The 42,879-nt window shown below is 62.6% G+C and carries 39 protein-coding genes and 5 pseudogenes; 22 read left to right on the top strand and 22 right to left on the bottom strand.

The window, feature by feature from the left end:
• Positions 1-83 precede the first annotated feature (83 nt).
• From N5J71_RS17580 to N5J71_RS17570, 3 genes are all read right to left on the bottom strand, one after another.
• Positions 84-503, bottom strand: a complete 420-nt coding sequence (locus tag N5J71_RS17580; RefSeq protein WP_084341867.1) for a VOC family protein — start codon at positions 501-503, stop codon at positions 84-86.
• A gap of 71 nt (positions 504-574) precedes the next feature.
• Positions 575-1,042: a DUF1643 domain-containing protein gene (locus N5J71_RS17575; RefSeq protein ID WP_125108736.1), complete on the bottom strand. Its 468-nt coding sequence runs from the start codon at positions 1,040-1,042 to the stop codon at positions 575-577.
• 428 nt (positions 1,043-1,470) lie between these two features.
• Positions 1,471-1,905 (bottom strand): hypothetical protein, encoded by a 435-nt coding sequence (locus tag N5J71_RS17570; RefSeq protein ID WP_279917332.1) that lies wholly within the window; start codon positions 1,903-1,905, stop codon positions 1,471-1,473.
• A gap of 213 nt (positions 1,906-2,118) precedes the next feature.
• Between N5J71_RS17570 and N5J71_RS17565 the strand changes: the two genes are divergently transcribed.
• The gene (locus N5J71_RS17565; protein WP_004424177.1) at positions 2,119-3,081 is read left to right on the top strand and encodes an integron integrase; all 963 of its coding nucleotides are present in this window, start codon (positions 2,119-2,121) and stop codon (positions 3,079-3,081) included.
• Positions 3,082-3,152: 71 nt separating this feature from the next.
• Here N5J71_RS17565 and sbcD read toward each other — a convergent pair whose 3' ends face one another.
• The gene (sbcD, locus tag N5J71_RS17560; protein ID WP_206407525.1) at positions 3,153-4,373 is read right to left on the bottom strand and encodes an exonuclease subunit SbcD; all 1,221 of its coding nucleotides are present in this window, start codon (positions 4,371-4,373) and stop codon (positions 3,153-3,155) included.
• Positions 4,370-4,789 carry an Lrp/AsnC family transcriptional regulator gene (locus N5J71_RS17555; RefSeq protein WP_039964971.1) on the bottom strand — a complete coding sequence of 140 codons (420 nt, stop codon included), beginning with the start codon at positions 4,787-4,789 and terminating at the stop codon, positions 4,370-4,372. Before N5J71_RS17555 ends, sbcD begins: the two co-directional genes overlap by 4 nt.
• Before the next feature lie 122 nt (positions 4,790-4,911).
• Here N5J71_RS17555 and yjeH point away from each other — a divergent pair, with 122 nt between their 5' ends.
• The 4 genes from yjeH (at position 4,912) to N5J71_RS17535 (ending at position 9,595) form a co-directional block, all read left to right on the top strand.
• On the top strand, positions 4,912-6,165 hold the full coding sequence (gene yjeH, locus N5J71_RS17550) for an L-methionine/branched-chain amino acid transporter (RefSeq protein WP_279917331.1): 1,254 nt from the start codon (positions 4,912-4,914) through the stop codon (positions 6,163-6,165).
• A gap of 110 nt (positions 6,166-6,275) precedes the next feature.
• On the top strand, positions 6,276-7,601 hold the full coding sequence (locus tag N5J71_RS17545; RefSeq protein ID WP_279917330.1) for a TAXI family TRAP transporter solute-binding subunit: 1,326 nt from the start codon (positions 6,276-6,278) through the stop codon (positions 7,599-7,601).
• Positions 7,602-7,952: 351 nt separating this feature from the next.
• On the top strand, positions 7,953-8,960 hold the full coding sequence (gene yejK / locus N5J71_RS17540; protein WP_004424187.1) for a nucleoid-associated protein YejK: 1,008 nt from the start codon (positions 7,953-7,955) through the stop codon (positions 8,958-8,960).
• Positions 8,961-9,274: 314 nt separating this feature from the next.
• Complete coding sequence (locus N5J71_RS17535; protein WP_004424189.1) at positions 9,275-9,595, top strand: glutaredoxin family protein; 321 nt, start codon at positions 9,275-9,277, stop codon at positions 9,593-9,595.
• 2 nt (positions 9,596-9,597) lie between these two features.
• Here N5J71_RS17535 and qhpR read toward each other — a convergent pair whose 3' ends face one another.
• Positions 9,598-10,677, bottom strand: coding sequence for an AraC-like transcriptional regulator QhpR (qhpR, locus tag N5J71_RS17530; RefSeq protein WP_279917329.1), 1,080 nt, complete (start codon positions 10,675-10,677; stop codon positions 9,598-9,600).
• Positions 10,678-11,001: 324 nt separating this feature from the next.
• Here qhpR and exaC point away from each other — a divergent pair, with 324 nt between their 5' ends.
• The 4 genes from exaC to eutC all read left to right on the top strand — a co-directional run bounded on the left by exaC (position 11,002) and on the right by eutC (position 16,249).
• Complete coding sequence (gene exaC / locus N5J71_RS17525) at positions 11,002-12,522, top strand: acetaldehyde dehydrogenase ExaC (protein ID WP_279917328.1); 1,521 nt, start codon at positions 11,002-11,004, stop codon at positions 12,520-12,522.
• A 162-nt stretch (positions 12,523-12,684) separates the two neighbouring features.
• Positions 12,685-13,944 (top strand): ethanolamine utilization protein EutH, encoded by a 1,260-nt coding sequence (eutH, locus tag N5J71_RS17520; RefSeq protein ID WP_084341874.1) that lies wholly within the window; start codon positions 12,685-12,687, stop codon positions 13,942-13,944.
• Between the two features lie 85 nt (positions 13,945-14,029).
• Complete coding sequence (locus tag N5J71_RS17515; protein ID WP_279917327.1) at positions 14,030-15,424, top strand: ethanolamine ammonia-lyase subunit EutB; 1,395 nt, start codon at positions 14,030-14,032, stop codon at positions 15,422-15,424.
• 15 nt (positions 15,425-15,439) lie between these two features.
• On the top strand, positions 15,440-16,249 hold the full coding sequence (gene eutC / locus N5J71_RS17510; protein WP_279917326.1) for an ethanolamine ammonia-lyase subunit EutC: 810 nt from the start codon (positions 15,440-15,442) through the stop codon (positions 16,247-16,249).
• A 104-nt stretch (positions 16,250-16,353) separates the two neighbouring features.
• Here eutC and N5J71_RS17505 read toward each other — a convergent pair whose 3' ends face one another.
• The 8 genes and pseudogenes from N5J71_RS17505 to N5J71_RS17470 form a co-directional block, all read right to left on the bottom strand.
• Complete coding sequence (locus N5J71_RS17505) at positions 16,354-17,289, bottom strand: glutathione S-transferase family protein (RefSeq protein WP_004424199.1); 936 nt, start codon at positions 17,287-17,289, stop codon at positions 16,354-16,356.
• 46 nt (positions 17,290-17,335) lie between these two features.
• The gene (locus N5J71_RS17500; RefSeq protein WP_042920409.1) at positions 17,336-17,635 is read right to left on the bottom strand and encodes a GIY-YIG nuclease family protein; all 300 of its coding nucleotides are present in this window, start codon (positions 17,633-17,635) and stop codon (positions 17,336-17,338) included.
• Positions 17,632-18,387: a phosphatidylcholine synthase gene (gene pcsA / locus N5J71_RS17495; RefSeq protein WP_004424203.1), complete on the bottom strand. Its 756-nt coding sequence runs from the start codon at positions 18,385-18,387 to the stop codon at positions 17,632-17,634. The genes N5J71_RS17500 and pcsA overlap by 4 nt, the downstream gene beginning before the upstream one ends.
• Positions 18,388-18,450: 63 nt before the next feature.
• Positions 18,451-18,681, bottom strand: a pseudogene (locus N5J71_RS17490) (nuclear transport factor 2 family protein); the annotation flags it as partial.
• 80 nt (positions 18,682-18,761) lie between these two features.
• Positions 18,762-19,523, bottom strand: coding sequence for an amino acid ABC transporter ATP-binding protein (locus N5J71_RS17485; RefSeq protein ID WP_169970658.1), 762 nt, complete (start codon positions 19,521-19,523; stop codon positions 18,762-18,764).
• 156 nt (positions 19,524-19,679) lie between these two features.
• The gene (locus N5J71_RS17480; protein ID WP_279917325.1) at positions 19,680-20,777 is read right to left on the bottom strand and encodes an amino acid ABC transporter permease; all 1,098 of its coding nucleotides are present in this window, start codon (positions 20,775-20,777) and stop codon (positions 19,680-19,682) included.
• A 9-nt stretch (positions 20,778-20,786) separates the two neighbouring features.
• On the bottom strand, positions 20,787-21,971 hold the full coding sequence (locus N5J71_RS17475) for an amino acid ABC transporter permease (protein ID WP_279917324.1): 1,185 nt from the start codon (positions 21,969-21,971) through the stop codon (positions 20,787-20,789).
• A gap of 96 nt (positions 21,972-22,067) precedes the next feature.
• Positions 22,068-23,096: pseudogene (locus N5J71_RS17470) on the bottom strand (amino acid ABC transporter substrate-binding protein).
• Positions 23,097-23,573: 477 nt separating this feature from the next.
• On the opposite strand from N5J71_RS17470, the gene N5J71_RS17465 reads away from it, so the two are divergent.
• The 7 genes and pseudogenes from N5J71_RS17465 to N5J71_RS17435 all read left to right on the top strand — a co-directional run bounded on the left by N5J71_RS17465 (position 23,574) and on the right by N5J71_RS17435 (position 29,015).
• Positions 23,574-24,233, top strand: a complete 660-nt coding sequence (locus N5J71_RS17465; RefSeq protein ID WP_279917323.1) for an alpha/beta hydrolase — start codon at positions 23,574-23,576, stop codon at positions 24,231-24,233.
• A gap of 11 nt (positions 24,234-24,244) precedes the next feature.
• A pseudogene (locus N5J71_RS17460) lies at positions 24,245-24,387 on the top strand (hypothetical protein); the annotation flags it as partial.
• Between the two features lie 13 nt (positions 24,388-24,400).
• Positions 24,401-24,532: a hypothetical protein gene (locus N5J71_RS17455; RefSeq protein WP_279917333.1), complete on the top strand. Its 132-nt coding sequence runs from the start codon at positions 24,401-24,403 to the stop codon at positions 24,530-24,532.
• A gap of 184 nt (positions 24,533-24,716) precedes the next feature.
• A complete protein-coding gene (locus tag N5J71_RS17450; protein WP_279917322.1) occupies positions 24,717-25,655 on the top strand; it encodes a GGDEF domain-containing protein in 939 nt (312 codons plus the stop codon).
• A 279-nt stretch (positions 25,656-25,934) separates the two neighbouring features.
• Positions 25,935-26,246, top strand: a pseudogene (locus tag N5J71_RS17445) (membrane dipeptidase); the annotation flags it as partial.
• A 110-nt stretch (positions 26,247-26,356) separates the two neighbouring features.
• Positions 26,357-27,802 carry an ATP-dependent RNA helicase RhlB gene (rhlB, locus tag N5J71_RS17440; protein ID WP_279917321.1) on the top strand — a complete coding sequence of 482 codons (1,446 nt, stop codon included), beginning with the start codon at positions 26,357-26,359 and terminating at the stop codon, positions 27,800-27,802.
• A gap of 73 nt (positions 27,803-27,875) precedes the next feature.
• Positions 27,876-29,015 (top strand): NAD(P)/FAD-dependent oxidoreductase, encoded by a 1,140-nt coding sequence (locus tag N5J71_RS17435; protein ID WP_279917320.1) that lies wholly within the window; start codon positions 27,876-27,878, stop codon positions 29,013-29,015.
• A gap of 396 nt (positions 29,016-29,411) precedes the next feature.
• Here N5J71_RS17435 and N5J71_RS17430 read toward each other — a convergent pair whose 3' ends face one another.
• From N5J71_RS17430 to N5J71_RS17410, 5 genes and pseudogenes are all read right to left on the bottom strand, one after another.
• Complete coding sequence (locus N5J71_RS17430; protein ID WP_279871355.1) at positions 29,412-30,356, bottom strand: SMP-30/gluconolactonase/LRE family protein; 945 nt, start codon at positions 30,354-30,356, stop codon at positions 29,412-29,414.
• Positions 30,357-30,359: 3 nt separating this feature from the next.
• Positions 30,360-30,688: pseudogene (locus tag N5J71_RS17425) on the bottom strand (manganese efflux pump).
• 256 nt (positions 30,689-30,944) lie between these two features.
• Complete coding sequence (locus N5J71_RS17420; protein WP_004424232.1) at positions 30,945-31,247, bottom strand: hypothetical protein; 303 nt, start codon at positions 31,245-31,247, stop codon at positions 30,945-30,947.
• A gap of 63 nt (positions 31,248-31,310) precedes the next feature.
• The gene (locus N5J71_RS17415) at positions 31,311-32,297 is read right to left on the bottom strand and encodes a TerC family protein (RefSeq protein ID WP_116618028.1); all 987 of its coding nucleotides are present in this window, start codon (positions 32,295-32,297) and stop codon (positions 31,311-31,313) included.
• Positions 32,298-32,559: 262 nt separating this feature from the next.
• Positions 32,560-34,923 carry a DNA polymerase II gene (locus N5J71_RS17410; protein WP_279917319.1) on the bottom strand — a complete coding sequence of 788 codons (2,364 nt, stop codon included), beginning with the start codon at positions 34,921-34,923 and terminating at the stop codon, positions 32,560-32,562.
• Between the two features lie 211 nt (positions 34,924-35,134).
• Here N5J71_RS17410 and N5J71_RS17405 point away from each other — a divergent pair, with 211 nt between their 5' ends.
• Genes N5J71_RS17405 through N5J71_RS17395 form a run of 3 tightly spaced genes read left to right on the top strand, consistent with a single transcriptional unit; the run spans position 35,135 to position 36,825 of the window.
• On the top strand, positions 35,135-35,563 hold the full coding sequence (locus N5J71_RS17405) for a group II truncated hemoglobin (RefSeq protein WP_178094232.1): 429 nt from the start codon (positions 35,135-35,137) through the stop codon (positions 35,561-35,563).
• Between the two features lies 1 nt (position 35,564).
• Positions 35,565-35,903, top strand: a complete 339-nt coding sequence (locus N5J71_RS17400) for an FKBP-type peptidyl-prolyl cis-trans isomerase (protein WP_084341802.1) — start codon at positions 35,565-35,567, stop codon at positions 35,901-35,903.
• Positions 35,896-36,825, top strand: a complete 930-nt coding sequence (locus tag N5J71_RS17395; RefSeq protein ID WP_279917318.1) for a class I SAM-dependent methyltransferase — start codon at positions 35,896-35,898, stop codon at positions 36,823-36,825. Before N5J71_RS17400 ends, N5J71_RS17395 begins: the two co-directional genes overlap by 8 nt.
• A gap of 66 nt (positions 36,826-36,891) precedes the next feature.
• On the opposite strand, the gene norR is transcribed toward N5J71_RS17395, so the two are convergent.
• Positions 36,892-38,442, bottom strand: a complete 1,551-nt coding sequence (gene norR, locus N5J71_RS17390) for a nitric oxide reductase transcriptional regulator NorR (protein ID WP_279917317.1) — start codon at positions 38,440-38,442, stop codon at positions 36,892-36,894.
• 348 nt (positions 38,443-38,790) lie between these two features.
• Here norR and hmpA point away from each other — a divergent pair, with 348 nt between their 5' ends.
• From hmpA to N5J71_RS17375, 3 genes are read left to right on the top strand one after another with little or no spacing between them, the layout of a single operon-like run.
• Positions 38,791-39,972, top strand: coding sequence for an NO-inducible flavohemoprotein (gene hmpA / locus N5J71_RS17385; protein WP_004424248.1), 1,182 nt, complete (start codon positions 38,791-38,793; stop codon positions 39,970-39,972).
• Between the two features lie 18 nt (positions 39,973-39,990).
• On the top strand, positions 39,991-40,242 hold the full coding sequence (locus N5J71_RS17380; protein WP_004424251.1) for a hypothetical protein: 252 nt from the start codon (positions 39,991-39,993) through the stop codon (positions 40,240-40,242).
• Entirely contained in the window at positions 40,229-41,404 is a 1,176-nt protein-coding gene (locus N5J71_RS17375) for an NnrS family protein (protein ID WP_279917316.1), read from the top strand. Before N5J71_RS17380 ends, N5J71_RS17375 begins: the two co-directional genes overlap by 14 nt.
• Before the next feature lie 100 nt (positions 41,405-41,504).
• On the opposite strand, the gene rimI is transcribed toward N5J71_RS17375, so the two are convergent.
• Positions 41,505-41,957: a ribosomal protein S18-alanine N-acetyltransferase gene (rimI, locus tag N5J71_RS17370; protein WP_004424255.1), complete on the bottom strand. Its 453-nt coding sequence runs from the start codon at positions 41,955-41,957 to the stop codon at positions 41,505-41,507.
• A 32-nt stretch (positions 41,958-41,989) separates the two neighbouring features.
• Positions 41,990-42,775 (bottom strand): energy transducer TonB, encoded by a 786-nt coding sequence (locus N5J71_RS17365; RefSeq protein ID WP_074860860.1) that lies wholly within the window; start codon positions 42,773-42,775, stop codon positions 41,990-41,992.
• Positions 42,776-42,879 lie beyond the last annotated feature (104 nt).

Genomic DNA, 42,879 nt, shown 5'->3' with positions numbered 1-42,879 from the left:
GGCTTTAGCCGGTCCCGAGTGAGCGAAGCGAACGGCTTGAACCATATGTTAGAAGCCTTTACGCGGAACTGCTTTTTGTTCGGTTACTTGGGCTGCCTAATAGTTCTGCATACGGCTGCAATTTTGTTGCCATCTGGGTCGCGGACATAGGCGGCATAAAAGTCGCTAGCGTACTGCGGCCGTAGTGCCGGTTCTCCTTCAGATGTGCCACCGTTCTCAATTGCTGCTACGTAGAATTTTTGGACTTCTTCCCATGTATTGGCACGAAGAGCAACCATTGTGCCGTTGCCAGAAGTTGCAGTGTTTGCGTTGAAAGGCGTGCATACCCAGAGTGCAAGTTCTTGTGCCCCTCCAGCTTCATAGGTGCCCCAGCCGGCCCAACCTTCCCAATTCGGTTCGTCACCTGTGTTGCATCTATTGAGGCCGAGCGGGGCAAGTGCTGCGTCATAGAATTTAATTGCGGCATCAAGATTGTTTGTGCCGAGGCATATGTATGCAAACACAGATATTTACCTATGGCTTCTAACGCCTGAATTAAGCCGCGCCGCGAAGCGGCGTCGGCTTGAATGAATTGTTAGCGCTCATACGGAATAGGTTGGAGCGCTGCACTTTTATAAAGAGGATGACCCGGGTGGCCGCTTTTTAGCTTAGTTAGGCAATGCGGCGCTTTGATGAAGCTAAGAACCTGATTGTCCCTGCCCAGATAGCTGCCAGTTGCACTCCAAGCGCAAACAACTACCGGTGCCTCTGATTGAAGCTTGCGAAGCCATTTGTCATTGTCAGGCCCGATAGGATCTTTGGCGGTGAACAAAGCCGACTGATCTGTAGAGCGGAACGCAAATAAGTTGCCAAGCAGCAGGCCGCCATATCCCCAACGCTTTGCGTAGTTGATGCAAACGCGTGAAGTGTTGTCATCTGTTTCCGCGTCAGCGGTAGATGGGTTCAGACCGATGAACAGAACGGGAGGCTTTGATGAGTCCCAGATGCGGCGCAACTCATAGCGGTATTTCTGGCATTCGGAAATCGTGGCGGTGCTTTTCATGAGCGCTAACGTTTGGTTAAGGGGCGGGCTTTAGCCCGTCCCAGTGAGCGCAGCGAACGGTTTGAACCAGTTGTTAGAGGTGGCTTGCACGGATTAATAGGTCGAAATTCACGAAGCCAATAACTGGTAGTGAGATTATTATAAATAGAGGTATCAAGCACGGAAGTACAGCGTCTTTTGGTTGTCGGTATACTTTGCCGATTGCAGCTAGTCGTGCTTGATACCAGATGTATAAAAATGAACCTAACCAAGCCGCTGCAAACAGCCAGAACAAATACCGCCCTTGTAGGCTGAAAGTGATTGCTAGGCCAATGCCTATGTATGCAATTAGACTGATGCGGGCGCATATGTCAAAAAATTTCTCAGCCATGTAGACCCCTATAGTTGGCAATCCTGAATTTTAAATTTTGGTGAGCTGGACTTAAGTGCTAGAGATAATCGCGAAAAAATACGGGCGCAGTGTTTTTAAGTGCTTTATGTATAGAGCTGCCAAGTTCATGTTTTGTTGCTACTTTGTAGCCTTCTTCTTTTGTATAAATTACATGTGTGCCCTCTAGTTGACCGGCAGATACTCCGCCCACCTTTTGCGATGCATTTGGTAAGTCGTTCTCGATAAGCTTTCCGTCTATGTAGAGAGAGTTAGCAAAAAAATCGCCTTTTCCTTTTTGGTATTTTATGACTTGGTAGTGATATACCTTGCCCGGCAGGTTATTAAGTGGTGGAACGTTCTCGTTAAAGTAGGTGGTAGCTTCTTCACTCCATTTTTCTGGGAACGTTTCATGACTTTTCTTGCCGCATCCTGCAGCCAAAACTGCACCGATCATGATGCTTGCCAATAGAATGGGGTGTTTCGTTTTTTTCATGGCTACCTCTAACAGTGATTAGATGGAAGGCGGTACTAATCCGATAGTAGAGCCTTCCATCTAACTCCGCACTATCGCCATCGCCGCCCTGGAAAAACTCTTTTCAAATCATGGCATTACCAGCCAGCCCCTGATGCCTGGATGTATTCGCTTGACTTCCTCATTTTTGCTCTACCATTACTACTGTACAAAAACACAGCTAAGGAGTCGACCATGGAAACCTCCAGCAAACCTCGCCTGCAGGAGAAGTTCAGGGCGGTGATGCGCTTGCATCATTACAGCATCCGCACCGAAAAATCCTACTGGTACTGGATTCGCTATTTCATCCGTTTCCATAAGCTGCGCCATCCACTGGAGCTTGGTGCTACCGAGGTCAATGCTTTTCTCACTTGGCTGGCAGTTGAGCGTCAGGTGGCTGCCGCCACCCAGAATCTGGCACTCAATTCGCTGGTTTTCCTATACGACAAGGTCTTGCAACAACCACTCGGGCAAGTGGGTGAGGTGGTGCGCGCAAAACGCTCAGCGCGTATTCCTTGCGTACTTACGCATGAGGAAGCCACGGCGCTCATTGCCAGGCTCGGCCAACCGCATCAGCTACTGGCTTCGCTGATGTATGGCGCCGGCTTGCGAGTGGTGGAAGCTGCACGTTTGCGTATCAAGGATGTGGATTTCGATAAGCAGATCATCACCATTCATGACGGCAAAGGCGCCAAAGACCGAACGACACTTCTGCCGGCGCCCTTGATCACACAGCTGCTGGAGCGCAGAGAGCGTATGTTTCGCGCCTGGAAGCAGCGGGACAGTTTTTATCACGCTCCCGTCAGCCTGCCATTTGCGCTACGTCGCAAATACCCCAAGGCGGGATGTTCATTCGAGTGGCAGTGGCTGTTCCCGTCGACCGGACTTTGCACGGATGAGGACGGGCAGATCGTTCGTCATCACCTTCATGTCAGTGCCATTCAGAAAGCTGTCAGACATGCCGTGCGGCAATCCAATCTGCACAAGCCTGCCAGTTGCCATACCTTTCGCCACAGTTTCGCCACCGAGTTACTGCGTCGAGGGAGTGACATTCGCACTGTGCAGACGCTACTGGGGCATGCGGATATACGTACGACGCAGATCTATACGCATGTGCTGGGACAGGGCTTTGCCGGTGTAGTCAGCCCGCTGGGGTGAGCGCGGCAAGCACTTGGCTGGGTTGTCACGACCGCCATTCGAATTGCATTCGGGCTACGAGGTCTGTGCCGCTAGGCCTTGGGCAGCGCCTCCAGCACCTGCCGATACAAACCCTGCAGGCGCAGGGCATCCTCTTCGTCCAGCGTCTCTTGCTGAAGGCGGCGAGCGAAAACATCTTCCACGCTCAACTCGTCCAGCGTCTCTCGCGCTTCACAGGCCAAGCTGGCTGCCGCATTGCCCCGTTCACGACGGATACGCAGCACCTCCACGGGATGCCCTTCGCACAGGGCGTTGATGCGGCTTTGTAGGTCGCTCAGGTAGTCGTCGGTGCTCACTTGCACTTCCAGCCATACAGGCCGCTCGGGGGTGCCCGGTGCAGCTGCCTCGGTGATGGAGCCTGCCAACTCCTTGAGCGAGCCGCGCAGGCTGGCCATGGACTGGAACACCGGCACGGGCAGTGGCGTGATCGACTGCAGGGTGGCGCCTGCGAACGTCAGCAGCAGGACTTCCTTCTGCTGGCGCGCCTCGTCGAAGGACAGGGCAATCGGCGAGCCGCTGTAGCGAATGTGCTCCAGGCCGCCGACCTTCTGCGGGCGGTGGATATGGCCAAGGGCGATGTAGTCCGCCGGCGGGAAGGCGCTGGTGGGGAAGGCTTCCAGGCTGCCGACGTAGATCTCGCGCACCGATTCGCTGGCGCTGGCGCCAACCGTGGTGAGGTGACCAGTGGCGATGATCGGTAGCGTCAGGCCCAGCTCGTTACGCTTGATAACCGCCAGTTCGTACAGTGCCCGGTAATGCTCAGCGATGGCTTGCTGCAGCGACTGCTGCTTGTCCTGTGCGCTCTGCCCCGCCTGGCTGGCCAGCACGTCGCGCGGGCGGATGAAGGGAATGGCGCAGAGAATGGCGCCCGGCTGGCCAGTACGATCATTGAGTACCAGTACCTGTTCAGCCAGGTCGACGCCCACGCTCGGCACCACCTGGGTGCCCAGTTGCCCCAGCAGGCTGCGGCTTTCACCGAGCATGGCCGGCGAGTCGTGGTTGCCGCCGAGTACCACCAGAGCGCAGCCGGCGTCGCGCAACTCCACCACCAGCCGGTAGTACTGCTCGCGGGCGTAACTGGGCGGTGCGCCGGTGTCGAACACATCACCGGCGATCAACAGCACGTCCACCTGATGCGCGTGCACCTGCTCCAGCAGCCAGGCGCAAAAAGCCTGGTGTTCGGCCTGGCGGGTCTTGCCCATGAAGTGCTGGCCAAGGTGCCAGTCGGATGTATGCAGAACGCGCAGGCTCATAGCGGCCAGTCCTGCACGACGATATGGGTCTTGACTCGCTGCATGTGCGGGAAGGCTTCGATGGCCGCGCGTACTTCGCTCAGGCGCGCCATGCTCGGTGCTTCGATCTGCACCAGCATGTCGGTTTCGCCGCTGATGCCGCTGCAGTGGCGGATTTCCGGGTATTCGCGCATGCGCTCGACATAATCCTGGCAGCGACCGTTCTGGTAGAAGAGTTCGAGAAAGGCCTTGACCCCGCCCTCGCCCGGCACCGCCACCTGCGCGTGATAGCCGCGAATCACCCCGCTCTTTTCCAGATGGCGAATGCGCTCGCTGACCGCCGAACGTGACAGGTTGACCTCACGGGCGATGTGGCTGACGGAGGTGCGCGCGTCGCTGCGCAGCAGGGCGAGGATCTGGCGATCGAACTTGTCCACGGGCTTCTCGGGGTGGCAATCAGGTTGACGGAGGAAACCGCCATTTCGTCGGCAAAAGGCGACAGCCTGCAAGCGGGCGGCGCTCTACCATGGCGGCTCCAATAAAGGCGTGAGCATACCCCATGAGTCGATTGAACAAGGAGTTGGGCCTGCTGCAGGGTGTCGCCCTGCTCAGCACCTCGCTGCTCGGCACAGGCATCTTCGTGGTGCCAGCGCTGGCCGCCACGGCCGCAGGCGCGGCGTCGCTATGGGCCTGGATGATCCTCATTGCTCTGGTGCTGCCGGTGGCCTTCACCTTCGCTCAATTGGGCAAGCGCTTCCCACATGCCGGCGGCGCGCCGCACCTGATCGGCCGCGCCTTCGGCCTGCGCATGGAAGGCGTCAGTGCGCTGCTGTTTCTCGCCGTACTGCCGGTCGGACTGCCGGCTGCGCTGCATATCGCCAGCGGCTTCTGGCTGGCGTTGTTCGACCTCGATCGCACCGACCTGCTGCTCATCGAACTGGCGACGCTGGGCGCCATCCTACTGCTTGGTCAGCGTCCACCGAAAGCTTCGGGCCTGCTGCAGGGGTTGATCGCCGTGGCCATCGTTGCCAGCGTTGCGCTGATCTGGTGGATGGGTGATCTGCCGCGCACCAGCCAACCGCTGCTGCCAGCCATGGACGGCCAATGGCATTTGCTGCCGACAGCGCTGGGGGTGATGTTCTGGTGCTTCGTCGGCATCGAGGCCTTCACTCACCTGGGCGAGGAGTTCAAACGCCCCGAGCGCGACTTCCCCCTGGCGCTGCTGCTTGGCGTGCTGCTGGCCGGCCTGGTGTACTGGGCCTGTTCGGTGGCGGTGCTGAGCTTTGCCACCTACGGTGACGTGCACAGCGATACCACCGCGCTGCCGCGCCTGTTCGAGCAACTGCTCGGCGAGCAGGCGCGCGCGCTGGTGGCGGTGCTGGGCTACCTGGCCTGCTTCGCTTCGATGAACGTATACATCCAGGGCTTCGCCCGGCTGATCTGGAGCCTGGCCGAAGAAGGCCGTCTGCCGGCCAGGCTGGCCGTGCGCAACCGCCATGGTGTACCCGGCAAAGCCTTGCTGCTGGTGGTGATCAGCTGCGCGCTGTGCGCCATGCTCTCGGCCACCTTGAACCTGTCGGTGGACGATCTGATCCGCTATGCCAATGGCAACTTCGTGCTGATCTACCTGTTCAGCATGGCAGCGGGCTGGGTGCTGTTGCGAGGCATCTGGCGTTTGCTGGCCGGGCTCAGCACGCTGCTCTGTGCGGCGGTGCTGGTGATGCTCGGCAGCGATGCGTTGTATGCCGTGGCGCTGCTCGTCGCCCTGCTGCTGCTCGATCATCTGCGCGCCCGGCACAAGGCGTTGGCGTAGCGATCCTCCGCGCACGCCTGGTGGCGGATGAAAGAGCGTCATCCTCACCACGGATGACCGTGGGGAACATGGGTTCTATCCTTAGGCTGAATTTGCCGAAAGGAAGCCTCATGCGCCGCATACTCAATGACCTGAAAATCATGATCCTGGCCAACCTGTGGATCGTCCCGGTGATGGCCGCGCTGGTCTGGGCGCTGTTCCAGTTCGTCGCGCCGCCACCACCGATGAGTGCCAGCATGGCCACCGGCACGCAAGGCGGCGCCTATCAGCACTTTGCCGAGCGACTGAAGGAAGAACTGGCCAAGGAAGGTTTCGAGCTTACCCTGGTGCCCACCTCTGGCTCGCGTGACAACCTGCAACGCCTGCTCGCCGAGGCGCCCGAGGTGCAGATCGCCCTGGTGCAGAGCGGCCTGGAGCGCCAGTTGGCGCCCGACGAACAACGCCAGTTGCAGAGCCTGGGGGCGATCTATCAGGAGCCGCTGTGGCTGTTCTATCGCCGTGACGTTGAGTTGGATCGCATTGCCGACCTGCTGCCGCTGCGCCTCGGCCTGGGCGGCGAAGGCAGCGGCACCCGCGCCGCCAGTGATGCCATTCTCGGCGCCAATGCCATCGAGCCGGAACAATATCCCGACACCTGGCAGAGCCTCGGCGGCGGTAAGGCCGCTCGGGCGCTGATGGCCGGCGAACTGGATGCAGCGTTCTTCGTCGGTCAGGCAGAGAACGCACTGGTTCAGCAACTGGCGGCCAACCCGGACATCGCCCTGGCACACTTTCGGCGCGCCGCCGCTTACGAGGCGCGACTGCCGTTCTTCAATCAGGTGAAGGTCGGTGAAGGTCTGCTCGACCTGGCCAGCAATGCGCCGGATCGCGACATTGTCACCCTGGCCCCGGTGGCCACGCTGGTGGTCAACGACGATTTCAACCCCGGTCTGGTGCCGCTGTTTCTCGCGGCCAGCCGTGAAGTGATGCGGGGCGGTACCCTGCTCGATACCGCAGGCACCTTTCCCAGCGCCGAGCCGCGCACCTTCGAACTGCACAAGGATGCCGGGCATTACTACGACAAGGGCCTGCCTATCCTGCAGCGCTACCTGCCGTTTCGCATCGCCTCGCTGGCCGATCGCTACATCATCCTGCTGATCCCCCTGATCGTGGTGATGATCCCGCTGTTCAAGGCTGTCGGCCCGATTTACCAGTGGCGTATCCGCGCGCGCATCTACCGCTGGTACAAGTACCTGCGCGAGATCGACCGCAAGCTGCACGCAGGTTCCCTCCCGGATGCGCTCGGCAGCGAAATCGAGCGTCTGGAGAAACTGGAAGACGAACTCGCCGCGGTGGAAGTGCCGCTGTCGTATTCCAATGAGCTGTACGAGCTGCACATGCATGTGCGCTATGTGATCGAGCGCTTGCGCGAGTTGCAGCGGCGGCGGCAGCCGTAGGGTGGACATCGTTTTTTCATGTCCACCGATGCGCAGCGGATGGAAAAAGCGTCTCCACCCTGAGTAAAAGTAAAAGTGAAGTAGCCGTTTCTGACGAGTAGGAGCCGCGCCTCGCGGCGAATGGTTCAGGCAACCTCGATCATGAGCTGAACCCACCATTCGCCCCGGGGCGGGGCTCCTACAGTTCGTGGACAACGCGAAGTTTGTCCATCACTTGGACTGAGCCCGCGACGACTTCTGTGGGCTTTAGCCGCGAGCAGCTGCATAGCGTTCACCGATGCATGCGCACCAGAATCCATGACCCGCTTCGGGTAAACTTCGCCTCTTGTTTCATTTGCCCACGAGACCGCCATGCCGATCCGTCACTGCATCGTCCACCTGATCGACAAGAAGCCCGACGGCAGCCCTGCCGTGCTGCACGCCCGCGACAGCGAGCTGGCCACGTCGCAAGCCATGGAGAACCTGCTGGCCGACCTCAACGAGAGCTACAACGCCAAGCAGGGCAAGGCCTGGGGGCTGTTCCACGAGGAATCCGGCGCCTACCCCTTTAGCGGCTGGCTCAAGGCCTATCTCGATGGCGAGCAGGACTTCACCGCCTTCAGCCGCCAGGCCGTCGAGCACCTGCAGAAGCTGATGGAAGAATCCAACCTGTCCACCGGCGGTCACGTGCTCTTCGCCCACTACCAGCAAGGCATGACCGACTACCTGGCTATCGCCCTGCTGCACCACAGCGAAGGCGTGGCGGTGACCGACGCGCTGGACGTGACGCCGGCCAAACATCTGGATCTGGGCCAGTTGCACCTGGCCGCGCGCATCAACATCAGCGAGTGGCAGAACAACAAGCAGTCCAAGCAGTACATCTCCTTCATCAAGGGCAAGAACGGCAAGAAGGTCTCGGACTACTTCCGTGACTTCATCGGTTGCCAGGAAGGCGTCGACGGCCCCGGCGAAACCCGCACCCTGCTCAAGGCCTTCAGCGACTTCGTGGAAAGCGAAGACCTGCCCGAAGAACAGGCCCGCGAGAAGACCAAGACCCTGGTCGGCTACGCCAGCGGCCAGGCCAAACTGGGTGAACCGATTACCCTGGAAGAACTCTCCGGGCTGATCGACGAGGAGCGTCCCAAGGCCTTCTACGAGCACATCCGCAACAAGGACTACGGCATGGCGCCGGAATTTCCGGCGGACAAACGCACCTTGAGCCAGTTCCAGCGTTTTACCGGGCGGGCCGAAGGGCTGTCGATCAGCTTCGAGGCGCACCTGCTGGGCTCGAAGATCGAATACGACGAGGGCCGCGACATGTTGATCATTCGTCAGTTGCCGACCCAGTTGAAGGATCAGCTCAAGCGGCGGCAGGATTGATGCATTCGTAGGGCGGGCCGGGCGGCGATCCGCTTTAGCAGGCCGTTGAAAAACGTAGGCGAGGCAGCCAATGCAAGGCAAAAACAGGCGAAAAAGCGGAGTTTACGAGCTGTAAATGAGCATTTTGATCGGACTCGCGCACGAGCCTGTTTTTAACGCAGCAGTGGCAACGCAGATAGTTTTTCAACAGTCTGTTAGCCCACCAAAGCAGTCCAAGTCAGCACCCGAGCTACCTTAGGAAGCTGAGATCGTTGTTGGTGGGCTGAAGCCCACCCTACAAACCTGACCGCGCTATCGCACAAGGACGCGCAACCATGAAGACGATTGTGCTGCTGCTCGCCGCGCTGGCTCTGTGGCAGAACTGGGACAAGATCGACCGCTGGCTAAACCCGCCACAGGCCGGCAATGCCAGCGGCGAGATCGTGCTCTACGCGACGCAGTGGTGCGGTTACTGCGCCAAGACCCGCGAGTTATTCGCCGAGGATGGCATTGTCTATCGCGAAGTGGATATCGAGAACGATGCGGCTGGCCGCGCCCAGTACCAGGCGCTGGGTGGCCGGGGCGTGCCGGTGATCGACTTGCGCGGCCAAGTGATTCACGGCTACGACGTGCGCGCCATCCGCGCCGCCTACTGACCTCAACTCAGCGAACTGTCCTCACGCCGCCACTGCCGTGGGCTGACGCCGAACCAGCGGCGGAAGGCGCGCGAGAAGGCACTGGTTTCCGAATAGCCGAGCAATAGCGCCAGGTGCGAGATGGGTAGCTGCGGCTGGCGCAGGTAACGGTTGGCCAGTTCGCGACGCACGTTGTCCACCAGTTGCGAGAAACTCAGCCCCTGCTCACGCAGGCGCCGCTGCAGCGACCAACTGGCCATGCCGAGCATTTCCGCGACATCTTCCAGCGCCGGCTCGCCGTACAGCAGACGCTGGCGAATCTGCTCGCGCACGTCATTGACCATATCCCGCTCACCACGTCCGCACAGGGCGCTGATCTGGTTCAACGAATCCTGCATGACCATCAGCAGTACCGGATCACTGTCCGGCATGGCGCGGTCGAGGCCGCGCTTGGGAATCAGCAGGGAATTACACGGCTGCTCGAAGTACACCGGCGCATCGAACACCTTACAGTGCTCGTGCCAATGCTCCGGCCGTGGGTGTTCGAAGTGCACCGCGCGCGGCGCCCACTGCGGGCCAAGCACATGACGCACCAGGTTGAGAGCCATGCCCAGGGTCAACTCGGCATCCTGGCGGCGGCTGAGAATGGCGCCATGGCGTACCTGATAGTCGAAGCGGTAGCACTCGCCCTCGTCGACCAGGCGGATCAGGCTGTTGCGCTGGTGCAGCGGGAAGGCACGGGCGAAGTTGATCAGCGCCTGTTCCAGCGTCGCCGAGCACAGCCCGATATAACCAAGCAGGCCAAGCGCCTGCGGCTTGAACTGCTGGCCGTAGTACAGACCGAAGTTGTCGCAGCCGGACTGATGCGCGGCTTCTTCCAGCACCTGGCAGTAATTGGGCAGCGCCAGGCTCAGGGTCGGATGGCGCAGGCACTCGGGGTCGATCCCGGAGACACCGAGGATACGATCCGGGTCACCGCCCTGCTTTTCGATGAAGCCGCACAGGCCGCTCGCAGCAGCCGCCAACACGCCCGCATTAGCCGGCGCACCGGATAACAGCGAAGCGCCGAACGAACCACCCGCCTGGGAGAAAAAGGCACTCATCGGGGCCTCCTTGGTAACAATGCGTTTCGGCAAGCAAGAAATACGCCTGCACTGTCGCACCGCAAAACCACGGTTCAAACGCCACCTCCGTGCCCCGCCCTGCCGGGCGAGTGAGTCATTTTGAAACATTCGCACCAAAACGCAGCGGACGACTTGACCCATTACGACACAGGCAGCGTTGGCGCCTGCAAAGTTGACTTTGCACGACAGCAAGCCCCCTGTGCAGTCAAGTTGCGCCCATGAAATCGGCTCATGATCGACCCAGGCTGAACGTCAGCTCACCTGCTACGTACAACTACAACAACATCGTTTCGGAGAACGCTCATGATTTATGCCAAGCCTGGAACCAGCGGCGCCGTCATCACCCTCAAGCCGCGTTACGGCAACTACATCGGTGGCGAGTTCGTCGCCCCGCTCAGCGGCCAGTATTTCAGCAACACCAGCCCGGTCGATGGCTCGGTGATCGGCGAATTTCCCCGTTCCAACGCCGCCGATATCGACAAGGCGCTGGACGCCGCGCATGCCGCCGCCGATGCCTGGGGCCGCACCAGCGTGCAGGAGCGTTCGCACATCCTGCTGAAGATCGCCGACCGCATCGAGGCCAACCGCGAACTGCTCGCCGTGGCCGAAACCTGGGACAACGGCAAGCCGGTGCGTGAGACGCTGAACGCCGACGTGCCGCTGGCCGCCGACCACTTCCGTTACTTCGCCGGCTGCATCCGTGCCCAGGAAGGCAGCACCGCCGAGATCAACGACGGCACCGTGGCCTATCACTTCCACGAGCCGCTGGGCGTGGTCGGGCAGATCATCCCGTGGAACTTCCCGCTGCTGATGGCCGCGTGGAAACTCTCGCCGGCTCTGGCTGCCGGCAACGCCATCGTGCTCAAACCGGCCGAGCAGACGCCGCTGTCGATCACCTTGCTGGTGGAAATCATCGGCGACCTGCTGCCGCCGGGCGTGATCAACATCGTCCAAGGCTTCGGCCGCGAGGCCGGTGAGGCGCTGGCCACCAGCAAGCGCATCGCCAAGATTGCCTTCACCGGCTCCACCCCGGTCGGCTCGCACATCATGAAGTGCGCGGCCGAGAACATCATTCCGAGCACCGTCGAGCTGGGCGGCAAATCGCCGAACATCTTCTTCGCCGACATCATGAATGCCGAGCCGGCCTTCATCGAGAAGGCTGCCGAAGGTCTGGTGCTGGGCTTCTTCAACCAGGGCGAGGTGTGCACCTGCCCGGCGCGCGCACTGGTGCAGGAGTCGATCTACGACGCCTTCATGGTCGAGGTGATGAAGAAGGTCAAGCAGATCAAGCGCGGTAACCCGCTGGACACCGAGACCATGGTCGGCGCCCAGGCCTCGCAGCAGCAGTTCGACAAGATCCTCAGCTACCTGGAGATCGCCCAGCAGGAAGGCGCGCAGGTGCTGACCGGCGGCGCAGCGGAAAAACTCGACGGCGACCTGGCCAGCGGCTATTACATCCAGCCGACCCTGCTCAAGGGTCACAACAAGATGCGCGTGTTCCAGGAAGAGATCTTCGGCCCGGTGATCGGCGTGACCACCTTCAAGGACGAAGCCGAAGCCCTGGCCATTGCCAACGACACCGAGTTCGGCCTCGGCGCCGGCGTGTGGAGCCGCGACATGAACGTCGCCTACCGCATGGGCCGTGCGATCAAGGCTGGCCGCGTCTGGACCAACTGCTACCACCTGTACCCGGCGCACGCTGCCTTCGGTGGCTACAAGAAGTCCGGGGTCGGGCGTGAAACCCACAAGATGATGCTCGACCACTACCAGCAGACCAAGAATCTGCTGGTGAGCTACGACATCAATCCGCTGGGGTTCTTTTAATCCACCGTTGTTAACGGTCTGCCATGCACAAGACGCGGCTCACGCCCGTTCGGATCGTCCGCAAGCCGGCCCTGCTGCCTCTGCGCAGAGGGCTCGGCCAAGGCAGCGTTCGAGCGGGCCAATACCGCACCGTCACTCAATAAAGACAGTCAGGGCACAGCAATGGATCAGATAGGTAATTACGTTCTCTACATCATCATGGCCTGCGCCGTTGCAGGGGCTTTCGCGGCCATCTACGACAGCGAGAAGGGCCTGGGCAAGGAGTTCATGGAGGGCATCCACGCCACCGGCTACATCTTCGTACCGGCGGCCGGCATCATGGCCTCCATCCCGTATCTCACGGTGATCATCGAGAAGGCCTGCGGGCCGTTTTTCAACGCCCTCGGCGCCGACCCGGCACTGGCCGCGACCATGATCATCGCCTCGGACATGGGCGGCTATCACCTGGCATCGGCGCTGGCGTCGAGCAAGGAAGCGCTGGTCATGGCGCTGATCACCGGCTTCATGGGGGGTGCCACCATCGTCTTCTCCATCCCCATGGGGCTGGCGATGCTCGACAAGCGTGACCACAAATACATGGCACTGGGCATAATGTCCGGCATCCTGACCATTCCGCTCGGCGTACTGATTGCCTGCGTATTGCTGGTAGCGAGCGACCCGATGATCCGCGAAGTGGTCGCCACCAATGGCGAGGCGACCTATCAGCTGGCCATGGGCCTGGGCAGCATCTTCGCCAACCTGCTGCCGATCATCGTCTTCGTCGTCGCCCTGGCTGCCGGTCTGCGCTTTCTGCCGGATCTGATGATTAAGGGCTTCATCGGTTTCGGCCGTGGCCTGGACGCGATGATCAAACTGGTGCTGGTATTCTCCATCGTCGAGTACTTCACCGGGGTGTTCACCATCGTCTTTGGTGGCTGGGGCTTCGACCCGATCATCGCGGACGCCGAAGACCAGACCCGCGCCCTGGAAACCGCCGGCTACATCGGCATCATGCTGGCGGGCGCCTTCCCCATGGTCTACCTGCTGCGCAAATACTTCGGCGGCCCGCTGGAACACCTGGGCAGCAAGGTCGGCCTGAGCGCCGTGGGCAGCGCCGGCATGCTCGCGACCATCGCCAACATCCTGGCCATGTTCCGCCTGGTGCGCTTCATGCCACCGAAGGACAAGGTGATCAACATCGCCTTCGCCGTCTGCGCAGCCTTCCTGCTGGGTGACCACTTGTCCTTTACGGCCAACTTCCAGCCCACCATCATCCTGCCAGTGCTGATCGGCAAGCTGATCGCAGGTTTTGCCGCCATCGGCCTGGCCTATTGGCTATCGGTGCCCAAGGCGCTGGAACTGGAGCAACAGGATCGCGCTGCCGGCATCATCGAACAGGATGAGTACCCGGTCGCAGGCAAGCCGCAGGTCAGCCCGGCCTGATAACCGCCGCAACGCCTGACGCCTGCCAAGCAGACGCCGGGCGTTGCCCGAGGGCGAACAAGAGAGACTGGTTGAGGACAGATACATGGCAAGCTACTCCCACAGCATGGCCGGCCAGACCTGGCGCTTCGACAGCCTGCGCGAACTGATGGCCAAGGCTACGCCGGCACGCTCCGGCGACTACCTGGCAGGGGTCGCGGCCGGCAGCGATGCCGAGCGCGCCGCTGCGCAGATGACGCTGGCCAATGTGCCACTGAAGACCTTTCTGCAGGAGGCGCTGATTCCCTATGAGAGCGACGAAGTCACCCGCCTGATCATCGACACTCATGATGCCCAGGCCTTCGCCCCCGTCAGCCACCTCACGGTGGGCGGGTTTCGCGACTGGCTGCTCTGCGACGACGCTGACGAAGCCAGCCTCACGGCGCTGGCCCCCGGCCTGACGCCGGAGATGGTCGCAGCGGTGTCCAAGATCATGCGCATTCAGGATCTGGTCCTGGTGGCGCAGAAGACCCGTGTGGTCACCCGCTTTCGCAACACCCAGGGGCTGCGCGGGCGCATGTCCACCCGCCTGCAACCGAACCACCCGACCGACGATCCGGCCGGTATCGCCGCCAGCGTGGTCGACGGCCTGCTCTATGGCAACGGCGATGCCATGATCGGTATCAACCCGGCCACCGACAGCATGAGCGCCGTATGCACCCTGCTGGAGATGCTCGACGCGGTGATCCAGCGCTACGAGATTCCCACCCAATCCTGCGTGCTGACCCACGTCACCAGCTCCATCGCTGCCATCGAGCGCGGCGCGCCGCTGGATCTGGTATTCCAGTCCATCGCCGGCACCGAGGCGGCCAATGCCAGCTTCGGCGTCAGCCTCAAGGTGCTGCAGGAAGGCTACGAAGCCGGCCTGAGCCTCAAGCGCGGCACCCTCGGCAACAACCTGATGTACTTCGAGACCGGCCAGGGCAGCGCGCTGTCGGCCAACGCCAACCACGGCGTCGACCAACAGACCTGTGAAAACCGCGCCTACGCCGTGGCCCGCCACTTCAATCCGTTTCTGGTCAATACCGTGGTCGGCTTCATCGGCCCGGAGTACCTGTACAACGGCAAGCAGATCATCCGCGCCGGGCTGGAGGATCACTTCTGCGGCAAGCTGCTCGGCGTGCCCATGGGCTGCGACATCTGCTACACCAACCATGCCGAAGCCGACCAGGACGACATGGACATGCTGCTGACCCTGCTCGGCACGGCGGGCATCAACTTCATCATGGGTATTCCCGGCTCGGATGACGTGATGCTCAACTACCAGACCACCTCCTTCCACGATGCGCTTTACGCCCGCAAGGTGCTCGGCCTGCACGCCGCGCCAGAGTTCGAGGCCTGGCTGGCGCGCATGGGGATTTTCCAGCAACAGGGTGGCCGCCTGCGCATGGGCGATGAGCTGCCCCCGGCATTTCGCCAGGCGTTGGCGCAGTTGTCCTGATCAATCGAGGCCGTCATGAGCGAAAAGTCCCCCGCCACCGCAAACCCCTGGCAGCAACTGCGCCAATTGACACCGGCACGCATCGCCCTGGGCCGCGCCGGCACCAGCCTGCCGACCGCTGCGCAACTGGATTTCCAGTTCGCCCACGCCCAGGCGCGTGACGCGGTGCATCTGCCGTTCGACCACAGCGCCCTGCGCGAAGCGCTGCATGATCGCCAGTTGCCCACGCTGTTGCTGCACAGCGCCGCCGCCGACCGCCACACCTACCTGCAACGCCCGGATCTGGGCCGGCGCCTGCACGAAGATGCCGCACGCCTGCTCGATGACTACACCGCCGAGCACGGTCAGGGCTATGACCTGGCCATCGTCATCGCCGACGGCCTGTCATCCCTGGCTGTGCACAAACACAGCCTGCCCTTTCTCGACCGTTTGCTGGAGCAGGTACAGGCAGAAGGTTGGTCGTTGGCGCCGATCACCCTGGTGGAGCAGGGCCGGGTTGCAGTGGCTGATGAAGTGGGACAGCGCCTGGGGGCGAAGATGACGGTGATCCTGATTGGCGAGCGCCCCGGCCTGAGTTCGCCGGACAGCCTGGGCCTGTATTTCACCTACGCGCCGCGCGTCGGCCTCAACGACGCCTACCGCAACTGCATCTCCAATGTGCGCCTGGAAGGCCTGAGCTATGGCATGGCCACCTTCCGCCTGATGTACCTGATGCGCGAAGCCTGCCGCCGCCAGCTCTCGGGCGTCGATCTCAAGGACGAAGCCGAGGTGCCGACGCTGGACAACGCCGGGCCGGGTAATTTTCTGCTGCCGGATCAGCGTTGAGATGCTGTCGCGGCTAAAGCCCCACCCACCCAGCCGCTCACAAAGCCCTTCTCACAGGAGGTAAGCCTTGTGGGAGGGGCTTCAGCCGCGATCTTTACGACCGATCAGCACGCCTCGATACGGAAGCCCAGGCGCGGGAAGTGCACGTGTACGATGCCGGCACGCTCGTCCTCGCGGCGCAGGATCAGCTCCTCGCGCCCGGAGAACAGCAACTCACCCTCCACCGGATCGACCCCGTAGTCCACCGCTGCGATGCGTACCGCCTGGCCAGGCTGGAAGCCATTGGCATCGATAAAATCCTCGTCCGGGAGTGCTGCCGGCGTTGCCTCGCGCGCCACGGCGATAGCCTCTTCGCCGCTCATCTCGCTCAGTGAGCCATGCCCAAAGCCCAGCACCCGCGCCAGCCAGGCGGCGACTTCCGGATAATCGTCCACCAGGGGTGCCGTGATCGGTGTGGCGCGCAGGAACCACAACGGATGCGCGACGGCGAAGTCGGCAATCGAGGGCTGGCCAAACAGGAAGTCACCACCGCCCTGCTGCAACTGCTGCTGCAAACGCCCCATCAGCGCCGGCCACTGGTGACGCGCCTGCTCCAGCGGCAAACGGCTGGCCGTGCCGCCGGAAAACAGCGCGGCACGATCAGCCGCAAAAGCCTTGGCGAACTCCGGAGGCACCTTGGCAAAGCGCACCGCCATGGACTCGGGGGCGAAGACCAGTGACACCGCATGCTGGAACAACACCGCGTCGGCCCATTGGGCGAGGGTCGCAACATTGAAGCCCTGCCCTTCCGGGAACAGTGCCGGGGTGGCTTTCTCGGCTTCCAGACGGCGAGCGATCAGCGCGGTATCGCAGTAGATGTCGGCACCGATCTGCAACACCGGCGTCTTGCGGTAGCCGCCGGTCAGCGCTGTGAGATCCGGCTTGGGCATCACCGGCGGGATCATCACCGAGCGCCAGGACAGTTGCTTGAAGCCCAGTAGCAAGCGAGCCTTCTCGGCAAACGGCGAGGTCGGGTAATGGTGAAGGATCAACTCGTGCATGGCGCGCTCCGCGACGGTTCGAAAGCACCCAGCTTACCCGCGCAACCTAGTCACGCACACCGCCTACGGCTGATGAAGCGCCATCAACGCTCAGAATGAGCACCTCCTTGGCCGCTTTGCTCAGGCGCTTGATGGCCCGCTCACGGCGCAGGGCATCGCCCTTGCCAGCACAGGCTTCGACATAGGCCAGTGCCTGCGCCGGGCTGGTATGGAAGAACCGTGCACCCTTGCCGCTCTGATGCTGGGCGAAACGCCGCTGCGGGTCATCGCTGATGCCGCAATACAGCGCGCCGTTGGCAGCACGCACCAGGTAGACGAACCAGGGCTTATCGACGGCCGCCGTCATCCGCGCGCCGGAAACCACTCGCGCGCCGAGCGCCACAGGCACATGCCGACGAAGTAGGCCGAGGCCAGCCACCACAACGCCAGCAGCCAGGGCTGGCTGACGGGGTACTGCAGAATCAGCAGCGCGCTGGAGAGCATCCAGACGAAGGTCACCAGGATATTCAGCGGCATGAACTGACGCACGCGGAACGGGTGCAGGAACTTCATCTTGGTCAGGGTCAAGCCGGCCAGCAGGACGATAATGGCCAGGGTGATCCAGGGATGCACGTCGAGGATGTAGAAATACAACACGACCACGTTCCACGCCGCCGGAAAGCCGACGAAGTAGTTGTCCTTGCTCTTCATGTTCAGGTTGCAGAAGCAGAACAGCGACGACAGCAGAATCAACCCCACGGCGAACAGCGCGGTGTATTCAGGGAGGGGAATGAAGCGATAGAGGAAGATCGCCGGAATGAACACGTAGGTGAGGTAGTCGATCACCAGATCCAGGGTCGAGCCGTCGAAATGCGGCAGCACACCCTTGACGTCGTAACGCCGCGCCAGCGAACCATCCAGCCCATCGACCAGCAACGCCAGACCGAGCCAGAGCAGGCACTGCTGGGGTTGGCCGTCGAGTACAGCCAGTAGCGCCAGCAATGCGAGGATCACACCGCTGGCGGTAACGGCATGGACCCCCCAGGCTTTGGCCTGTTTTACGGCAACGATCAGTTCGGTCACGGCAGGTCTCTTGGCAGTGGAGGTGCGGCACCCCATGTGCGCACTCTCATTATTGAAGGCTAAGACCGGCTAGCCTACCACTGCGTTCCTTCATCTGCCTTAGCGTGAAGCGCGGAATTGCACCAGCCCGCGTGCCGCCTGCCGACGAATGGTAGCCTGAACCGATGGCGCCCACCCCAGCAGCAGCCCTTTGCCACCTAGCGCCTGACGTGCCCAGCGCCAGAGATCGAAGTGATCGCGATGCTCGACGATGAGTCCGTCGCGAAACACGAAGCGCGCCTGAATATGGTTGACCACCTGACGACCGGTGGCGCTGAAACGGTAGCTTGCACCCGCAGGAGTGCGCCCATGCTGGGCGCACAATGAAAAAGGGTGCCCGAAGGCTCCCTGGTCGATAGCACGCTGCCGACTCAGTGCAGGATCTGACTGAGGAACAGCTTGGTACGCTCGTTCTGCGGATTGGAGAAGAAGGTATCAGGCTCGGCCTCCTCGACGATCTCGCCCTTGTCCATGAAGATCACCCGGTTGGCCACGGTGCGGGCAAAGCCCATTTCGTGGGTCACGCAGAGCATGGTCATGCCGTCTTCGGCCAGGCCGATCATGGTGTCCAGCACCTCTTTCACCATCTCCGGATCGAGTGCCGAGGTCGGCTCGTCGAACAGCATGATCTTCGGTTTCATGCACAGCGCGCGGGCAATCGCCACACGCTGCTGCTGACCACCGGAGAGCTGCCCCGGGTACTTGTTGGCCTGCTCGGGAATACGCACGCGCTCGAGGAAATGCATGGCGATTTCCTCGGCCTGGCGCTTGGGCATCTTGCGTACCCACATCGGCGCCAGCGTGCAGTTCTGCAGCACGGTGAGGTGCGGGAACAAGTTGAAGTGCTGGAACACCATACCCACTTCACGGCGAATCGCTTCGATGTGCTTGAGGTCGCTGGTCAATTCGGTGCCATCGACCACGATGCGCCCCTGCTGGTGTTCTTCCAGGCGATTGATGCAACGAATGGTGGTGGACTTGCCCGAACCGGACGGCCCGCAGAGCACGATACGCTCGCCCTGCTGCACGCTCAGGTTGATGTCCTTGAGCACATGGAACTGGCCGTACCACTTGTTCACACCCTGCAGCAGGATCATCGGCTCGGCGCTGGGTTGTTTGATTGCTTCACTCATGACTCACTCCTCTTGAGGGGCTCGATTCAGGATTTAGCGAGCTAGAGCCAGGCAAGGCGAAAACATTCGAGGGAGCGCAATGTACGGTTGTACATGAGCATCCCGAGAGTGTTTTCAACGCCGCCTGGCCGACGCGCAGCAAATACTGATCAGCTCCTAACGCTTGTGGCCGGTATCCAGTTTTCGCTCGAGATGCAGCGAATAGCGGGACATGCCGAAACAGAAAATCCAGAAGATCAGCGCGGCGAACACGTAGCCCTCGGTGGCCATGCCCAGCCACGCCGGGTCGGTGGTCGCCTGCTTGATGCTGTTGAGCAGATCGAACAGGCCGATGATGATCACCAGGCTGGTGTCCTTGAACAGGGCGATAAAGACGTTGACGATGCCCGGAATCACCAGCTTCAGCGCCTGCGGCAGGATCACCAGGCCCATCATCCGCCAGTAGCCCAGGCCCATGGCCGCAGCGGCTTCGTACTGGCCTTTGGGAATGGCCTGCAAGCCACCACGCACCACTTCGGCGATATAGGCAGACTGGAACAGGATCACCCCGATCAGCGCACGCATCAGCTTGTCGAAATGCATGCCTTCGGGCAGGAACAACGGCAGCATCACCGAGGACATGAACAGCACGGTGATCAACGGCACACCGCGCCAGAACTCGATGAAGGTGACGCAGATGACCTTGATCGCCGGCAGGTTGGAACGTCGCCCCAGTGCCAGCAGGATACCCAGCGGCAAGGCACCGGTGATGCCGACGGAGGCGATTACCAGGGTCAGCATCAGGCCGCCCCACTGGCTGGTGGATACCACGCTCAGGCCGAATACGCCGCCGTGCAGCAGGCACCAGGCGATCACCGGATAGATCACCAGGAAGCCCAGGCCGTAGAACGCCTTGCGCGGCATCTGCGGCACGAACAGCGGCGCCGCGCCGACGATTGCCAGCCACAGCGTGGCGTCCACGCGCCAGCGCAGTTCGCTGGGGTAGAAGCCGTACATGAACTGACCGAAACGCTGTTGGATGAACACCCAGCACGCGCCTTCCTTGGTGCAGTCGGCGCGGGTGCTGCCCACCCAGTTGGCATCGATGATCGTCCACTGCAGCAGCGGAGGTACCACCAGCCAGATCAGATAAAGCGCGAAGAGGGTCAACAGGCTGTTGAACCAGTTGGAAAACAGGTTGGCCTTGAGCCAGCCCACTGCACCGACGCTCTGGCGTGGCGGCGGCAGGTCCGGTTTGAATGTATGAGTCTGCATGGCTGCTCCTTACCGCTCAGTCAGCGCAATGCGCTTGTTGTACCAGTTCATCAGCAGGGAAATGCTGATGCTGATCGCCAGGTACACGCTCATGGTGATGGCGATCACCTCGATGGCCTGGCCGGTCTGGTTGAGCACAGTGCCGGCGAACAGCGACACCATGTCCGGATAGCCGATACCGGCAGCCAGGGACGAGTTCTTCGCCAGGTTGAGGTACTGACTGGTCAGCGGCGGAATGATCACGCGCAGCGCCTGCGGGATGATCACCAGACGCAGAGTGACGCCCGGACGCAAACCCAGCGAACGCGCGGCTTCGGTCTGACCATGGCTGACCGCCATGATCCCGGAGCGCACGTTCTCGGCGATAAATGCTGCGGTGTAGATGGTCAATGCCAGGGTCAGCGCCATCAGCTCGGGGATCATCACCCAGCCGCCACGGAAGTTGAAACCGGTCAGCTCCGGCACACTCCACACCAGCGGATTGCCCGCGACCAGCGCGGTCAGGCCGGGAATCACCACGATCAGCGCCAGCGATGTCCACAGCAGCGGGAAGATCTTGCCGGTAGCTTCGCGGCGTTTCTTGGCCCAGCGTCCCAGGGTGACGACGCCGACGATGGTCGCCAGTACTACCACCGCGAACAGGCCGAAACTCTCCGAAGGGCCAGGCGCCGGCATGTACAGACCGCGACTGTTGAGGAAGAAGATTTCACCCATATCCAGGCTCTGCCGAGGTCCAGGCAGGGCGAGGAAGACCGCGAAGTACCAGAAGAGGATCTGCAACAACGGCGGAATGTTGCGGAAGATCTCGATATAGACGGTCGCCAGCTTGCTGATCAGCCAGTTCGGCGACAGCCGCGCCACACCCAGCAGAAAACCAAGGATGGAGGCCAGCACGATACCGATGAAGGACACCAGCAGGGTATTGAGCAGACCGACCACGAACACGCGACCGTAGCTGTCGCTTTCGGTGTAGTCGATCAGGTGCTGGGCGATACCGAAACCGGCGCTGTTGTTGAGGAAAGCGAAGCCGGAGGTGATCCCGCGCTTCTCCAGGTTGGCCTGGGTGTTCTGGAAGAGAAACCAGCCGAGCGCCACGACAGCGACAACGGCGATGATCTGGAAAGCCCAAGCGCGCACTTGCGGATCGTTCAGAAGCGATCCTCTCGGGCGCGGGGCATTAGCAGTCGTATGCATGAAAACCCTCACGGAAGCCCCGGCCGCACGCAAGCGGGCCGGGTTTCACTAATCGGAAACGACAGCGGCAGGCCAGGGGCCTGCCGCTGTGGACGGTCAACGCACCGGCGGTGCGTACTGCAGACCACCCTTGTTCCAAAGGGCGTTGAGACCACGCTCGATCTTCAGCTCGCTGCCGGCACCGACGTTACGGTCGAAGGACTCGCCGTAGTTACCGACTTGCTTGACGATCTGCACCGCCCAGTCTTTCGGCAGCTTGAGGTCTTTGCCGAACTCACCTTCGCTACCCAGCAGACGCGCTACGTCCGGGTTCTTGGTGTCTTTGGCAGTGGCTTCGACGTTGGCCGAGGTCACACCCAGTTCCTCGGCGTTGACCATGGCGAACAGGGTCCAACGCACGATGTTGAACCACTCGTCATCACCCTGGCGCACGACCGGGCCCAGAGGCTCCTTGGAGATGACTTCCGGCAGCACCACGTAGTCGTCCGGGTTGGCCAGCTTGATGCGCTGTGCGTACAGCTGCGACTGGTCGGAGGTCAGTACGTCGCAACGACCGGCTTCGACCGACTTGGCGCTCTCGTCGGAGGTATCGTAGGTGATGGGGGTGTACTTCATGCCATTGGCACGGAAGTAGTCGGAGAGGTTCAGCTCGGTGGTGGTACCGGCCTGGATGCACACGGTGGCGCCGTCCAGTTCCTTGGCGCTGGAAACGCCCAGCTTCTTGTTCACCAGAAAGCCTTGGCCGTCGTAGTAGGTCACGCCAGTGAAGTTCAGGCCCAGGCCCGAATCGCGCGAGCTGGTCCAGGTGGTGTTGCGCGAGAGGATATCGACTTCGCCGGACTGCAGCGCGGTGAAGCGCTCCTTGGCGGTCAGCGGGCTGTACTTGACCTTGGTGGCGTCACCGAAAACCGCGGCTGCAACAGCGCGGCAGACGTCAACGTCCAGACCCAGGTAGTTACCTTTTTCATCGGCGTAGGAGAAGCCAGGCAGACCGTCGCTGATACCGCACTGCACGAAGCCTTTCTTCTGCACTGCATCCAGAGTGGCGCCTGCCTAAGCAAAGCCACTGACACCGAGCACAGCTGCGGTGGTCAGCACAGCCAGGGTGGATTTCACCATCTTCATCAAAAACCTCCAGTTGCTCTTGTTGTGTTGGAGTCTCCGTCCGCCTTCCCCACCCTTTTGAGGCACGCGATCCGCTGGCAGCAACGGTATCGACGAGAAGTTCGAACGTCAGGCGGGAGTCTAGTCGGCTTTACCCTCTGCTGGCCAACTGCTCCCACCCTGCCCATTGGTTGAACGGGCCAGAGACGGATCGTCATCCGTCTGAGCGATCGATCGCCCCGACGGTCTATTAGGAACCCCACACAGCAGATTCCTGCCTGTTGAGCGGTGCGCAGTGGCACAGTGTTACCGTTAGCGCACCGCGTCGTCAGTTCAAATGAGCCATAGCAAGCCCCGTACCAGCACATGGCAAATCGCCGGATATACGGGGGTCAAGGGAAAAACTTTCACCCGTGCGACAACTTATTCACAGATTAGCCAAGCCTTGAGCAGGGCGCCGCCCCAAATTAAGGCGCCCGCACCACACTGGAGCTACCAATGACCGCACCCATGATTTTGCAGCCCCCACAATCCGCCGATGCCAGCGTGATCTGGCTGCATGGGCTGGGGGCTGACCGCTACGATTTCCTGCCGGTCGCCGAGTTGCTGCAGGAGCGCCTGCCCAGCACACGCTTCATCCTGCCGCAGGCGCCAACCCGCCCGGTGACCATCAACGGCGGCTGGAGCATGCCGAGCTGGTACGACATCCTTGCCATGAGCCCGGCGCGCGCCATCGACCAGGCCCAGCTGGACGAGTCCGCCGACCAGGTGATCGCCCTGATCGAGGCCGAGCGCGAAAGCGCCATCGCCGCTGAACGCATCGTCCTGGCGGGCTTCTCCCAGGGTGGCGCGGTGGTACTGCACACCGCCTTCCTGCGTTATCCGGAGACCCTCGGCGGGGTGCTGGCACTCTCGACCTACGCACCGACCTTCAGTGACGACATGCAGCTGGCGGATACAAAAAGACAACTGCCGGTGCTTTGTTTGCATGGCAGATTCGATGACGTGGTGACACCCGACATGGGACGTGCCGCGTATGACCGCCTGCACGCCTGTGGGGTGCCGGTGCAATGGCGCGACTATCCGATGGCGCACGAGGTGCTGCCGGAAGAGATTCGCGATATCGCCGAATGGTTGAGCCAATTACTGGCGGCCTGACTCAGCCGGGCAGCAAGGAGCTGATCATTCGCGGCGGCCACATCATCGCCCCGCAGATGATCGAAGCAGCCCTGCACAAGCCCCCAGCCGCAGCCGTGGGCAAGCCGGACGAGAAGCCGGTGAACTGCCGGTAGTCTACGTGCAGCTCAAACCGGCGCTGCGTTTCGATGCCATCGCCCGGGTTTACCGGGCAGTTGGCGCACATCCATCTGGCCAATGACAGCCAGGCACTGGCTGCCGCCATTGGCGAGCGTCTGGCAGGCTGCGCCGTGGGCCATCGCATCCACTGGATATCCTGACCCCGGGGTGCGCAGGGACGCGCGTCCGCTCACACATTTGCACTTTCGTACCGCCATTGGTCGGCCGGCATTGCTGTGGGCATTGCCATGCTACTTGTGTGGGAATAGTGTCGATTATCGACACGTGAACACAACATGGAGTGTTAGCGATGCTCTTCGCCCGCCCAGGCCCGGTGAAAACGCGATGAAAACGGCGTACTGGCCAGCAGATCTACAGCAGATCCAGCGCCTGCGGCTGTTTCACAACATCGCGGCCAACAACCTGGAGCGACTCCTGGCGGAGTTTCGCGCCTGCGAACTGGAAGCCGGCGAGGTGTTGTTATCCCCCTTCGACCGTAACCAGCATCTCTACCTGCTGCTTCAGGGGCGTTTGCGTGTTTATCTCGGTTCGCTGGACAACCAGCCCGTCGGTACTCTGGAAGTGGGTGATTGCGCCGGCGAAATCAGCTTCATCGACAACGAACGCCCCTCGGCCTACGTGGTCGCCGAATGTCCCTCCATCGTCCTGCGTCTGCACCGTGAGTCGCTGGTAACGCTCTTTAAGCAATCGCCCCAGGTGATGCAAAACCTGCTGCAGTTGCTCTGTGAGCGTGTACGCAAGGGCAACCGGCAAATTCTCGACAGCGAACAGCATGCCAATATCGACACCCTCACCGGCTGCTTCAACCGACGCTGGCTGGAACATGTGTTCGAACGTGAAAGTACCCGCTGCGCTTTCAACGAAGAGCCGATTTCCCTGCTGATGCTCGATGTCGACCACTTCAAGGCTTACAACGACCAGCATGGCCATCTGGCGGGCGACTATGCCTTGTGCCTGGTGGCCAACACACTCAACAGCCAGTTGCGGGCCAAGGACAGCCTGATACGTTTCGGGGGCGAGGAGTTCGTCATCCTCCTGCCGGAAATTGCCGCCGACGACGCCCGCAGCATCGCCGAACGCCTGCGCATCAGCCTGGAGCGGATCACCTCCTTCTACTCGCCAGTTGGCGTTCTACCGGGCGTGACCATTTCCATCGGGCTGGCGCAGATGCAGCATCAGGACAGCCTGCAAGGCCTGATCGCGCGAGCCGATGCGGCGCTATACCAGGCCAAGCAACAGGGCCGCAACTGCCTCTGCGGCTGATAATTTGCGACATTGGTGCGCTAGAGTCTGTTGCCGTTTCGACGCGAGCCGCGTTGCTGCGCCAAATTGCGCCACGCGAGGCGCGGGATGCAGGTAATGGTCGTTCCCTTGCCAAATCCCGCAACGACGCATGGCGCAATTTGCCGCGCAACCCGAAGGGACGGCAACAGACCCTAGGCATTGTGGGAGGGGCTTTAGCCGCGACCGAATCGCCGCTGAAGCGCCTCCCACAGAGCTGCCGCGCAACGCCGTCCCTTGCCTTGCTACAGTGCCGAGCATAACGACAAGCACCTGCAGGCCATCGCGGCCACGGGCGGGGTGATCGGCATCGGCTACTGGAGCACCGCCGTGTGCGACACCTCGGTCGCCGCCATCGTCAAAGCCATCCGCTACGCGGCGGACAAGGTCGGCGTCGAGCATGTCGCCCTGGGCTCGGACTTCAATGGCACCGTACACACCCCGTTCGACGTTACCGGCCTGGCGCAGATTACCGAAGGCCTGCAAGCCGCCGGCTTCGACGACACGGCCATCGCCGCCATCATGGGTGGCAATGTACAGCGCCTGCTGCTGGCCAGCCTGCCGGAGAAATGAGGCACTGACCGCACGGTACTCTTGACAGACGCGAGCGAAGCACTTCGCCACGCCCGCGTCTTGCATTACACTGGCGGGCGTTCACTCCTTAACCAGTCGATGAGAAGCCCGTGCTCAAAGCACTCAAGAAAATGTTCGGCAAGGCCGAAGGCGAGCAGCCACAGCCAGCCACTGCGCCCGTAGCGCCTGCCCAGGCCAAGACCGGCGAACCTGAGAAAAGCGCCCGCAAAGGCAAACCCGCACGCAAGCCCGAAACCGCTGCCGCGCCGGCTCAAGAGCGAGCACCTCGCCCGCCCAAGGCCGACAAACCGCGCCGCGAGCGCCCAGCCAAGCCAGTCGACACCTGGAAACTGGAAGATTTCGTGGTCGAACCGGCCGAAGGCAAGACCCGTTTCCATGACTTCAAGCTTGCCCCCGAGCTGATGCATGCCATTCATGATCTGGGTTTCCCCTACTGCACGCCGATCCAGGCCGGCGTACTGGGCTACACCCTCAAGGGCCAGGACGCCATTGGCCGCGCCCAGACCGGCACCGGCAAGACCGCCGCGTTCCTCATCTCGATCATCACCCAGCTGCTGCAAACCCCGCCGCCGAAAGAGCGCTACATGGGCGAGCCACGCGCGCTGATCATCGCGCCGACCCGCGAACTGGTGGTGCAGATCGCCAAGGACGCTGCCGAGCTGACCAAGTACACCGGCCTGAATGTCATGCAGTTCGTCGGCGGTATGGACTTCGACAAGCAGCTCAAGCAACTGGAGTCGCGCTTCTGCGACATCCTCGTGGCCACCCCGGGCCGCCTGCTGGACTTCAACCAGCGCGGCGAAGTGCACCTGGACATGGTCGAGGTGATGGTGCTGGACGAAGCCGACCGCATGCTCGACATGGGCTTCATCCCGCAGGTGCGCCAGATCATCCGCCAGACGCCGATGAAGGGCGACCGCCAGACCCTGCTGTTCTCCGCCACCTTCACCGAAGACGTGATGAACCTGGCCAAGCAGTGGACGGTCAACCCGGCCATCGTCGAGATCGAGCCGGAGAACGTCGCCAGCGACACCGTCGAGCAGCACGTGTACGCCGTAGCCTCGGCTGACAAGTACAAGCTGCTGTACAACCTGATCAGCCAGAACGACTGGACGCGGGTCATGGTCTTCGCCAACCGCAAGGACGAAGTACGGCGCATCGAAGAGCGCCTGACCCGCGACGGCATCAGCGCCGTGCAGATGTCCGGCGACATTCCCCAGCACAAGCGTATCCGCGCCCTGGAAGGCTTTCGCGAGGGCAAGATCCGCGTCATGGTCGCCACTGACGTGGCCGGTCGCGGCATCCACGTCGATGCCATCAGCCACGTGATCAACTTTACCCTGCCGGAAGACCCGGACGACTACGTGCACCGCATCGGCCGTACCGGTCGCGCCGGCACCAGCGGCACCTCGATCAGCTTCGCCGGCGAAGACGATGCCTTCGCCCTGCCGCCGATCGAAGCGCTGATCGGCCGCAAGATCCAGTGCGAAATGCCGCCGGACGAGTTGCTCAAGCCGGTGCCGCGCAAGCACTGAGCCAGCGCAGGTAGAACCAAGGCGAAGCCCTCCAGCTTCGCCTTTTTCATTTGACCCCGTTGATCGACACGCCATGCAACACTGCGACTACCTCATCATCGGCGCCGGCATTGCCGGCGCCTCCACCGGCTACTTTCTCGCCAGCCATGGCAAGACTCTGTTGCTCGAGCGCGAGGCGCAGCCCGGCTATCACTCCACCGGCCGCTCAGCGGCGCTGTATACCGTCGCCTACGGCACGCCCCAGGTCCGCGCGCTGACGGCCGCCAGTCGCGTTTTCTACGATGCCCCGCCAACCGGCTTCGCCGAGCATCCCTTGCTCACGCCACGTGGCGAGCTGGTGGTGGATTTCAGCGGTGACGCAGCCGAACTGCAGCGCCAGTACGAGCAGGCCCGTGAACATGTTACAGAGGCTCGCCTGCTCAGTGCTGACGAGGCCTGCGCGCTGGTTCCGGTGTTGCGTCGTGAGCTGGTGCATGGCGCACTGTTTGACCCCAGCGCCGCCGATATCGACACCGCAGCGCTGCACCAGGGTTACCTGCGTGGCATCCGCCAACAGGGCGGGGAGATTCATTGCCAGCGCGAGGTCATCAGCATCAGCCGCCTCGCCGACGGCTGGCAGGCGGATTGCGCCGGGCAGAGCTATCGCGCGAGCGTATTGATCAATGCCGCCGGTGCCTGGTGCGACGAGATCGCGCGCCTGGCCGGCCTCCCCGGCATCGGGTTACAGCCCAAGCGCCGCGCTGCCTTCACTTTCAACGGCCCGACAGGCATCGACTGCCAGCACTGGCCGGCACTGGTGAGCCTGGACGAATCGTTCTACATCAAGCCCGATGCCGGTCTTTTACTCGGTTCGCCAGCCAATGCCGACCCGGTGGCGCCGCATGACGTGCAGCCGGAAGAGCTGGACATCGCCCTGGGCATCCACCAGATCGAAACCCACACCACGCTGCAGATTCGTCGTCCGGCGCATACCTGGGCCGGCCTGCGCAGCTTTGTCGCCGATGGCGATCTGGTTGGAGGTTTCGATACCCAGGCCGAAAACTTCTTCTGGGTGGCAGCGCAAGGCGGCTACGGCATCCAGACCAGCGCCGCCATGGGCCAGGCCTGCGCGGCGCTGATTCGCAGGCAACCCTTGCCGCAATCTTTGCTCGAGGCGGGCCTGAGTGAAGCGATGCTCAGCCCGGCACGGATGTTGTCATGCCAGGTGCACTGATCAGGCTGGTGCAGGGCTCACTGCTGCTGCCCAGCACTGCCCTGTTCATCGGCCTGCTGACCTGTCACCTGCAGCACGGAGGGCTTGGTCTGGCCTGGCCTGGCCGCTGCTGGCGGAGCCTGACGGTCAGATCGCCATCGAGTTGGCGCTGGCCTGTCTGCCGGCATTCGCACTGTTTCTGCTGGCCGCTGCCAGCGGCATGCTGAAGCGGCGCCTCGCCGTCCTCGCAGTGTTCGGCTTGTGCGCCGCCATCGCCGCTTACAGCGCGGTCAATCTGCTCGCCAGTGCCTATGGCAATACCTGGACGGCCGGCGAGATCCTTCGTGGACTGTTTCTCGCACAATTGCCGCAGCTGGGCCTGGCCAGGTCTGGCGTTGACAGCGCTGCTGGAGCGGCTCAACCACCCACGCCCTTGAGTACGTTTTGCTCCTGCTCGGCTGCTTCTTCATGCTTGGCCGAGCGCTCTAGCTCGCGGCGAAAACCGTCAGCCTTGTTCAGGCTCAACTCCAACACCCGATCACGCCCTCCCTCTGCGACCAGGTAACGGCCATCGTCCAGCGGCAAGATCGCCTGCGGCGCCTTGAGAAATGACAACACGGTGGTCTGCGCGCCTTGGGCATCGACCAGCAGCAGACGGGCGCGATGGGTCGAGTCCTCGCTGATCCACAGGCCCTGCTCGTCGCAGAGCATGAACGTCGGGTTACGCAGCCCGTCGATCACCACCGGGTCGCGGCCGTCCTCGCGCAGCTCGCGAATCACACCGGTTTCCTTTTCGCTGTAGAGCATACGGCCGTCGGTGCAGCGGGTGATCGACTCGGTTTCCGAGAGGTTGTCACGCACCACGCTCAGTTGCCGGTCATCCCAGCGGTAGCGCCATAGCCGACCGTTACCCTTGCGGTCCTCGATGGCATAGAGGTAGTGACCGTCATCCCACAGCCCCCGCACCTGATCGCCCGCGAACAGTTCGGAAACACGCTTGCCTTGCAGGAAGCTGACCGGCTTGCCGCCCGACTCCTGACTGAACACCAGGCCACCACGGGCGCTGAGCAGGCCATCGGGTTTGGACAGGCCTTCGACCACCACTTCGCGGTCACCGTCGGGCTGCATCAACAGGATGCTGCCGCGGCCATCCTGCAGTTCCTGGCTGACCAGAATCCCGCCATCCGCTGCTCGCGCTAACCCGGCCGCCTTCTGCACGTCATCGTAGGCAACGCGGTACGACCAGCCGCTGGCGGCCTGCACCGGAAAGAAGTACTGCCAGGCGAAAAACATCAGGGCGGCGGCAACCAGCGCGGCAGCCGCCAGAAGTGCGCTTTTCAGCAAACGCAGGGACATGTTCATGTTTCACAGACTCGCAAAGTGTTCGTAGAGAATCGTCGCGCCAACTAACATCAGCACCACACCGCCGACGATCTCGGCACGCTTGCCGACCAGTTAGCCCAGCATACGACCAAGCAACATGCCCAATGTCACCATCAGGGTGGTGGCCAGACCGATACACAGTGCAGCGACCAGGATGTTCACCTCGACGAAAGCCAGCCGATGATCGGCGTGATGGCCTCAATGGTGCCAAAGATCACCCCAGCGCGCGTGGCTTGTGCTGGCCCGAGCCCTGCCGCGAAGGCATCCGTCGACATGGCGAAAGACAGAAGAAGCAGCGAGAGAGGATTCAAGGGAAACTCCAGCCGGGCCTGAGTCAACGACAAGCCACTGCGCGCCCGACCTGGCACAGGACTGTCGTTGGTCTCACCAATCCCTGCGGATGCGTTGGCCACGGCAGGTTGCCGAGAATGTTGACCAACGCGCCGACGCTAGCGCGACGGCAGGTTACTCCCCCAAAGAGGCGAGCAGGATAAACCCAAGCATGCCGGGGCGGAAGTGGCGGCGCCCAGCAACAGCTCAGCGGTAGCCTGCGCCACCGAGCCGGCATCAGGTTTCGACGCCCTGCTCGAGCGGTTTCTCGGGCTCCACCTGCGGCGCCTCGGTGCCCTGCTGTTCCTCCTTGTCGTCCTTGCCAAGTGCTCGGTTGGTGGACTCCTGCAGGGAGTCCACCTGGCGGTTGACCTCATCGACCACCTCGCCGACCGAGTCACTGATCAGCGCCTGCACTTCCTTCTTCGCCTCTTCGGCGAGCTTCTGTGCGGACTGCTCGGCGGCGTCGCAGCCCGCCAGGGCGATCAGTGCCAGACCAAGTGCGGCAGGCGTCAAGCGGTGTTTCCAAGGGTTTTGCATCAGGTCTCTCCAGTGTCGAAGGCCCGGATACACACGGGGCGTAACCGGGCAAAAGCTTATCCGTCAGATCTTGGCGAGCGGCTGGCCGCGGGTCTTGTACAGCGACAGCAGCACTCCGCCGACCAGCAGGACCAGGGTCACGCTCAGCGACACCACGGCCGGAATCTTGCCGATGATGCCGACCAGGAAGATCTTCGCGCCGATGAACACCAGCACCAGGGCCAGCGCGTACTTGAGGTAGGCGAAGCGGTGGATCAGCGCAGCCAAGGCGAAGTACAGGGCGCGCAGGCCGAGGATGGCGAAAATGTTCGAGGTGTAGACGATGAACGGGTCCTGAGTGATGGCGAAGATCGCCGGCACGCTGTCGATGGCGAACACCAGATCGGCGCACTCGATCAGGATCAGCGCCAGGAACAGCGGCGTCACCCACAGCACGCTGCGGCCCTGGCCATCGTCCTGGCGCACGAAGAAGCGTTGGCCGTGCAGCTCATCGGTCACGCGCAGATGCTTGCGCAGGAACTTCACCAGCACGTTGTTCTCCAGGTCCGGCGCATCGTCGAGCTTGGCGAACAGCATCTTGATGCCGGTAAAGAACAGGAAGGCGCCGAATACATAGAGAATCCAGGCGAACTCGTGAATCAGCGCAGCGCCCAGGCCGATCATGATGGCGCGCAGCACCAGCACGCCCATGATTCCCCAGAACAGCACCTTGTGTTGGTACTGCCTTGGAATACCCAGGAAGCTGAAGATCATGGCCATGAGAAACACGTTATCCATCGACAACGATTTCTCGATCAGAAAACCGGTGAGGTAATCCATGCTGGCGTCGCCGCCTTTCTGGAAGAACACCCAGACGCCGAACAGCAGGCCCGCAGTGATGTAGCCAGCTGACAACATCAAGCTTTCACGCACGCCGATTTCGCGATTATCGCGGTGCAGCACGCCAAGATCGAAGGCCAACAGAGAAATGACGACAGCGATGAAGACCAGCCACAACCAGGTGGCCGTGCCGAGGAAGTCGGCGAAGAGGAACGGTTCTAGGGCAGTCATGAGCCCCTCCTACAGTCAGATTGAACAGACTGTGACTCCGACATCGCGGTGTTAACCGCCAGAGGGGCCCGGTATCACGGGCGCCACAATATTCAGGCCGCGAACGCCACTCAACGGGTAAAATTTTACAAAATATTTCCAATTCTGCGCCACTACAGAGCCTACTGTCGTCTTGTAGAAGCTCGCTTGCGGACAATCCTGGCGCCGTCGGCTGATCGCCCGCAAGCGGGCTCCTACAGGGTTCGCTGTTTATCCAAAGGTTTCAGAACAGCCCCAGCTGCCCGTTCACCAACCGTTCGAACTCACCGCCGACGAACGGCAGGATGGCATCGGCCACCGGTTTCAGTTGGCGGCTGATGTAATGCTCGTAGTCCACCGGCGACAGCAGACGCTCCAGCGGTTGCGGCCCACCTGTGGTGATCAGATAGCTGATCCAGCCGCCGCGCTGATATTGCAAGGGCCGCCCCAAGCTCTGATTGTGCTCGTCAGCCAGGCGCGCGGCGCGTACGTGTGGCGGCACGTTGCGCAGGTAATCGTCGAGGCGTCGGCGCAAGCGCTTGCGATAGACCAGCAGCTCATCCAGCTCACCGGCCAGGGTGCGCTTGACGTAGTCGCGCACGTAGTCCTCATAGGGCTGGCCGGCGAACACCAGGCGATAAAGCTCCTGCTGGAAGCGCTGGGCCAGCGGCGACCAGTCGGTGCGTACCGTTTCCAGGCCCTTGAACACCATGCGTTCGCTGCCATCGGCGGCACGCACCAAGCCGGCGTAGCGCTTCTTGCTGCCCTCCTCAGTGCCACGGATAGTGGGCATGAGAAAGCGCCGGTAATGGGTTTCGTACTGCAACTCCAGGGCGCTGGTCAGGCCGTACTCATTCTGCAGATATTCGCGCCACCAGGCGTTGACACGGGCCACCAGCGCGCGCCCGATACGCGTTGCCTCGTCCTCATCATGAGCGCGGCCGAGCCAGACGAAGGTGGAGTCGGTGTCACCGTAGATCACCGCATGGCCCTCGGCTTCGATCAGTTCGCGGGTACGCTTCATGATCTGGTGCCCGCGCAGGGTGATCGACGATGCCAGGCGCGGATCGAAGAAACGGCAACCGCTGGAGCCGAGCACGCCGTAGAAGGCGTTCATGATGATCTTCAACGCCTGCGACAAGGCCGCATTGCCCTCGCGTTTGGCCGCCTCACGGCCCTGCCAGACACGCTCGACGATGGCCGGCAGACAATGCCGGGTGCGCGAGAAGCGCGCGCCGCGAAAGCCTTCCACCGAGTGTTCGTCATCCGGCTGGTGCAGGCCTTCAACCAGCCCTAGCGGGTCGATCAGAAAGCTGCGGATGATCGACGGGTACAGGCTCTTGTAGTCCAGCACCAGCACCGAGTCGTACAGGCCGGGGCGCGAATCCATGACGAAGCCGCCAGGGCTGTTCTCGCCGCGAATGTCGCCAAGATTAGGCGCGACGTAGCCCAGGCGGTGCATGGGCGGCAGATACAGGTGGGTGAAAGCCGCCACCGAACCACCACTGCGGTCGGCGGCCAGGCCGGTGACGCTGGAGCGCTCCAGCAGGAAGGCGAGCAGATCGGTGTGGGCGAAGATGCGCGTGACCAGCTCGCAGTCCTTGAGGTTGTAGCGCGCCAGCGCCGGTTTGTCCTCGTCGAACATGCGCTGGATCTCGTCCATGCGCGCGTAGGGCGTGTCGATCGCCTTGCCTTCGCCGAGCAGGGTCTGCGCCACCGATTCGAGGCTGAACGAGGGGAAGCTCCAGGTCGCCGAGCGCAGCGCTTCGATGCCGTCGATGATCAGCCGCCCGGCGGCCTCGGCAAAGTAGTGCTGGCTGCTGTTGTGCTGGCGCCAGCCCAGCACGTCGCCACCGCGGCCCAGGCGCAGCGGCAGCTTGAGCTGCTCGGCATGCTCGCGCAGCACGCGCAGGTCGAACTGCACCAGGTTCCAGCCGATGATGGCGTCCGGATCATGCCGCTGCAGCCAGGCATTGAGCCGTTCGAGCAGCAACTGGCGGCTGTCGCAGTACTCCAGCTCGAAGTCGACGATGCTGGCGTCACCATTGGCCGGGCCAAGCATGTACACCTGGCGCTGGCCGCAACCTTCCAGAGCGATGGAATACAGCTCGCCACGGGCGCTGGTCTCGATATCCAACGACACCAGGCGCAGCGCCGGACGGTAATCAGGCGCGGGCTTGAGCGACTTGCACAGCAGGCTGCCGTCTTCCTGCTCGATACCGTCGAACAGCACGCTGGCGGTGATAAAGCGCTCCATCAGGTAACGATCCGGCGGGCGAATATCGGCCTCGTACACATCGACACCGACCTGGCGCAGCTTCTTCTCCAACTGCAGCAACTGGCGGTACTGGCGGCAATACAAACCCAGCACCGGGCGGCGCTTGAAGTCGCGCAAGGTCAGCTCGCGTAGCTCGACGCCTTTCTCATTTCGCAATAGCGGCTCGGCCCAGGCGCGCTGCTCGGCCGGGATGAACGCCACCACGTCCTGGCATGGCAGGCGCACCTGGCGCGGGCCGGCATCGGTCGCCAGCCAGAAGGCCACCTCGGTGCCCTCCGGCGTATCGCGCCAATGGCGGCTGAGCACGAAGCCTTGCTGGGGTTGCGTCATCATCTTTTCAGGCAAGCACGATCTGCCCCCTCTCCCGCTTGCGGGAGAGGGCTGGGGAGAGGGCATGAGCTTTTCCCCTCTACCCTGGCCCCTCTCCCATAAATGGGAGAGGGGAGAAAACAGCCTCTGCAGTTGCCCATTACCTCGAACCAAACTGGCCGAGCATTCTACGCCAGCGGTTACAATGGCGCCTTTTCCGGACGATGGTTCGATGAGCAACACACCTCCCTACGGCACCGGCGATGCCTCCTACCAGGCTGCCGGCGGCATCGACGGTCTGCGCCACCTGGTCGATGACTTCTACCGGCTGATGGACGAACGCCCTGAGGCTGCTGCCCTGCGCGCACTGCACCCAGCCGACCTGAGCGCCTCACGCGACAAGCTGGCGTGCTTCCTCAGTGGCTGGCTTGGCGGGCCACGGCTGTTTGCCGAGAAATACGGCAGCATCAGCATTCCGGCCTTCCATGCGCAGTGGCCGATCGACCAGGCGCTGGCCGAAAGCTGGCTGAGCTGCATGGCCGGCGCCATCGCCCTGCAAGGCTATGCGCCAGCCTTCGCAGATTATCTGCTGACCCAGCTGCGCGTACCCGCGGAACGCTCGGTACAGGCCAGCCAAAACCGTCATCGCAAGGAAACCTGAAATGAGCAACGAACTGATCATCGAAGACCTGCAACCCGGCGACGGCAAGGCCGTGGTCAAGGGCGCCCTGATCACCACCCAGTACCGCGGCTGGCTGGCCGACGGCAGCGAGTTCGACTCGTCCTTCTCGCGCGGCAAACCGTTCCAGTGCGTGATCGGCACCGGCCGGGTGATCAAGGGCTGGGACCAGGGCCTGATGGGCATGCAGGTGGGCGGCAAACGCAAGCTGCAGGTGCCGGCGCACCTGGGTTATGGCGAGCGCAGCGTGGGCGCGATTCCGCCCAACTCCGACCTGACCTTCGAGATCGAGCTGCTGGAAGTGCTGACCCGCGATGACTGACGCCGCCCTCGCCACCCTGCGCGAGCACCTGCTGCAGGCACTGGAAAACCACCCCGGCACTGAGACCCGCCGCCTGTTCCATGGCCGTGGTCGCTGCTGGCCAGGCCTGGAGCAGATCACCGTCGACTGGCTGTCCGGCATCGTCCTGGTGATGCTGTTTCGCGAGCCATCGCCAGACCTGCGACCGCTGCTCATGGAACTGCTGGAAACGCCACAATGGCAGGCCAGCGGTGCGCGCGGCCTGCTCGTTCAGCACCGCTACGTGCAGGGCAGCGAGAGCGAGTGGCTAGCCGGCGAGCCGCAGGCGCAATGGCCGATCATCGAAGACGGTCTGCACTACCTGCTGGATCTGGGCAGCAAGCAAAACAGCGGGCTGTTCCTCGATATGCGCCTGGGCCGCCAGTGGGTGCGCGAGCAGGCCGCCGGCAAACGCGTGCTCAACCTGTTCGCCTACACCTGCGGTTTCTCCGTGGCCGCCATCGCTGGCGGTGCCGCGCATGTGGTCAATCTGGATATGGCGCGCGCCGCACTGACCCGTGGCCGCGACAACCATCGCCTCAATCAGCACGACCTGAGCCAGGTGGAGTTTCTCGGTCACGAGCTGTTCAAGTCCTGGGGCAAGGTGCGCAAAAGCGGCCCGTACGACCTGGTGATCATCGACCCGCCAAGCTTCCAGAAAGGCAGCTTCGCCCTCACCCAGGACTACGCCAAGATACTCCGGCGCCTGCCGGAACTGCTCAGCGAGCACGGTGTGGTGCTGGCCTGCGTCAACGATCCGGATATCGGCCCGGATTTCATCATCGACGGCATGGCCACCGAAGCGCCGCAACTGCGCTTCGTCGAGCGCCTGGACAACCCACCGGAGTTTCCCGACATTTCGCCCGAGAGCGGATTGAAGGCGCTGGTGTTTCAGCAAGGATAAACCTGTGGGAGGGGCTTTAGCCGCGACATGAACAGATCGCGACTAAAGCCCCTCCCCACAGTCCAGCTAGCGAATGCCCAGGCGCCTGGCCAAACGGCTGAGGTTGGCGCGATCCACGCCCAGCTCACGCGCCGCATCGGCCCACTTGCCCTGATGACGCGCCAGGCACTGTTCGATCAACTGGCGCTGAAAAGCGTCCACCGCCATGCGCAGCTCCACGCCTTCCGGCACCGGCTCGCCGGACGCCAACACGGCCTCGACGGCTGCGCTCGCCTCACTACTCGGCAAATCCAAATCCTGCACATCGAGACTGAGAATGCGCGGGCGCTCGCCGTGGCGCGCCAGTGCCTTGATCGCCGCACGGCCAATCAGGTGTTCCAGTTCACGCACGTTGCCCGGCCAATCATGACCGAGCAGCGCCTTCTGCGCCTCGGCACTCAGCCGCAGGCTGCGCAGCCCCAGCCGCGCGCGGTTTTCTTCGAGAAAGTAGCCGGCCAGCAGCAGCACATCGCGACCACGCTCGCGCAGCGGCGGCACCGGCAGCGGATAGACGCTCAGGTGGTGATACAGGTCGGCGCGAAAACGCCCGGCGCGCACCTCGGCCGCCAGGTCGCGATTGGTGGCGGCGATCACCCGCACGTCGACCCGATGCTCGCGATCCGACCCCACCCGCTGCAACTGGCCGCTTTGCAGCACGCGCAGCAGCTTGGCCTGGATCGCCAACGGCAACTCGCCCACCTCGTCGAGAAACAGGCTGCCGCCGTCGGCCAACTCGAACTTGCCGCTGCGCTCGTTCATGGCACCGGAGAAGGCGCCGCGTACGTGGCCAAACAGCTCGCTCTCCACCAGCGCATCGGGCAGCGCCGCACAGTTGATGCTGACCAGCGGACGCTGCGCACGTGGCGAGGCGGCGTGGATGGCTTCGGCCACCAGCTCCTTGCCGACACCGGTTTCCCCGGTGATCAGCACGGTCAGCGGGCTGTCGCCGACGAGGCGAATCTCGTCCTGCAGCTTGCGCAGCGCCGCACTCTGCCCCACCAGCTCGCGCGGTTGCTGCCGCGCCTGTTTGTACAGCTCGGTGAGCTGACGCTCGGCCTCGACCCGCTGCGCCAGGCCGCTGATGCGCTGGCTGACCTTGACCGTGGCCGCCGCCAGGCTGGCGAAGGCCTCGAGGCTGTCCAGATCGAGCCGGCCGAAACTGGTCGGGTCAAGCGAATCCAGGGTCAGCAGGCCCCAGAGCTGTTCGTCCAGATAGAGCGGGCAGCCAAGGCAATCATGCACTTCCAGATGACCAGGCAGCCCCTCCACCAGCCCATCGTAAGGGTCAGGCAGGCCACAATCGGCGGCGAAACGCGTCGGCCCGACATGCTCCAGCAACGCAGCCAGACGTGGATGCTCGCTGACCCTGAAGCGCCGTCCCAGGGTATCGGGGCTCAGCCCCTCGACCGCCAGCGGCACCAGCACCTCGCCGTCGAGCCGCAGCAGCGCGACGGCATCGCAGGGGAACCACTGGCGCAAGGCGGCAAGCAGGCGACGGTAACGCTCACCGTCATCCAGCTCACGGGACAAGTCGGCGACCAGGGGAATCAGGGCTTCTAGCAACGGATTAGCGGTCATTTCGACTACTCAATGTCTTTTTGACCCACACGCAAAGCGAGTCATTAATACTACAAAACAAGCAAGCCATTGATATTTAAGGATTATTTATCTGGCACGCTTTCTGATAGGTATCCATCGCTAACGCTAGCACGCCACAACTGGCCAGACGAGCCACACCGGCTAATGCCAGTCAGTTAAGCGTCGCCGCTGCGAATACGTAGGAGCGGCGCCCCGCCGCGAACCAGGGCGATGCGCAATTGAAAAGCTTCGCCCCGAGGCGGGGCTCCTACGAAAGGCCGCTTTGGCAATCTTATCTGATCGGCATTAGCCACACCGGCGTCTTTATTTGCCTTGCGGAGATACCCCATGCTGACCAACGCTCAACGTGACCTGATCAAAGCCACCGTGCCACTGCTGGAAAGCGGCGGCGAAGCGCTGACCACCCATTTCTACCGGATGATGCTCAGCGAGTACCCCGAGGTACGCCCGCTGTTCAACCAGGCGCACCAGGTCAGTGGCGACCAACCGCGTGCGCTGGCAAACGGCGTGCTGATGTACGCGCGGCATATCGACCGCCTCGAAGCCCTCGGCCCGCTGGTGGCGCAGATCGTCAACAAGCACGTGTCGCTGCAGATCCTGCCCGAGCACTACCCCATCGTCGGCAGCTGCCTGCTACGCGCGATTCGCGAGGTGCTGGGTGCCGAGATCGCCACCGACGTGGTGATCGATGCCTGGGCCGCGGCCTATCAGCAACTGGCCGACATCCTTATCGGCGCAGAAGAAAGCCAGTACGCGCAGAATGCCGCAGCGCCTGGCGGCTGGCGCGGCGCGCGGGCCTTCCGCGTGGCGCGCAAGGTCATCGAGAGCGCCGAGATCGTTTCCTTCTACCTGCAGCCTGTCGATGGCGGCTCGCTGCTCGACCATCAGCCCGGCCAGTACATCGGTATGCGCCTGCAGCTGGACGGCGAAGAGGTACGCCGCAACTACTCGCTGTCGGCCCTGGCCAACGGCCGTGAGTACCGCATCAGCGTCAAGCGCGAGCCAGGCGGCCGCGTGTCCAACCATCTGCATGACCAGGTTCAGGTTGGCGATGTGCTGGACCTGTTTCCGCCCGCTGGCGAGTTCACCCTGAGCGAGTCGGACAAGCCGCTGGCACTGATCAGCGCCGGCGTTGGCATCACCCCGGCCCTGGCCATGCTCGACGCGGCGCGACACAGCGGCCGGCCGATTCATTTCATCCACTGCGCGCGCAATGCCGAGGTGCATGCCTTCCGCGACTGGGTCGACGCCCATGCCGCCGAGCATCCGCAGATCCGCCATTACGTGTGCTACAGCGAGCCGCGCGCGGGGGACCAGGCCGACGCCGAGGGGTTTCTCAGCCGCGATCTGCTGGAGCAATGGCTGCCGGCCGAGCGCGATCTGGACGCCTACTTCCTCGGCCCGAAGCCCTTCATGGCGCAGGTCAAGCGTCATCTGCAAGCGCTGGGCGTTCCCGCCGAGCAGAGCCGCTATGAGTTCTTCGGCCCGGCCTCGGCGCTGGATAGCTAAACGATGAGGAGGTGAACCATGTACCCACTGAATCTTCCACCGCTGCAGATTCTGCACTTGTCCAGCCAGTTGCTCTGGGCCGGCCTGATCCTGCTGCTGGTGGGGCTGATGGCAGCCTACGGCCTGGAGAAGCACCTGAATGTGCCGACACTGGTATTGGCCCACAGCCTGACACTGATTGGTCCGAGCGTACTGAAGATCGGCTACGTGCTGCGTCTGATCGCTCAGGGGCGCCTGAAAGACGAGGCATGCGCACATGCAATTGCTTGATCGCAAGCGGGCACTGGCCATCGCGCCCTTCTGGCGCCTGGGCTTTCGCCCGTTCTTTGTCGCCGGCGCCCTGTTCGCCGTGCTCGCCATCGCCCTCTGGGCGGCGGCGCTGCACGGGCTGACCAACCCGGCGGTGCCGGGTGGAATGCTGGCCTGGCATCGCCACGAAATGCCCTTTGGTTTCGGCCTGGCGATCATCGCCGGCTTCCTGCTCACTGCCGTGCAGACCTGGACTGGGAGTCCGGGCCTCAGCGGCCGCCCTCTGGTCGCACTGTTCGGGCTGTGGTTGGCGGCGCGCCTGGTGTGGTTCTTCCCCGTTCCGCTGGCTCTGCTGGTCATGCTGCAGTTGGCCTTCATCGGGCTGTTCATTGCGCAGATGGCGCGCCAGCTGATCACCGCCTGGCAACGCAACAACTACCCGATCCTGCTGGTGCTGAGCCTGCTCGCGCTGTGCCAGTCACTCACCCTCGCCGGCCTGGCAATGGGCGACGACGGCCTGCAACGCCGTGGCGCACTGGCCGCACTGTGGCTGATTGCAGTCATGCTGAGCCTGATCGGTGGTCGGGTGATTCCCTTCTTCACCCATCGCGCCTTGGGTCGGGTCGAGGCCTTTGCCGCCTATCCCTGGCAGGATCGTCTACTGCTGGCCTGCGGCGTGCTGGTCGCAGCGCTGTTCGCCAGCGGGCATAACCTGCAGGCGAGTCCCTGGTTGGCCGTGCTGTTCATCCTGCTGAGCGTGCTGCACGGCCTGCGCCTGTGGCGCTGGCATATGCGCGGCATCTGGGGCGTGCCGCTGCTGTGGTCGCTACACCTGGGCTACGCCTGGCTACTGGTCGCCAGCCTCGGCATGGCCGCCTGGCACCTGGGCTGGTTGGCATACCCCAGCCTGGCCAGCCATGCGCTGGCGGTGGGCGCGATGGGCGGGCTGATCCTGGCGATGATGGCGCGGGTCAGCCTCGGTCACACCGGCCGCGCACTGCAGCCGCCCAAGGCGATGGCCTGGGCCTTTGGCCTGCTCAATCTGGGCGCGCTGTTTCGGGTCTCGGCAGGTGGCAGCTGGCTATGGCTGGCGGCGCTCTGCTGGGGCGCCGCCTTCGCCCTGTTCGCCTGGCATTACGCGCCGATGCTGTGTCGAGCGCGGGTGGATGGGCATCCAGGGTGACTGGACTGGCAGTGCCACACCGTAGGGAGGACTCAGGAGCGCAAGCGAACAGTCCGCCGATTGCTGCCGCGAACGGTTCTAAGCCCAATGCAGCCAGACCTCAATCAACCAGCGTGCAGGCCATCACCAGCGCATCTTCACGCCCGCCGACTGCCGGGTAGTAATCGCGACGCCGACCGACTTCATTGAAGCCAAAGCGCTCGTAAAGGCGGTAGGCGCTCTGGTTGCTGGCGCGCACTTCAAGGAAGCATTCACGTCCACCCAACTCGTAAGCCTCTTTCATCAGGTGTTCGAGCAGGCGCAAGCCAAGACCGCGGCCCTGGCTTTCCGGCTTGACGGTGATATTGAGCAGGTGTGCTTCGTCGAGGATCAGGTTGATCACGCCGTGACCGACCTGCTGATTGCCCTCGAACATCAGCCAGCAATTATAGGACTTGAGGCTGTCGGTGAAGATGCCGCGCGTCCACGGGTGGCTGAAGGCGGCGTATTCGATCTTCAATACGGCATCGAGATCCGCCTCGGTCATCGGGCGGAAGGTAATCGCATCGCTCATTGGGCGTAACTCGGGCACAAAGACGGGGGCTCTCAGGAATGAGCGGGGGCTGACCAGCGCTGACGAACGCGCCGCATGGCCTGCCACAGCTCGCGTTTGCGCGTTGGCTCTTCCATCAGCAGCTCCAGGCCCGGCAAGGCCCAGCAGGTACCCAGCCCCTCGACCTGCAACTCGCGATTGTAACTGTGCTCGTCACCCTCACCAGCGAAACGAATAGCCGGCAGGCCAACCAGCCACAGGCAGGCGCTCGGCTGTTCTTCCAGACGCGCAGCCACGAAGCTCTGCACGAACTCCAGCGCCGCTTGCGGGCCTTGATCCATATTGCCTCGCACCAATAGCGGCCAGCGCACCGGCTCGCCGAGCAGTTGTGGGCTGTCCGGCAGGCCAGCGGCGCGCAACAAATCCTTGAGCAGGATGTAGGCCGGGTCGCGGCTCTGGAAAGGCTGACCGGTGGGCAGCTCCACCAGCAGGGCGCAATCGCCGGCCCGCAGCAACTGCAGGGAAAAACGCGGCGGCGGAACACTGACACGAGCCGGTTTTTCCTCGACAGGCTCAGGCTCCGCCACGGGCTCGACAGCCGTCTGACGCGGCTGAGCGCCTGGACGCGGGATTTCGATCCTCGGCCGCTCGACCGGCGCTTCGCGCACGGCAGTCGGCGTGACGGCACCAGGCTCTGGCACAGGCTCGAACACTTCCTCCTGCTGCGGTTCGAGCAGCTCCAGACGCGATGCTGCCGCGAAGGGCAGTTCGGTACGCGGCAGCCAGGTGGCCACCTGCATGGCGTCGAGGTAGGCGCGACGGCGCTGTTCGGGAATCACAGGCGCTCCAGAGAGAGGATTTTCAACAGGGGCGGATTGTCGCGTGAAATGGCCGGAGCGGGAAGCGCCACAACGGGATTGTGGGCAAACAAAGTGTCCCAATA

Origin of the sequence: Ectopseudomonas oleovorans, from assembly GCF_029845265.1 — a bacterium.
Lineage (GTDB): Bacteria > Pseudomonadota > Gammaproteobacteria > Pseudomonadales > Pseudomonadaceae > Aquipseudomonas > Aquipseudomonas oleovorans.
The sequence above is the reverse complement of the archived record's forward strand: the minus strand, read 5'-3'. Positions and strand labels throughout refer to the sequence as shown.

Bases quoted from the DNA above. Each gene is read 5' to 3' on its own strand.
- N5J71_RS17430 (WP_279871355.1), bottom strand. From the start codon at position 30,356: ATGAACATGTCCCTGCGTTTGCTGAAAAGCGCACTTCTGGCGGCTGCC.
- N5J71_RS17410 (WP_279917319.1), bottom strand. From the start codon at position 34,923: ATGACGCAACCCCAGCAAGGCTTCGTGCTCAGCCGCCATTGGCGCGAT.
- N5J71_RS17505 (WP_004424199.1), bottom strand. From the start codon at position 17,289: ATGCACGAGTTGATCCTTCACCATTACCCGACCTCGCCGTTTGCCGAG.
- N5J71_RS17455 (WP_279917333.1), top strand. From the start codon at position 24,401: ATGCCATCGCCCGGGTTTACCGGGCAGTTGGCGCACATCCATCTGGCC.
- N5J71_RS17475 (WP_279917324.1), bottom strand. From the start codon at position 21,971: ATGCATACGACTGCTAATGCCCCGCGCCCGAGAGGATCGCTTCTGAAC.
- N5J71_RS17400 (WP_084341802.1), top strand. From the start codon at position 35,565: ATGAGCAACGAACTGATCATCGAAGACCTGCAACCCGGCGACGGCAAG.
- N5J71_RS17435 (WP_279917320.1), top strand. From the start codon at position 27,876: ATGCAACACTGCGACTACCTCATCATCGGCGCCGGCATTGCCGGCGCC.
- N5J71_RS17405 (WP_178094232.1), top strand. From the start codon at position 35,135: ATGAGCAACACACCTCCCTACGGCACCGGCGATGCCTCCTACCAGGCT.
- N5J71_RS17570 (WP_279917332.1), bottom strand. From the start codon at position 1,905: ATGAAAAAAACGAAACACCCCATTCTATTGGCAAGCATCATGATCGGT.
- sbcD (WP_206407525.1), bottom strand. From the start codon at position 4,373: ATGAGCCTGCGCGTTCTGCATACATCCGACTGGCACCTTGGCCAGCAC.
- N5J71_RS17395 (WP_279917318.1), top strand. From the start codon at position 35,896: ATGACTGACGCCGCCCTCGCCACCCTGCGCGAGCACCTGCTGCAGGCA.
- pcsA (WP_004424203.1), bottom strand. From the start codon at position 18,387: ATGGGGTGCCGCACCTCCACTGCCAAGAGACCTGCCGTGACCGAACTG.
- N5J71_RS17465 (WP_279917323.1), top strand. From the start codon at position 23,574: ATGACCGCACCCATGATTTTGCAGCCCCCACAATCCGCCGATGCCAGC.
- N5J71_RS17480 (WP_279917325.1), bottom strand. From the start codon at position 20,777: ATGCAGACTCATACATTCAAACCGGACCTGCCGCCGCCACGCCAGAGC.
- yjeH (WP_279917331.1), top strand. From the start codon at position 4,912: ATGAGTCGATTGAACAAGGAGTTGGGCCTGCTGCAGGGTGTCGCCCTG.
- N5J71_RS17545 (WP_279917330.1), top strand. From the start codon at position 6,276: ATGCGCCGCATACTCAATGACCTGAAAATCATGATCCTGGCCAACCTG.
- exaC (WP_279917328.1), top strand. From the start codon at position 11,002: ATGATTTATGCCAAGCCTGGAACCAGCGGCGCCGTCATCACCCTCAAG.
- N5J71_RS17450 (WP_279917322.1), top strand. From the start codon at position 24,717: ATGAAAACGGCGTACTGGCCAGCAGATCTACAGCAGATCCAGCGCCTG.
- N5J71_RS17380 (WP_004424251.1), top strand. From the start codon at position 39,991: ATGTACCCACTGAATCTTCCACCGCTGCAGATTCTGCACTTGTCCAGC.
- N5J71_RS17420 (WP_004424232.1), bottom strand. From the start codon at position 31,247: ATGCAAAACCCTTGGAAACACCGCTTGACGCCTGCCGCACTTGGTCTG.
- eutC (WP_279917326.1), top strand. From the start codon at position 15,440: ATGAGCGAAAAGTCCCCCGCCACCGCAAACCCCTGGCAGCAACTGCGC.
- N5J71_RS17535 (WP_004424189.1), top strand. From the start codon at position 9,275: ATGAAGACGATTGTGCTGCTGCTCGCCGCGCTGGCTCTGTGGCAGAAC.
- N5J71_RS17575 (WP_125108736.1), bottom strand. From the start codon at position 1,042: ATGAAAAGCACCGCCACGATTTCCGAATGCCAGAAATACCGCTATGAG.
- N5J71_RS17500 (WP_042920409.1), bottom strand. From the start codon at position 17,635: ATGACGGCGGCCGTCGATAAGCCCTGGTTCGTCTACCTGGTGCGTGCT.
- hmpA (WP_004424248.1), top strand. From the start codon at position 38,791: ATGCTGACCAACGCTCAACGTGACCTGATCAAAGCCACCGTGCCACTG.
- N5J71_RS17565 (WP_004424177.1), top strand. From the start codon at position 2,119: ATGGAAACCTCCAGCAAACCTCGCCTGCAGGAGAAGTTCAGGGCGGTG.
- N5J71_RS17375 (WP_279917316.1), top strand. From the start codon at position 40,229: ATGCAATTGCTTGATCGCAAGCGGGCACTGGCCATCGCGCCCTTCTGG.
- rimI (WP_004424255.1), bottom strand. From the start codon at position 41,957: ATGAGCGATGCGATTACCTTCCGCCCGATGACCGAGGCGGATCTCGAT.
- N5J71_RS17515 (WP_279917327.1), top strand. From the start codon at position 14,030: ATGGCAAGCTACTCCCACAGCATGGCCGGCCAGACCTGGCGCTTCGAC.
- qhpR (WP_279917329.1), bottom strand. From the start codon at position 10,677: ATGAGTGCCTTTTTCTCCCAGGCGGGTGGTTCGTTCGGCGCTTCGCTG.
- norR (WP_279917317.1), bottom strand. From the start codon at position 38,442: ATGACCGCTAATCCGTTGCTAGAAGCCCTGATTCCCCTGGTCGCCGAC.
- eutH (WP_084341874.1), top strand. From the start codon at position 12,685: ATGGATCAGATAGGTAATTACGTTCTCTACATCATCATGGCCTGCGCC.
- N5J71_RS17415 (WP_116618028.1), bottom strand. From the start codon at position 32,297: ATGACTGCCCTAGAACCGTTCCTCTTCGCCGACTTCCTCGGCACGGCC.
- yejK (WP_004424187.1), top strand. From the start codon at position 7,953: ATGCCGATCCGTCACTGCATCGTCCACCTGATCGACAAGAAGCCCGAC.
- N5J71_RS17485 (WP_169970658.1), bottom strand. From the start codon at position 19,523: ATGAGTGAAGCAATCAAACAACCCAGCGCCGAGCCGATGATCCTGCTG.